Source organism: Pseudomonas sp. Q1 (assembly GCF_009935975.1).
Lineage (GTDB): Bacteria > Pseudomonadota > Gammaproteobacteria > Pseudomonadales > Pseudomonadaceae > Aquipseudomonas > Aquipseudomonas palleroniana.
Genome location: NZ_QODI01000013.1, coordinates 112,381 through 170,051, shown reverse-complemented (window position 1 = coordinate 170,051; position 57,671 = coordinate 112,381). Strand labels below are relative to the sequence as shown.

The 57,671-nt window shown below is 59.4% G+C and carries 55 protein-coding genes (2 of these 55 only partly in view); 27 read left to right on the top strand and 28 right to left on the bottom strand.

The features are described 5' to 3' along the window. Positions 1–931 carry the 3' portion of a nitrate reductase gene (locus DK870_RS21235; RefSeq protein ID WP_161549596.1) on the top strand. It extends 1,778 nt beyond the left edge of the window, so only the last 931 of its 2,709 coding nucleotides appear in the window; its start codon lies beyond the left edge, outside the window; its stop codon occupies positions 929–931. 10 nt (positions 932–941) lie between these two features. After that, the gene (gene cobA / locus DK870_RS21230) at positions 942–1,685 is read left to right on the top strand and encodes a uroporphyrinogen-III C-methyltransferase (protein ID WP_161549595.1); all 744 of its coding nucleotides are present in this window, start codon (positions 942–944) and stop codon (positions 1,683–1,685) included. Between the two features lie 60 nt (positions 1,686–1,745). On the opposite strand, the gene DK870_RS21225 is transcribed toward cobA, so the two are convergent. From DK870_RS21225 to ppsA, 8 genes are all read right to left on the bottom strand, one after another. Next, positions 1,746–2,729, bottom strand: a complete 984-nt coding sequence (locus tag DK870_RS21225) for an OmpA family protein (RefSeq protein ID WP_090369289.1) — start codon at positions 2,727–2,729, stop codon at positions 1,746–1,748. Between the two features lie 107 nt (positions 2,730–2,836). Further along, positions 2,837–3,427 (bottom strand): RNA polymerase sigma factor SigX, encoded by a 591-nt coding sequence (gene sigX / locus DK870_RS21220; RefSeq protein ID WP_003193286.1) that lies wholly within the window; start codon positions 3,425–3,427, stop codon positions 2,837–2,839. An 87-nt stretch (positions 3,428–3,514) separates the two neighbouring features. Continuing rightward, positions 3,515–4,339 (bottom strand): mechanosensitive ion channel domain-containing protein, encoded by an 825-nt coding sequence (locus tag DK870_RS21215; RefSeq protein WP_017527459.1) that lies wholly within the window; start codon positions 4,337–4,339, stop codon positions 3,515–3,517. Between the two features lie 2 nt (positions 4,340–4,341). Further along, complete coding sequence (locus tag DK870_RS21210; RefSeq protein ID WP_060756224.1) at positions 4,342–4,587, bottom strand: hypothetical protein; 246 nt, start codon at positions 4,585–4,587, stop codon at positions 4,342–4,344. A gap of 86 nt (positions 4,588–4,673) precedes the next feature. Continuing rightward, a complete protein-coding gene (locus DK870_RS21205; RefSeq protein WP_060756225.1) occupies positions 4,674–5,669 on the bottom strand; it encodes a zinc transporter ZntB in 996 nt (331 codons plus the stop codon). A gap of 24 nt (positions 5,670–5,693) precedes the next feature. Next, positions 5,694–6,185: a ribonuclease E activity regulator RraA gene (rraA, locus tag DK870_RS21200; RefSeq protein WP_017527456.1), complete on the bottom strand. Its 492-nt coding sequence runs from the start codon at positions 6,183–6,185 to the stop codon at positions 5,694–5,696. A gap of 230 nt (positions 6,186–6,415) precedes the next feature. Next, positions 6,416–7,405: an alpha/beta fold hydrolase gene (locus DK870_RS21195; RefSeq protein WP_161549594.1), complete on the bottom strand. Its 990-nt coding sequence runs from the start codon at positions 7,403–7,405 to the stop codon at positions 6,416–6,418. Between the two features lie 106 nt (positions 7,406–7,511). Then, positions 7,512–9,887 carry a phosphoenolpyruvate synthase gene (ppsA, locus tag DK870_RS21190; protein ID WP_060756227.1) on the bottom strand — a complete coding sequence of 792 codons (2,376 nt, stop codon included), beginning with the start codon at positions 9,885–9,887 and terminating at the stop codon, positions 7,512–7,514. Positions 9,888–10,066: 179 nt separating this feature from the next. On the opposite strand from ppsA, the gene DK870_RS21185 reads away from it, so the two are divergent. Then, complete coding sequence (locus tag DK870_RS21185; protein ID WP_003175525.1) at positions 10,067–10,885, top strand: pyruvate, water dikinase regulatory protein; 819 nt, start codon at positions 10,067–10,069, stop codon at positions 10,883–10,885. A 155-nt stretch (positions 10,886–11,040) separates the two neighbouring features. On the opposite strand, the gene DK870_RS21180 is transcribed toward DK870_RS21185, so the two are convergent. Continuing rightward, positions 11,041–12,465, bottom strand: coding sequence for a PLP-dependent aminotransferase family protein (locus DK870_RS21180; protein ID WP_060756228.1), 1,425 nt, complete (start codon positions 12,463–12,465; stop codon positions 11,041–11,043). A 160-nt stretch (positions 12,466–12,625) separates the two neighbouring features. Between DK870_RS21180 and DK870_RS21175 the strand changes: the two genes are divergently transcribed. The 7 genes from DK870_RS21175 (at position 12,626) to DK870_RS21145 (ending at position 21,426) form a co-directional block, all read left to right on the top strand. Beyond that, positions 12,626–13,519: a DMT family transporter gene (locus tag DK870_RS21175; protein WP_161549611.1), complete on the top strand. Its 894-nt coding sequence runs from the start codon at positions 12,626–12,628 to the stop codon at positions 13,517–13,519. 41 nt (positions 13,520–13,560) lie between these two features. Beyond that, entirely contained in the window at positions 13,561–15,423 is a 1,863-nt protein-coding gene (moeB, locus tag DK870_RS21170) for a molybdopterin-synthase adenylyltransferase MoeB (RefSeq protein WP_060756230.1), read from the top strand. 15 nt (positions 15,424–15,438) lie between these two features. Beyond that, on the top strand, positions 15,439–16,353 hold the full coding sequence (locus tag DK870_RS21165; protein ID WP_090369279.1) for a PLP-dependent cysteine synthase family protein: 915 nt from the start codon (positions 15,439–15,441) through the stop codon (positions 16,351–16,353). A 37-nt stretch (positions 16,354–16,390) separates the two neighbouring features. Next, complete coding sequence (locus tag DK870_RS21160) at positions 16,391–17,383, top strand: serine O-acetyltransferase (protein WP_090369277.1); 993 nt, start codon at positions 16,391–16,393, stop codon at positions 17,381–17,383. 2 nt (positions 17,384–17,385) lie between these two features. Then, on the top strand, positions 17,386–18,114 hold the full coding sequence (locus DK870_RS21155) for an alanyl-tRNA editing protein (RefSeq protein ID WP_060756233.1): 729 nt from the start codon (positions 17,386–17,388) through the stop codon (positions 18,112–18,114). Between the two features lie 229 nt (positions 18,115–18,343). Beyond that, on the top strand, positions 18,344–20,089 hold the full coding sequence (locus DK870_RS21150; protein ID WP_060756234.1) for an ABC transporter permease subunit: 1,746 nt from the start codon (positions 18,344–18,346) through the stop codon (positions 20,087–20,089). A 14-nt stretch (positions 20,090–20,103) separates the two neighbouring features. Next, positions 20,104–21,426 carry an AAA-associated domain-containing protein gene (locus DK870_RS21145; RefSeq protein ID WP_060756235.1) on the top strand — a complete coding sequence of 441 codons (1,323 nt, stop codon included), beginning with the start codon at positions 20,104–20,106 and terminating at the stop codon, positions 21,424–21,426. Positions 21,427–21,735: 309 nt separating this feature from the next. Here the strand turns inward: DK870_RS21145 and prpF are convergent, their stop codons facing one another. The 5 genes from prpF to DK870_RS21120 form a co-directional block, all read right to left on the bottom strand. Continuing rightward, the gene (gene prpF, locus DK870_RS21140; RefSeq protein ID WP_161549593.1) at positions 21,736–22,926 is read right to left on the bottom strand and encodes a 2-methylaconitate cis-trans isomerase PrpF; all 1,191 of its coding nucleotides are present in this window, start codon (positions 22,924–22,926) and stop codon (positions 21,736–21,738) included. An 11-nt stretch (positions 22,927–22,937) separates the two neighbouring features. Next, positions 22,938–25,532, bottom strand: a complete 2,595-nt coding sequence (gene acnD, locus DK870_RS21135) for a Fe/S-dependent 2-methylisocitrate dehydratase AcnD (RefSeq protein ID WP_161549592.1) — start codon at positions 25,530–25,532, stop codon at positions 22,938–22,940. A 198-nt stretch (positions 25,533–25,730) separates the two neighbouring features. Further along, positions 25,731–26,858 (bottom strand): 2-methylcitrate synthase, encoded by a 1,128-nt coding sequence (prpC, locus tag DK870_RS21130; protein ID WP_161549591.1) that lies wholly within the window; start codon positions 26,856–26,858, stop codon positions 25,731–25,733. Between the two features lie 42 nt (positions 26,859–26,900). After that, positions 26,901–27,794, bottom strand: coding sequence for a methylisocitrate lyase (gene prpB, locus DK870_RS21125; RefSeq protein WP_161549590.1), 894 nt, complete (start codon positions 27,792–27,794; stop codon positions 26,901–26,903). Between the two features lie 11 nt (positions 27,795–27,805). Next, positions 27,806–28,501, bottom strand: coding sequence for a GntR family transcriptional regulator (locus tag DK870_RS21120; protein ID WP_060756240.1), 696 nt, complete (start codon positions 28,499–28,501; stop codon positions 27,806–27,808). Positions 28,502–28,773: 272 nt separating this feature from the next. On the opposite strand from DK870_RS21120, the gene DK870_RS21115 reads away from it, so the two are divergent. The 6 genes from DK870_RS21115 to DK870_RS21090 all read left to right on the top strand — a co-directional run bounded on the left by DK870_RS21115 (position 28,774) and on the right by DK870_RS21090 (position 34,065). Then, positions 28,774–29,310 (top strand): ATP-dependent zinc protease, encoded by a 537-nt coding sequence (locus DK870_RS21115; RefSeq protein ID WP_090369269.1) that lies wholly within the window; start codon positions 28,774–28,776, stop codon positions 29,308–29,310. Between the two features lie 5 nt (positions 29,311–29,315). Further along, on the top strand, positions 29,316–30,848 hold the full coding sequence (locus tag DK870_RS21110) for an inactive transglutaminase family protein (RefSeq protein WP_060756242.1): 1,533 nt from the start codon (positions 29,316–29,318) through the stop codon (positions 30,846–30,848). Further along, entirely contained in the window at positions 30,848–31,834 is a 987-nt protein-coding gene (locus DK870_RS21105) for an alpha-L-glutamate ligase-like protein (RefSeq protein WP_161549589.1), read from the top strand. Before DK870_RS21110 ends, DK870_RS21105 begins: the two co-directional genes overlap by 1 nt. After that, positions 31,835–33,178, top strand: a complete 1,344-nt coding sequence (gene pabB, locus DK870_RS21100) for an aminodeoxychorismate synthase component I (RefSeq protein WP_161549588.1) — start codon at positions 31,835–31,837, stop codon at positions 33,176–33,178. A 228-nt stretch (positions 33,179–33,406) separates the two neighbouring features. Further along, positions 33,407–33,709 carry a type II toxin-antitoxin system HigB family toxin gene (locus DK870_RS21095; RefSeq protein WP_104994524.1) on the top strand — a complete coding sequence of 101 codons (303 nt, stop codon included), beginning with the start codon at positions 33,407–33,409 and terminating at the stop codon, positions 33,707–33,709. Continuing rightward, positions 33,709–34,065 carry a type II toxin-antitoxin system HigA family antitoxin gene (locus tag DK870_RS21090; protein ID WP_104994525.1) on the top strand — a complete coding sequence of 119 codons (357 nt, stop codon included), beginning with the start codon at positions 33,709–33,711 and terminating at the stop codon, positions 34,063–34,065. Before DK870_RS21095 ends, DK870_RS21090 begins: the two co-directional genes overlap by 1 nt. Positions 34,066–34,077: 12 nt before the next feature. Here the strand turns inward: DK870_RS21090 and thrH are convergent, their stop codons facing one another. After that, positions 34,078–34,695 (bottom strand): bifunctional phosphoserine phosphatase/homoserine phosphotransferase ThrH, encoded by a 618-nt coding sequence (gene thrH, locus DK870_RS21085; RefSeq protein WP_090369259.1) that lies wholly within the window; start codon positions 34,693–34,695, stop codon positions 34,078–34,080. A 150-nt stretch (positions 34,696–34,845) separates the two neighbouring features. On the opposite strand from thrH, the gene DK870_RS21080 reads away from it, so the two are divergent. The 3 genes from DK870_RS21080 (at position 34,846) to DK870_RS21070 (ending at position 38,316) form a co-directional block, all read left to right on the top strand. Beyond that, the gene (locus tag DK870_RS21080; protein ID WP_090369257.1) at positions 34,846–35,580 is read left to right on the top strand and encodes a phosphoadenylyl-sulfate reductase; all 735 of its coding nucleotides are present in this window, start codon (positions 34,846–34,848) and stop codon (positions 35,578–35,580) included. Between the two features lie 470 nt (positions 35,581–36,050). Then, complete coding sequence (locus tag DK870_RS21075; protein WP_161549587.1) at positions 36,051–37,580, top strand: NCS1 family nucleobase:cation symporter-1; 1,530 nt, start codon at positions 36,051–36,053, stop codon at positions 37,578–37,580. Between the two features lie 13 nt (positions 37,581–37,593). Further along, positions 37,594–38,316, top strand: coding sequence for an aspartate/glutamate racemase family protein (locus tag DK870_RS21070; RefSeq protein WP_060756248.1), 723 nt, complete (start codon positions 37,594–37,596; stop codon positions 38,314–38,316). A gap of 129 nt (positions 38,317–38,445) precedes the next feature. Here the strand turns inward: DK870_RS21070 and DK870_RS21065 are convergent, their stop codons facing one another. Continuing rightward, on the bottom strand, positions 38,446–39,369 hold the full coding sequence (locus DK870_RS21065) for a LysR family transcriptional regulator (RefSeq protein ID WP_161549586.1): 924 nt from the start codon (positions 39,367–39,369) through the stop codon (positions 38,446–38,448). A gap of 126 nt (positions 39,370–39,495) precedes the next feature. Between DK870_RS21065 and DK870_RS21060 the strand changes: the two genes are divergently transcribed. Then, positions 39,496–40,242 carry a 3-oxoacyl-ACP reductase family protein gene (locus tag DK870_RS21060; RefSeq protein WP_161549585.1) on the top strand — a complete coding sequence of 249 codons (747 nt, stop codon included), beginning with the start codon at positions 39,496–39,498 and terminating at the stop codon, positions 40,240–40,242. Positions 40,243–40,407: 165 nt separating this feature from the next. Here the strand turns inward: DK870_RS21060 and DK870_RS21055 are convergent, their stop codons facing one another. Both DK870_RS21055 and DK870_RS21050 read right to left on the bottom strand, forming a co-directional pair. Further along, entirely contained in the window at positions 40,408–41,097 is a 690-nt protein-coding gene (locus DK870_RS21055) for an HAD-IA family hydrolase (RefSeq protein ID WP_090369251.1), read from the bottom strand. 150 nt (positions 41,098–41,247) lie between these two features. After that, on the bottom strand, positions 41,248–42,216 hold the full coding sequence (locus DK870_RS21050) for an NAD-dependent epimerase/dehydratase family protein (protein WP_161549584.1): 969 nt from the start codon (positions 42,214–42,216) through the stop codon (positions 41,248–41,250). A 93-nt stretch (positions 42,217–42,309) separates the two neighbouring features. Between DK870_RS21050 and DK870_RS21045 the strand changes: the two genes are divergently transcribed. The 4 genes from DK870_RS21045 (at position 42,310) to DK870_RS21030 (ending at position 45,474) form a co-directional block, all read left to right on the top strand. Next, a complete protein-coding gene (locus DK870_RS21045; protein WP_161549583.1) occupies positions 42,310–43,194 on the top strand; it encodes a LysR family transcriptional regulator in 885 nt (294 codons plus the stop codon). 55 nt (positions 43,195–43,249) lie between these two features. Next, positions 43,250–43,828 carry a DUF4337 domain-containing protein gene (locus tag DK870_RS21040; RefSeq protein ID WP_161549582.1) on the top strand — a complete coding sequence of 193 codons (579 nt, stop codon included), beginning with the start codon at positions 43,250–43,252 and terminating at the stop codon, positions 43,826–43,828. 190 nt (positions 43,829–44,018) lie between these two features. Further along, positions 44,019–44,354, top strand: coding sequence for a hypothetical protein (locus DK870_RS21035; protein ID WP_060756254.1), 336 nt, complete (start codon positions 44,019–44,021; stop codon positions 44,352–44,354). Between the two features lie 79 nt (positions 44,355–44,433). Then, entirely contained in the window at positions 44,434–45,474 is a 1,041-nt protein-coding gene (locus DK870_RS21030) for a DMT family transporter (RefSeq protein WP_161549581.1), read from the top strand. A 62-nt stretch (positions 45,475–45,536) separates the two neighbouring features. Here DK870_RS21030 and DK870_RS21025 read toward each other — a convergent pair whose 3' ends face one another. Then, entirely contained in the window at positions 45,537–45,995 is a 459-nt protein-coding gene (locus DK870_RS21025; protein WP_161549580.1) for a DUF2442 domain-containing protein, read from the bottom strand. 3 nt (positions 45,996–45,998) lie between these two features. Further along, positions 45,999–46,232 carry a DUF4160 domain-containing protein gene (locus DK870_RS21020; protein ID WP_161549579.1) on the bottom strand — a complete coding sequence of 78 codons (234 nt, stop codon included), beginning with the start codon at positions 46,230–46,232 and terminating at the stop codon, positions 45,999–46,001. A gap of 413 nt (positions 46,233–46,645) precedes the next feature. Between DK870_RS21020 and DK870_RS21015 the strand changes: the two genes are divergently transcribed. The 3 genes from DK870_RS21015 (at position 46,646) to DK870_RS21005 (ending at position 49,155) form a co-directional block, all read left to right on the top strand. Further along, positions 46,646–46,915: a short-chain dehydrogenase gene (locus DK870_RS21015; protein ID WP_161549578.1), complete on the top strand. Its 270-nt coding sequence runs from the start codon at positions 46,646–46,648 to the stop codon at positions 46,913–46,915. 660 nt (positions 46,916–47,575) lie between these two features. Further along, positions 47,576–47,791: a hypothetical protein gene (locus DK870_RS21010; protein ID WP_161549577.1), complete on the top strand. Its 216-nt coding sequence runs from the start codon at positions 47,576–47,578 to the stop codon at positions 47,789–47,791. Positions 47,792–48,297: 506 nt separating this feature from the next. Beyond that, on the top strand, positions 48,298–49,155 hold the full coding sequence (locus DK870_RS21005; RefSeq protein ID WP_372241688.1) for a phage antirepressor N-terminal domain-containing protein: 858 nt from the start codon (positions 48,298–48,300) through the stop codon (positions 49,153–49,155). Positions 49,156–50,271: 1,116 nt separating this feature from the next. On the opposite strand, the gene DK870_RS21000 is transcribed toward DK870_RS21005, so the two are convergent. The 8 genes from DK870_RS21000 to DK870_RS20965 all read right to left on the bottom strand — a co-directional run. Further along, entirely contained in the window at positions 50,272–51,243 is a 972-nt protein-coding gene (locus tag DK870_RS21000; protein ID WP_161549575.1) for a DUF2345 domain-containing protein, read from the bottom strand. Beyond that, the gene (locus tag DK870_RS20995; protein WP_161549574.1) at positions 51,216–51,920 is read right to left on the bottom strand and encodes a hypothetical protein; all 705 of its coding nucleotides are present in this window, start codon (positions 51,918–51,920) and stop codon (positions 51,216–51,218) included. Before DK870_RS20995 ends, DK870_RS21000 begins: the two co-directional genes overlap by 28 nt. Next, entirely contained in the window at positions 51,917–52,471 is a 555-nt protein-coding gene (locus tag DK870_RS20990) for a DNA-binding protein (protein WP_161549573.1), read from the bottom strand. Before DK870_RS20990 ends, DK870_RS20995 begins: the two co-directional genes overlap by 4 nt. Then, positions 52,468–53,391, bottom strand: a complete 924-nt coding sequence (locus DK870_RS20985) for a hypothetical protein (RefSeq protein WP_161549610.1) — start codon at positions 53,389–53,391, stop codon at positions 52,468–52,470. The genes DK870_RS20990 and DK870_RS20985 overlap by 4 nt, the downstream gene beginning before the upstream one ends. A 1-nt stretch (position 53,392) precedes the next feature. Continuing rightward, on the bottom strand, positions 53,393–53,932 hold the full coding sequence (locus DK870_RS20980; RefSeq protein WP_161549572.1) for a hypothetical protein: 540 nt from the start codon (positions 53,930–53,932) through the stop codon (positions 53,393–53,395). A 101-nt stretch (positions 53,933–54,033) separates the two neighbouring features. Next, positions 54,034–56,670 (bottom strand): phage tail protein, encoded by a 2,637-nt coding sequence (locus DK870_RS29855; RefSeq protein ID WP_161549571.1) that lies wholly within the window; start codon positions 56,668–56,670, stop codon positions 54,034–54,036. Between the two features lie 9 nt (positions 56,671–56,679). After that, entirely contained in the window at positions 56,680–57,204 is a 525-nt protein-coding gene (locus DK870_RS20970) for a phage tail protein (RefSeq protein ID WP_161549570.1), read from the bottom strand. Further along, positions 57,201–57,671, bottom strand: partial view of a baseplate J/gp47 family protein gene (locus tag DK870_RS20965; protein WP_161549569.1) — the 3' portion only. It continues 702 nt past the right edge of the window; the window shows 471 of its 1,173 coding nt (coding positions 703–1,173); its start codon lies beyond the right edge, outside the window — the gene reads right to left on this strand; the stop codon is at positions 57,201–57,203. The genes DK870_RS20970 and DK870_RS20965 overlap by 4 nt, the downstream gene beginning before the upstream one ends.

Here is a 57,671-nt window from a genome sequence, read left to right as displayed (position 1 = left end):
CCTGCGCGACCAGTGGCACGGCATGAGCCGCACCGGCACGGCGGCCCAGTTGTTTGGGCATGTCAGCGAAGCGTTGTTGGGCCTGCATCCGGATGAATTACGTCGCCATCGCTTGAAGGACGGTGATCTGGTCAGCCTGAAAAGCCGCCGAGGCAGTGTGATCGTCGCGGTCAGCAGCGATGACAGCGTGCGCCCGGGCCAGGCGTTCCTGCCCATGCATTGGGGCGACCGCTTTCTCAAGGGTGGCGTCAACACCCTTACGCAGCCGGCGTTTGATCCGTTATCGAAACAACCGGAACTGAAGCACAGCGGGGTGCGCCTGGAAGCGGTGCAACTGCCGTGGCAGTTGTTCGCGCTGATCGAAGGCAATGTGCAGCAACACTTTGAGGCGCTGCGCCCGCTATGCGAGGACTTTGCCTACGTCAGTTTGACTCTGGTCGGACGTGAACGCCCGGCATTGCTGGTGCGCGCCGCACATGGCGAGGCGCCCGACTTGTCACTGCTGACCCGTATCGACACACTCCTCGGCCTCAATGACGGCCCTGTCATGGCTTATGACGACCCACGTCGCTCGATCGGCAAACGCGTGAAGATCGAGCAAGGCCGCATCACCGCCCTGCGCCTGGCAGGGGAAACCCTGGCGCGGCACTGGTTGCAAAGCCTGTGGCTGGAAGGTCGCGCCGATGACCAATTGCGGCGCTGGCTGCTGGCTCCATTAAGCGCACCGCCGGGCGGTGCGGCGGCCAGCCTCAAGACCCTGTGCAACTGCAAGAACGTCAGCGAAAGCGCGGTGTGTGCCGGCATCGCCCGCGGCCTGGGCCTGGAAGGGCTCAAACACGAGCTGGGCTGCGGCACCCAATGTGGTTCCTGTGTACCGGAAATCAAACGTCTTTTGGCCGGCAACCCGCAGCCATTCGCCATTAATGTGTGAGGAGAAGAACATGAACGCAAAAGTCTGGCTGGTGGGCGCAGGGCCTGGCGATCCGCAACTGTTGACCCTCAAGGCGGTGCGGGCCTTGCGTGAGGCGGATGTGGTGCTGATCGATGATCTGGTCAACCCACAGGTGCTGGAGCATTGCCTGGATGTGCGGGTGATCACCGTCGGCAAGCGCGGCGGCTGCCGTTCGACGCCACAGGATTTTATTCATCGCCTGATGCTGCGTTATACGCGCCAGGGAAAATGCGTGGTGCGGCTCAAAGGCGGCGATCCGTGCATTTTTGGCCGGGGCGGTGAAGAAGCGCTGTGGTTGCGCGAGCGCGGTGTCGATGTGGAGCTAGTCAACGGGATCACGGCAGGGCTGGCGGGTGCGACGAATTGCGATATCCCGTTGACCTTGCGCGGTGTGAGCCGTGGCGTAACGCTGGTCACGGCGCATACCCAGGACGACAGCAGCCTGAACTGGCGGGCACTGGCCGAGGGCGGGACGACGTTGGTGGTGTACATGGGGGTGGCGAAGCTGGAGGAGATTCGTCAGCAATTGCTCAACGCTGGCATGGTCGCCGATATGCCGGTGGCGATGATCGAAAATGCCTCCCTGCCCCAGCAGCGCGAATGCCGCAGCACGCTAGCGCGCATGCATTGGGACGCGCAGGCATTTGCCTTGAAGAGCCCGGCGATTCTGGTGATCGGTAGCGTTGCCGCGGCTGCGCAGGCGGCGTGCATTGCCGTGCCAGCCAGCGCCTGAGGCATATATTGCAGGCAAAAAAAACCCGGCCTGAGCCGGGTTTTTTCTACTACTCAGTAATTACTGAGCAGCTTGAGCTTCTACCGAGGCTTCTACGCGACGGTTGATAGCACGACCAGCTTCAGTTGCGTTGTCAGCAACTGGGCGGGATTTGCCGTAACCAACCGAGCTTACACGGTTAGGAGCAATACCGTCTTTGACCAGAACTTGCTTAACAGCGTCAGCACGACGCTGGGACAGCTTCTGGTTGTAAGCGTCTGGACCTACGGAGTCAGTGTGACCTTCAACCACGGTGGTGGTGTTAGGGTACTGCTTCATGAAGTCAGCCAGGTTTTTCACGTCAGCGTAGCTGTTAGGCTTAACAACGGACTTGTCGAAGTCGAACTTAACGTCCAGCTCAACACGAACAACCTGAGCAACTGGAGCTTCTGGCTCTGGAGTTGGCTCTGGAGCTGGTGCTGGGGTAGGAGCTGGAGCGACTGCGCCAGCGTTACCGCCGAAGTTCACGCCCAGGCCGACCAGTGCGGAGTAGTCCCACTTGCCGTTGTCCAGTGCGTAGTCAGCTTCAACACCGGCACGAGCGTACAGGTTGTTGGTGAAGTAGTACTTCACGCCAGCGCCAGCGATAGCCAGGGTGGACTGGTCGCGACCGCTGTGGCCGTCAGCTTTGACGTTGGTACGGCTCTGGTGACCGAAACCGCCTTCTACGTATGGACGCAGGCTGTCTACGCCAGCTTGACCGAAGTGATACTGGGCAACCAGGCTGCCGGTATCGCCTTTGATCTTCTGGTTACCAGTACCGTCGTTCGAACGGGTGTGGTTGGTAGTGTCGTAGGACAGGTTCAAGGACAGGTCGTCGGTCAGGAAGTAACCGATGCGAGCGCCAGGGTTGAAGCCGTCTTCGATGTGCTTGACGCTATCGTTGTACTGCTTCTTGTAGAACAGCTCGCCTTCAACTGCGCCTTGGCCTTGTGCCAGTGCGCCGAAAGAAGAAGCGGCAATAAGAGTACCAATGGCCAAGCCCAAGGTGTTTTTCAGTTTCATCCGTTAAATCCCCATCTGGTGATTGTAAAGCAGTCCCACAAACCGGGGGACAACTCGGCGACAAGTCTAACAGAACTTGCCTACACGTAAGAGATATTTGCCACGCACTAAGTTTCAGTCTCGCCCGCAAATTTCTCACGTAATTTATCAAGAGCACGCTTGTAACGCATTTTTGTAGCACTCAAACCCATATGCATGATGTCAGCGATTTCCTGAAACTCCAGCTCTGCGACAAATCGTAGCACCAGAATTTCACGGTCAATCGGGTTCACATGCACCAACCAGCGATCAAGTCCGCCCTTCTCCTCGGGTGCCGGCGCCTTCTCTTCAGACGCTTCCTCAAGGGGGTCAAGACTCAAAGCGTCCATCAACCGACGCTTTCGCCGCTCCTTACGATACTGCGTGATGCACTCGTTGTACGTGATGCTGTAGAGCCATGTCTTGAACTTCGATTTGCCCTCGAAGTTCTTCAGGCCATACAGCACCTTGAGCATCACTTCCTGACAGACATCATCCGCATCTCTATCGTTCCCTAAATACCTTGAACAAACGTTGAACAGAGTGCGTTGATACCTGCGCATCAATTCTTCGTACGCACGTGTTACGTGAAACAGCTCCGTGTGCGAGCGCGCGACCAACTCCTCATCAGAGAGCTCACGGGGGTCGTAGCGCGTAGACAGCGTTTGGGCTTTATTCAAAACAAGTCGTGCCGACAGTCAGGTCAATGTCCGCCACAATCCGGTCAGCCGGGTTTGCGGCGGCGTACATTAGCAGGATTTGCCGTATTAGCGGCTATTGACCTGCTGTTCCAGGAGAATCCGATTGGACAGCGACACCAGGTCGCCGTCATCGGTCAGCACCGTCGTCTTGACCGTGCCGATCTCCTCGATTTGCCCTTCAACCTCGCCAACACGCACGTGTTGCCCAACCTGATACAGCTCACGCACATAGATTCCCGCAAGAATCTGCCCGGCAATTTCCCGGCTTCCCAACCCCATTGCCAGCGCAACGGCCAGACCAACGGTAATCAAAACAATCACAATCACATGGTTGAGCAGGTCAGTCTTGACCTCCAACTGGCTGATCGCGACGGAAATACTGATGATGATCACCAGCCCCTGGGCGATTCGCCCCAGGCCTGCCGCGTAGTCCAGGCCCACGCCTTCAGCCGCTCCGCGCACCAGCCCATTGGCCAGTTGCGCCAGCAGAACGCCTACCAGCAGCACCAGCGCGCCGCCAAAAACCTTCGGCAAATACAGCGCCAGCATGTCGAGCGTAGCTGAAACTCGCTCAAGTCCAAGGGATTGCGCCGCAGAAACCAGGAAAATCAGCAAAACAAACCAATAAACGATCTTGCCGATCAACGTGGAGATCGGCACTTGCAGCCCTGCGCGCCCCAGCAGTTTGGTCAGGCCGGTGCCTGCCATCAAGCGGTCGAGCCCCAATTTGGCGAGCAATTTGGACAGCAGGGTGTCGAGCAGCTTCGCCACGACAAAGCCCAGCAACACCAGAACCAGGGCACCAAACAGGTTGGGAATGAAATTCGCCACCTTGGTCCATAGTGCGGTCATCGCGGTGACCAGGCTCTGGGTCCAGAGATCAAGTTCCATATTCAATCAGCCTTATCAGCAGTGCGAGCAAGAGGTTCACGGCGGGAAACCGGCGACACATGGGCCGAACCATTGTTCAGGGCCATCATCAGCGCCGGCAACCAGCGACCCAACAGACCGAACAGGTCGCCCGCCCCTACCTGGCGGTTGGCGGTTTTCAAAACGCGGCCCAGGCAGGCATCGTCATCACGGTTGGATGGCGATGCATTGAGCATGTCACGCAAAGACTGTTCGAACGGATCGTGCATATAGACCTCTCGCAAGTGTTTTAAAAGACGAGGGTTAAATTCTTGGGGTCACATAAGACCCTTGCTGCGTTCAGGTCATATTCAGGTCAAACCCAGCGTAATCGTCGAAAAAGCCACCATTGCCCCAGTGCAACGGCCACCATCATCAGGCAGGCAATCAAGAATCCGTAGGGGTTTCCCGCAAAGGGTATTCCACCCACATTGATTCCCAGCAGGCCGGTCAAAAAACTCATCGGCAGAAAGATTCCGGTGATGATTCCGAAGCGGTACATGGTGCGGTTCATACGCACGCTCAAGCGTCGGTCCTCGGTCTCAAGCACAAGCCCCACGCGCTCCCGAGCCAATTCGAGCTCTTCCAGGTAACGGGTCAGGCTGTTGTGTAATTCGTTCCAGTAGTCGGCGTCGTCATCACAAAACCACGGCAATTTGATGCGCGTCAGTTGCGCAAAAATATCCCGTTGTGGCGCCAGAAAACGCTTCAGCCCGGCTGCGCGTCGGCGAATCTGCAAGACGCTGCCATGCTCAGGAGTATACCGTTCGTCGGCATCGAGTTTTTCTTCCTCGGAATCGACGATTTCAGACAGGTCCGTGACCAGATCCTGCACTTTATTGGTCAGATACTGCGCCATATAAAGGATGAGCTCGGACGCCGTTTTCGGCCCATTGCCCTCCGCCAATTGCACCAGCAACTCATCGGTGGCGCGCAACGGCCGCAGACGCAGGGAAATGACCCGGTCGGCCGCCGCAAAAATACGCACCGAGACCATGTCTTCAGGCTCGGCACCTGGATTGAGGTTGACCCCACGCAGGAACAGCAGCAATTCGGCATCCGGCAACGGCAACAGGCGCGGACGAGTGTTCTCCTCCAGCAGCAGGTCACAGGCAAACTCGCTCAGACCACTGGATTTACGCAGCCAGGTCTGAGTCTGGGGGTGACTGCGATCCCAATGCAGCCACAGGCTTTCCTGGGGCTGCAATTGCAAATCATCGAGCTCTGTCCGGGCAATCGAACGCGCACCGCCTTTACCGTCCAGCACCAGGGCATGTACCAAACCCCACTGCGCGTTTTCTTCCTCGAACATCCTGACCCCTATGGCTACTGCGGTTTATTCAGGCATTTTCAGCGGGCTGGGCGACACAATCACGCCGTTGTTATCGGCGTAGATGTACTCACCCGGGCGGAATGTCACGCCCGCAAAGGTCACCACCACGTTCAGGTCGCCGATGCCGCGCTTGTCGGTCTTCATCGGATGCGACGCCAGCGCCTGCACCCCCAGGTCGGTCTGGGCGATAACGTCGACGTCACGGATGCAACCGTAGATCACCAGCCCTTCCCAACCGTTTTTCGCGGCTTTCTCGGCGATCATGTCGCCCAGCAACGCCCGGCGCAGCGAACCGCCACCATCGACCACCAGCACCTTGCCGGCGCCTGGCTGGTCGGCCTGTTCCTTGACCAGGGAGTTGTCTTCGAAGCATTTGATGGTGACGATTTCGCCGCCAAAGGAGTCTCGCCCGCCGAAGTTGCTGAACATCGGCTCAACCACCTGCACCAGTTCCGGGTAAGCGTCGCACAGGTCGGGGGTCACGTAATGGTTCATCGAGAAACTCCTGTCATCAAAGTAGAGGTTCAACATCCCATGGTGTACATCAGGAAAACGCGTCACAACAGGCTTTCTTTAAAGACTGCGCGGTTGACGGCGGCCATGATCAGACCCGCTTGGCCGCAACGCAATACCCGTTGCGCGACTGAATATGACCAGAAGCGTTTAACGCGTCATATCTTAGCCGCAACCACTCACAAGTGAAACGCCCTTGGCAGAGCGCTTCGTCAAACCGCTGCGTCCACTTCGGACTGTGCGCCGGACAAAGGTGTCAGCGGGTCTCTCAACCAGCGTGCCACCAATGGCCAGACCTCGGCCTGCGCAGGCTTGCTGACCAGCATCTGCACATGCCCGAAATCACCGCTAAACCCTTGCTGACGCCCCAGGCAGAGGTACTGGCGATGTTCAGAGCCGACCTGCTCGAACAGCTTGCGGCAGGCCCAGTCCGGGTCTTGCCGATCACCCGCAGCGCTCACTGCCAGCAATGGCACATCAACCTCGGCCAAGCCTTTCCACCAGTCGCGCTCGGCATCGCCAAAGCGCCCGAACAGGCCATGCCAGCGCATGGTTTCAAGCATGATACCGATAGGCTCGTCTTCCGGGCCGCGCTTGAGCCTTGGGCCGGACAACTGGCCCAGGCGCTTCAAGATCAAGCGCGCGCCCCACTCCACCGCGGGGATTTTCAGCGGCCAGTAGGTGCGGCTGACCTGGCAACCAAACAATGCTACGGAAGCCGCTGCAGGTGCGCCCAAGTGCTGGCCACCCAGGGCCGCCGCCAGAGTCGTAGCGCCCAGGGAATGCCCGATCCAGTGGGGAATCTGCCCACTCTGCTCACGCACGAACGCGCCAATGGCCGGCACGTCGTAGCGCGCGTAATCGGCGACACGGTTTTTGACGTAGTCGTGATTGCGCTTGGACAGGCCATGGCCACGCATTTCCGGGATCCATACATCAAACCCCTGGCGTGCCAGATAGGCACCCAGGCCGATACCTTTGGGCGAGTACCAGAAACGCCGATTGGAAAAACTGCCGTGCAGCAAAATAACCGGCGTGCCCCGGTTTTCCGGGACATCGGCCAGGCCCAAGCGGGTCACGGCCAGCTCGACAGTACCGTCCGGGCTGTTGCCGGGCTTGAGGCGATACACATCTTCACTCAGGTCGCCGCGACGTTCAGCGCTGATCAGGGCGACGGGAAACAGGTTGCTGCTGCTTTGCATAATGCTCTTGCACAAAAAAGGGCGGCGTCCGCAAGGATTCCCGCCCTGTACAGATAAGAATGCCGGTCACCCGCAACGAGTGACCGGCACTTTTGACGTGTCGACCTTAGGCGGACGCTTGGCCTTCAGCCAGGAAGAACCAGGTTTCCAGCACGGAGTCGGGGTTCAGAGAGACACTTTCGATGCCCTGTTCCATCAGCCACTTGGCCAGGTCCGGGTGGTCGGAAGGCCCCTGGCCGCAGATACCGATGTACTTGCCGGCCTTGTTGCAGGCCTGGATGGCGTTGGCCAGCAGCTTCTTGACCGCCGGGTTACGCTCGTCGAACAAGTGGGCGATGATCCCGGAGTCACGGTCCAGGCCCAGTGTCAGCTGGGTCAGGTCGTTGGAGCCGATGGAGAAGCCATCGAAGAACTCCAGGAACTCTTCGGCCAGGATGGCGTTGGACGGCAGCTCGCACATCATGATCACGCGCAGGCCGTTTTCGCCACGGGACAGACCGTTTTCAGCCAGCAGGTCGACGACCTGGCTCGCCTCGCCCAGGGTGCGCACGAACGGCACCATGATCTCGACGTTGGTCAGGCCCATCTCGTTGCGCACGCGCTTGAGGGCACGGCATTCGAGTTCGAAACAGTCACGGAAGGTTTCGCTGATGTAACGCGAGGCGCCACGGAAGCCCAGCATCGGGTTTTCTTCTTCCGGCTCGTAGAGCTTGCCGCCGATCAGGTTGGCATATTCGTTGGACTTGAAGTCCGACAGGCGCACGATGACCTTTTTCGGGTAGAACGCCGCCGCCAGGGTGCTGATGCCTTCCACCAGCTTCTCGACGTAGAAGCCCACCGGATCGTTGTAGCCGGCGATGCGCTTATCGACGCTTTCCTTGATCTCCAACGGCAGGCCGTCGTAGTTCAGCAGCGCCTTGGGGTGCACGCCGATCATGCGGTTGATGATGAACTCCAGGCGGGCCAAGCCCACGCCGGCGTTCGGCAGCTGTGCAAAATCGAAGGCGCGATCGGGGTTGCCGACGTTCATCATGATCTTGAACGGCAGGTCGGGCATGGCGTCGATGGAGTTTTGCTTGATGTCGAAACCCAGCTCGCCTTCAAAGATAAAGCCGGTGTCGCCTTCGGCGCAGGACACGGTCACGCCCTGGCCGTCCTTGAGCAACTGGGTGGCGTTGCCGCAACCCACCACAGCAGGGATCCCCAGTTCACGGGCGATGATCGCCGCGTGGCAGGTACGCCCGCCACGGTTGGTCACGATGGCGCTGGCTCGCTTCATCACCGGTTCCCAGTCCGGGTCGGTCATGTCGGAAACCAGCACGTCGCCTGGCTGGACTTTGTCCATTTCGGACACGTCCTTGATGATCCGTACCTTGCCTGCGCCGATGCGCTGGCCAATCGCACGGCCTTCAACCAGCACAGTCCCGGTTTCCTTGAGCAGGTAGCGCTCCATGACATTGGCCGACGTGCGGCTTTTCACGGTTTCCGGACGGGCTTGCACGATGTACAGCTTGCCATCGTCACCGTCCTTGGCCCATTCGATGTCCATCGGGCACTTGTAGTGCTTTTCGATGATCATCGCTTGCTTGGCCAGTTCGCTGACCTCCTGGTCGGTCAGGCAGAAGCGCGCACGCTCGGCCTTGTCGACTTCAACGGTTTTCACCGAACGACCGGCCTTGGCCTCGTCGCCGTAGATCATCTTGATGGCCTTGCTGCCCAGGTTACGGCGCAGGATGGCCGGGCGGCCTGCTTCGAGGGTGCCCTTGTGTACGTAGAACTCGTCCGGGTTGACCGCACCCTGTACGACGGTTTCACCCAGGCCGTAGGCGCCGGTGATGAACACCACGTCACGGAAGCCCGATTCGGTGTCCAGGGTGAACATCACGCCGGCGGTACCGGTTTCCGAACGCACCATGCGCTGCACGCCAGCAGACAAGGCCACCAGTTTGTGGTCGAAACCCTGGTGTACGCGGTAGGAAATCGCGCGATCGTTGAACAATGACGCAAACACTTCCTTGGCGGCCCGAATGACGTTTTCCACGCCACGGATATTCAGGAAGGTTTCCTGCTGGCCGGCGAACGAGGCGTCGGGCAAGTCTTCGGCGGTAGCCGAGGAACGCACGGCGACCGCCATGTCCGGGTTGCCGGCCGACAGGGCGGCGAAGGCGGCACGAATTTCTTCGTTGAGTTTCTCGGGGAACTCGGCTTCCATGATCCACTGGCGGATCTGGGCACCGGTCTTGGCCAGCGCATTGACGTCATCAACGTCCAGGGCATCCAGCGCGGCGTGGATCTGAGCGTTGAGGCCGCTCAGTTCGAGGAAATCGCGGTAAGCCTGGGCCGTGGTGGCGAAACCACCGGGCACCGACACACCAGCGCCTGCAAGATTACTGATCATCTCGCCGAGGGATGCGTTCTTGCCCCCCACGTGCTCTACATCATGGACGCCGAGCTTATCGAGGGAAACTACGTACTCTACCAAGGTGATCTCTCCACTAACTGTGTTGGAAAAGCTCAGGACGCTGGCGGCTCATAGAGGAGCAAACGCCTGCGCTTGTGGCCTGGACCTGGAAAATAAGTGAGAATGCGGCCCACTGCGGGACAGCAAAATCGCGCCTATCATATCCAAGATTCGCCATCAGCTTAAGGCCCAGGGCTCAAATGAAACGATCTGCTTTCTTTATTTCCGACGGCACGGGCATCACCGCCGAGACATTGGGTCAGAGCCTGCTCGCGCAGTTCGAAAACGTTACCTTCGCCAAATTCACGCGGCCCTATATCGACAGCGTGGATAAAGCGCGGGCCATGGTACAACAAATCAATCTGGCGGCTGAAAAAGACGGTTTCCGTCCGATCATTTTCGACACCATCGTGAATCAGGATATTCGTGAGATCCTGGCGACTTCGAATGGTTTCATGATCGATATTTTCTCGACCTTCCTGGCCCCTCTGGAACAAGAGCTGAGTGAACATTCCTCATACTCCGTGGGCAAATCCCACTCCATTGGGCACAACTCCAACTATATGGAGCGTATCGAGGCGGTGAATTTCGCCCTCGACAACGACGACGGCGCCCGCACCCACTACTACGACAAAGCCGACCTGATCCTGGTGGGCGTGTCGCGCTGCGGCAAAACGCCTACCTGTCTGTACATGGCCATGCAATTCGGTATCCGCGCCGCCAACTACCCGCTGACCGAGGACGACATGGAACACCTGACGCTCCCGGCTGCCTTGCGGGCGCACTCGCACAAGCTGTTCGGCCTGACCATCGACCCGGACCGTCTCACCGCCATTCGTAACGAGCGCAAGCCTAACAGCCGCTACTCCAGCTATGCCCAGTGTGAGTTCGAAGTGCGCGAAGTGGAAAATCTGTTCCGTCGGGAGAACATTGCGCACATCAATTCCACGCATTTCTCAGTGGAAGAGATCTCGGCAAAGATTCTGGTAGAAAAAGGCGTAGAACGCCGCTTCAAATAACCCCGCTGATGCTTGTAGTGAGCGGGCTTGCCCCGCGCTGGGCGGCGAAGCCGCCCCAACAAGGACGCCGCGGTGTTTCAGAAAAACCGAGGTATCTGGTTTTGGGGCGGCTTCGCCACCCAGCGCGGGGCAAGCCCGCTCACTACAATTAATGCCTACAGGTGAAAACGACCGCCGCCCTGGCCCAATGCGGTGGCCAACGCGTCAAACCCCTCTCGCAACAACTGATCATCCCCTGACGTATTGCAGATGCTCGCCCGAATGAACTGCGGCACTGCGGTTTGCCCCACCGCAAATGCCTCGGCCGTGGCGATCAGGTAGTTGTTCTGCTTGAGCTCCGCTTCGATTTCCGATGCACGCCACGGCTCCGGCACCTCGATCCAGAAGTGTGGGCTGTTGGGGTGGGTGCGATATTGCAGGCCAGCCAACAAACCTTGCACCAGCGCCTTGCGGCGGCTGATCTCATTGATCTGCTGGCGCAGCAGGTATTCCGCCGTGCCGTTTTCAATCCACTGGGTGGCCAGTTCCAGGGTCACCGGCGTGGCCATCCAGCAGGTAGAACGCAGCGCCGCCGAGATACGGCTGACCAGGGCCGGCGGCGCATGCACATAACCTACACGCAACCCGGCAGACACAGCCTTGCTCAGGCTGCTGATCAGAATCGTACGCTCAGGGGCGAAATAGCTGAGGGGCGGCGGCCGGTCTTCCACCAGCACACCGTGGGCTTCATCTTCAAGAATCAGCAGATTGTGTTCACGGCACACTTTGGCCAACGCTTCTCGACGCGCCACCGAGAGCACCGCAGTGGTGGGGTTCTGGATGGTCGGCGTGCAGTACAGCGCCGAAACCCGGTGATTACGACAGACTTCGTCCAGCGCGCTCGGCAGCACGCCCTCCTCGTCCATTTCCAGGCCGATGAGGCGGATGCCCAGCATGCGCGCGGCGGTAATGAGCCCCGGATAAGTCAGCTGTTCGGTGACCACTGTATCGCCGGCCCGTAACAGCGCCATCATCGAGCACAGCAAGCCATGCTGGCCGCCATTGACGCAAATGACCTGCTCGGGAATCGGGTGGAAATCGCGCTGCACCAGCCATTGCGCGCCGGCCTCGCGATAGCGTGGCAGGCCGGCGTCCGGCGTGTAGGCACTGATGTCCTGGAGGAACTTGGCGTTGGTCGACAGGGTTTGGAAGCTCTGGGCCAGGAACACCGTCTCCTGCCCGGGGATGTGCATGTTGCGGCTCATGTCGAAGTACTGGCGCGGCTCCTCGCTGAAGTTGCGAAAACCTTCATCGCGCTGGCGCTCCATCCCACGCTTGCGCACGAAAGTGCCGTCACCGACCCGCGCCACAACCAACCCCAGGCGTTCCAGTTCGCCGTAGGCCCGGCTGATCGTGCCGATCGTCACACCCAGGTTGTCGGAAAGCACCCGATGGGGCGGCAATTTTCTTCCTGGTTCAATCAAGCCTTCGAGGATGCCCCGTTCCATGACATCGGACAGGCGCTTGTACTTCACGCCCTGCCCGTTGGACAACCCCTCACGCATAATTGACACCATGTCAATATTTGTTTTGACAGCCATCTTTCGCCCTAATAGTGTGCTTTTACGGGTTCAATCGCCGAATTTTACAACTCATTACAAGCTCAATATAGAGTTCAATTCCGGCTCAGGGAAGCAATAAACGATGCCAATGTCCGCCGTTCTCGAAAACACCGCCAAGACCAAAACCCAAAAACAGTGGCTGGCCGGGTTGATCACCAGTGTGATGTTCCTGATCGTGTGCCTGAGCTGGGGCACCACGTGGCTGGGTATCAAGATCGCCGTGGAGAGCGTGCCACCGCTGACGTCCGCCGGCCTGCGCTTTCTGATCGCTTTCCCGTTGTTCCTGTGCTTTGCGCTGGTACGTCGCGAACCGATCCTGTTTCCCCGGGAGAGCCGCTGGTTCTTCGTGTTTGTGACCCTGTCCTATTTCAGCGTTCCTTATTACTTGCTCAACTACGGCGAGATGCACGTCTCGTCCGGCCTCACCGCCCTGCTGTTCAGCTGCATGCCGGTGTTTATCCTGATTTTCTCGGGGCTGTTCCTGCGTGAGCGCATCTACTTCTCCCAGGTGGTCGGTATCGGCATCGGCTTCGCCAGCCTGTACATGATCATCAAGAGCCAGGGCCTGCACCTGGACCACGCTGAATTCCTCGGCGTGCTGGCGATCCTGAGCGCGGCGATCATGCATGCGCTGTGCTATGTCATCACCAAGCAAAAAGGCAGTGCCATCAGCGTGATCACCTATAACACTCTGCCCATCGGCATCGCCGGGCTGATGTTGTTCGTCGCCGGCCTGTGGTTTGAGACGCCCACGTTTGACCAGATCACCCTGCGCTCCTGGGGAGCCCTGTTCTACCTGGGGCTGGTCGCGTCGGTGGGCGGGTTCATCGTGTACTTCATGCTGCTCAAGCGTTTGAGCCCGATCATCCTGTCGTTCGTGTTCATTATCTTTCCGGTGTTCGCGGTGATCATCGGCGCGTGGTACGAGGGCGTGGCGATTTCCCGGGACCTGATGCTGTACTCGGCCATTCTGCTGGCCGGCTTTGCAATCACCAAGTTGCCGATTGAAAAACTCCTGGCCAAGAAACCTTGAACGTCCCCCCGGCCCCTCAACATCAGCCACGCGAGAGAAACATGGACGTCCTGCGCCCAACCGCCCTGGAACAGATCTACGCCCACGCCAGCCGCAGCTACCCCGAAGAATGCTGTGGTTTTGTCTTCGCCGACGGCAGTGTGTACCTGGGCAGCAATATCCAGAACGAGCTGCATCGCAAGAACCCAGAGATGTACCCACGCAGCGCGGCCAACGGCTACACCTTTTCCGTAGCCGACACCCTGCTGATGAACAAGGCGTTTCGCAGTGATAACCCGGTGGTGGTGATCTACCACTCCCACCCGGATGTGGGCGCCTATTTCAGTGACGAAGACCAGGACAAGGCGCTGTTCCTGGGCGAGCCGATCTACCCCGTCAGCTATCTGGTGGTGGACGTTCGCCAGGGCCAGGCCCTGGGATCAAAGCTGTTTGCCTGGGATGGCAAGCATTTCGCCCTTAACCCTTTCAACGACCTGCACACGGAGTTGTCCATGAACGCTGTCTCTTTCCCCGACATTCTGGTTCGCGTGGCCAAGCTGCCGGAATCGACCCTTGAGGGCGCCGGATCGACATTGCGCGAAGTCATTGAAAACCTTTGCAGCCACTATCCACAGTTACGCGCGCATCTGTTTCATGAAAAAAACAACCAGCTCAAGGAGCACTTCCTGTTCACCGCCGAAGAAGAACTGATCGGTGCCGATGAGCCCCTGCCGGAACAGGCCAGGATCGAAGTGCTGTTGGCCACCTCCGGCGGCATGGATATCGATGCCCTGAGCAACGAGGAAGTGCAGCGCTACGTGCGCCACATCACCCTGCCCGGCGTCGGCCGCGAGGGTCAGCTGAAATTGAAAAACGCCAAGGTGCTGATCATCGGCACCGGCGGCCTGGGCTCGCCCATCAGCCTGTACCTGGCGGCGGCCGGCGTCGGCACCCTGGGGCTGGTCGACTTCGATGTGGTGGAAAGCAGCAACCTGCAACGCCAGATCGTCCACGGCAACAGCACGCTGGGCATGCCCAAGGTCGAGTCCGCCCGGCAACGCTTGCTGGACCTCAATCGCCACATCCAGGTCAACGCCCACGACACCGCCCTGAATGCCGACAACGCCCTCGAGTTGGTGGGCGCCTACGACCTGGTGATCGACGGCACCGACAATTTCGACACCCGCTACCTGGTCAACGATGCCTGCGTGCAGTTGGGCAAACCCCTGGTGTACGGCGCCATCTACCGTTTCGACGGGCAAATCAGCGTGCTCAACTATCAAGGCGGGCCGTGCTACCGCTGTCTGTTTCCCTCGGCACCTCCCGCGGAGCTGGCGCCCAATTGCAGCGCCGGCGGTGTGATCGGCGTATTGCCGGGGGTGGTGGGGATGATCCAGGCCACCGAGGCGATCAAGTTGTTGATCGGTATCGGTGAGCCCTTGTCCGGCCGCTTGATGCGCTTCGACGCGCTTGCGATGAAGTTCAGCGAAATCCGCTTCAAACGTCGCGCCGACTGCCCCTGCTGTTCGGACCTGCGCCACAGCGACAGCGTCGCGCCGGCCGTCTGCGCCGACGCCATGCCGAGCCGCCCCTCCCTGGCCGAAGAACGCTACATCAAGCCACGCGTACTCAAACAAGTGCTCGACCACCACCGCAGCGCCGACGTCCTGCTGGATGTGCGCGATGCCAGTGAACTGGAGGTGTGCAAACTGCCGGGCGTGGTGCACATCCCCCTGGCCGAACTGGATGGGCAGCTCGACAGCCTCAGCCGCGACAACACCCACTACCTGATCTGCTACGCCGGCACCCGTGCCGAGCAAGCAGCAAGCACCTTGCTGGCGGCAGGTTTTGCCAATACCAAGGTCCTGCAGGGCGGTATGAAACACTGGGTGCGCGACGTCGAACCCGACATGCCGTTGTATTGATCCGGGGATCGACTGATGTTGCATAACTCCATTCTCGACGTCATCGGCCAGACGCCTATCGTGCGCCTGGCGCAGTTTTCCGAAGACCTCGGCATCGAGGTCTACGCCAAGCTCGAATCCCTCAACCCGGGCGGCAGCCACAAGGCGCGCATCGCCCTGGGCATGATCCTCGACGCCGAACGCCGGGGCGTGCTGATCCGCGACTCCGGGCAAACCATCATCGAGCCCAGCGGCGGCAATACCGGCATTGGCCTGGTGATGGCCGGCAATGTGCTGGGCTACAAAGTCGTGCTGGTGATCCCCGACAACTACAGCCCCGAAAAGCAAAAGCTGCTGCGCTTGTACGGGGCCAAGGTGGTGCTGTCGGACAGCCGACTGGGCAACAACTCCCACGGCGAAAAATGCATGGAGCTGCAGTTGGAGAATCCCAGCTACGTGATGCTCAACCAGCAACGCAACGGCGCCAACCCGCAAACCCACCGCGACACCACCGCGCCGGAAATCCTCCGCGCCTTCGGTGAACAGCGCGTGGATTACTTCGTCAGCGGCATCGGCACCGGCGGCCATATCACCGGTATCGGCGAAACCCTCAAGGCGGCCTGGCCGCATATCCGTGTCATGGGGGTGGAACCTGAAGAATGCGACCTGCTCAAGGACCGCCACGCGCCGCACGGTATCCAGGGCCTGTCGATCGGGCTGATCCCGAGCATTCTCAACCTGGAGGTACTGGACGGCATGCTCAAGGTGTCGCACCAGGCCTGCGTCGACATGATCAAACGCATCATGCGCACCGATGCCATCAGCCTGGGTTTGTCGTCGGCCGCCAACATGGTCGCCATCGCCCAACTCGCTCCTGAATTACCACCCGAAACGGTGGTGTTGACCATGGTCTACGACAATGCTGACAGCTACCTGCCCAGTTTCGAATAACCGGTTATCCAACCAACCAGAATGCGGGGGGACCTCCATGGGGGGCTTTATCGACATGCAACAGTTGCACGATGAGTTGCTCACCCATCTCATCAAGACCCTGACGCCTGCGCAGATGAAGCAACTGGAACCGCATCTGGCACCCTTGATCCAGAATGCCGCCCAATCGGTTGCCGAAGACCTGATCGCCTACGCCTATCGCGACCCGGCTTCGCGTGGGCGCGGCGAGTTGATCCTGGAGTCCTATGCCTCGTTCAAGGCGGTGCTGTTCTACCGGCTCGCGCATTTGGTATGGCACTTCCCCGACAACCCCAACGGCGTGTTTTCGCGCATAGCCCTCAAGCTCAGCAACCAGGGCAAGATCCTCTCCGGTGCCGAGATTCATCCGGCGGCGCGTATTGGTCGGCGCTTCGTGCTGGACCACGGCTACGGCACGGTGATCGGCGAAACCTGCGAGATCGGCAACGACTGCTACATTCTCTGCGGCGTCACGCTGGGCGCTCGGGGTATCGCCAACAACCCGGATGGCAAACGCCACCCACGCCTGGGCAACAACGTCGAAGTCGGCTCCGGCGCCCGGGTGCTGGGCTATGTCTTGATCGGCGACAACGTGTTTATCAGCCCTTCGTGCGTGATCACCCAGGACGTTCCCGCAGGCACCCGGGTCAGGGTGGTCAACCAGGTGCAACTGCAAAAAAATGTTGAAACGGACCACACCCACTATCTCGGCGCCTTCGCGCTGGATGAACGCCTGCACGTGGTCGGCGAGGTCAACGCCAGCCATAACGTCACGGTGCTGGATGCCGACTTTCATCCGTTGCGGGGCGTGATGCTGGAGCCCACGGTAAAAGAGCGCCACCACCTGCAATTTCGCCTGCGCCGCACCGACATCGGCGAACAACTGCCACGCCTGCCGCTGAACCTGAAAATCTGCGGGTCGGAATTTGAAATCACCCTGCTCTCCCCCCCTGGCTTGAGCGCAATGGTGCGTCACCTGTTGCAAGCCAGCCCATTGATCGTTGGAGGATGAACATGTCCGTACACACCATGGAAACCCTGGCGCTGTTCGACAGCGCGCCCTACCAGAACGCCTTCAGCGCCCGGGTGATTGCCGTCAGCGAACAGGGCATCGCCCTGGAGCACACGCTGTTCTACCCCACGGGCGGCGGGCAACCGGGCGACACCGGGCACCTCACCCTGGCCGACGGCACGCGGGTCGATGTGGTAGGCACCGTGCGCGACCCGGTACTGCGCTCGATTATCTGGCACCAGGTGGAGCGCTGCCCCGAGCAATTGACTGCCGGCGTGCAGGTAGACGCCAGCCTCGATTGGGAACGGCGCTACCAGCACATGAAGATGCACACCTGCCTGCACCTGTTGTGCTCGCTCATCGATGCGCCCGTGACCGGCTGCAGTATCAGCGCCGATAAAGGCCGCCTGGATTTCGACCTGCCGGAAATGACCCTCGACAAAGACAGCCTCACCCGCGACCTCAACGCCCTGATCGAGGCAGCCCACCCGGTTAAAACCCTGTCGATGCCCGCCTCGGAATACTCGACCTTGCTGCAGATCACCCGCACCCAGGCGGTAGCCCCCCCAGTGATCCAGGGTTCGGTGCGTGTCATCGAGATTGCCGGCATCGACATCCAGCCCTGCGGCGGCACCCATGTGATCAACACCGAGGAAATCGGCAAGGTGTTCTGCGAGAAAATCGAGAAGAAGAGCAAGCACAACCGCCGGGTCATCCTGCGGTTTGAATAAGGCCCAACTGATAGTTCGTACAGGAAACTGACAGCAAATTTACGCGTTTGTAACATTCAGAAACGTACAATTCCCCCAGCAGCGCATCTTCCCCAGGTGCGCCGTCCTGACTCATGGAGAGAGAGCCCCCAGCCTTCTCCGTGGGTGCTTGTAGAGAAGCTAAGCTCAAACCCACCACGCCCTTCTGAACCTGAACGCTGCAGGAACGTCTGCCTATGAGCAACTGCATATGAACAAAGTGTTCCGTCATTACATTCCGGCGTCCTCTCTGCGCCTGCTGCCCAACCGCTGGGACCTGGTCGCCCTGCCGTTGGTGATCGGTTTTCTGCTGTTTTTCTCCATCACTGCCCGGGAGACCTGGGCTCCCATCGCCACCCTGCAAAGCGAAGTCATCTCACTGGACCCGGCCAACCTGCCGGAATATGCGATGCGCACCACACTGCGCATGCTCGCGGCGATGGTGGCCGCGCTGATTTTCACCCTGCTGTACGGCACCCTGGCCGCCAAAAGCCGGCGCGCCGAGAAACTGCTGGTGCCGGTGCTCGATATTCTGCAATCGGTGCCAGTACTCGGTTACATCTCGTTTACCGTGACGTTCTTCCTGTTGCTGTTTCCCGGGCGCGTGCTCGGCGCGGAGTTCGCCGCCATCTTTGCAATCTTCACCAGCCAGGCCTGGAACATGACGTTCAGCTTCTATCAGTCGCTGCGCATGCTGCCCCATGACCTGGTGGAAGTGTCCACCAGCCTGCGCCTCTCCGGCTGGCAGAAATTCTGGAAGCTCGACGTTCCTTTCGCCATGCCGGGGCTGGTGTGGAACATGATGATGAGCATGTCCGGCGGCTGGTTTTTCGTGGTGGCTTCCGAAGCCATCACCGTCGGCGACAAAACCATCACCCTGCCGGGCGTAGGCTCATACCTGGCCCTGGCCATCGCCCAGAAAGACCTGCACGCCGTGGGTTATGTGATCCTGGCGATGATCGCGGTGATCCTGATCTACGACCAGTTCCTGTTCCGCCCGCTGGTAGCCTGGGCCGACAAATTCCGCATGGAAACCACCGCCTCCCAGGGCAGCGCGCCGCAATCCTGGGTGCTGAACCTGATCCAGCGCACCCGCGTCGTGCAACGCATACTGCGCCCGATCACCCGTACCTTCAGCCGCCTGGGCAACAAGCGTTTCAGCCTGGCGGGGAGTGCATTCAAGGCATTGCCGACCGAGACGCCCGCCGCGTCGAAGCTCATCGACTGGGCCTGGGGCACACTGATCGCGCTGATGGCCGCGTATGCGCTGTACCACATCGTGCAGTACGTCGGCACCGAAGTGACCCTCGCCGAAGTCGGCCACGTGGTGGTGCTGGGCCTGATTACCTTGCTGCGGGTGGCCGGGCTGATCCTGATTGCCTCGTTGATCTGGGTGCCCCTGGGCGTGATGATCGGCCTGCGTCCGAGCCTGGCGGAGAAAATCCAGCCGTTGGCACAGTTCCTTGCGGCGTTTCCGGCGAACCTGCTGTTCCCGGTGTTCGTCATCGTGATCCTGCATTTCCATCTCAACCCGGACATCTGGCTGAGCCCGCTGATCGTGTTGGGCACCCAGTGGTACATCCTGTTCAACGTGATTGCCGGCGCCAGCGCCTTCCCCAATGACTTCAAGGAAGCCGCCGCCAACTTCCGCATTCGCGGCTGGCTGTGGTGGCGCAAGGTGATGCTGCCGGGGATTTTCCCGTACTACGTCACCGGCGCGATTACCGCCTCGGGCGGTGCCTGGAACGCCAGCATCGTGTCCGAGTACGTGTCCTGGGGCCAGGACAATGTGGTCGCCCACGGGCTGGGTGCCTATATCGCACAAACCACAGCCGCCGGGGACTTCCCCAAGATCGCCCTGGGCGTGGTGGTGATGTCGATCTTCGTGGTGGCGTTCAACCGCGCGGTCTGGCGACCGATGTACGCCATTGCCGAAAACAAACTTCGTCTGAATTAATGGGATTCGCTGTGATGAATACCTATACCGAACACACTGCCGACACCCCAGAAATTTACTCGCTGAAGAACGTGAACCGGGTCTTCGGCAAAGGCAAGGAAGAGCTGCAAGTGCTCAGCGGCGTAGACCTGAGCCTGCACGAAGGCGAGATCGTGGGCATGCTCGGCCGCTCAGGCTCAGGTAAATCGACGCTGCTGCGCATTATTGCCGGCCTGATCCAACCGTCGTCGGGGGACGTGAAATACCACGGCAAACCGCTGACCGGCCCGGCCGAAGGCGTCGCCATGGTGTTCCAGACGTTTGCGCTGTTTCCTTGGCTGACCGTTCTGGAAAACGTGGAAGCCGGTCTGCAGGCCCTGCAAGTCGAGCGCAAGGAAGCCCGCAAGCGCGCCTTGGCCGCCATCGACCTGATCGGCCTGGACGGTTTCGAAAACGCCTACCCCCGTGAATTGTCCGGCGGCATGCGCCAGCGCGTAGGTTTTGCGCGTGGCCTGGTGGTCAACCCGACCCTGTTGCTGATGGACGAACCGTTCTCGGCCCTCGATGTACTCACCGCCGAAACCCTGCGCACCGACTTGCTGGATTTGTGGAGCGGCAAGCAACTGCCGATCAAGTCGATCCTGATCGTGACCCACAACATCGAGGAAGCGGTGCTGATGTGCGACCGCATCCTGGTGCTGTCATCCAACCCCGGGCGCGTGGTCGCCGAGATCAAGGTGCCGTTTGCGCACCCGCGCAACCGGCTGGACCCGACTTTCCGGCAAATGGTCGACGACATCTATGCCCTGATGACCGACCGACGCAGCGCCGATGCGAGCGTCGGCAAGCCCGAACTGAAGATGAGCAGCCTGCTGCCGGAAGTGTCCACCAACCTCATGGCCGGCCTGATCGAAACCCTGGCCGCCGAGCCCTACAACGGCCACGCCGGCCTGCCCAACGTGGCCGAACGGGGCCTGTTGGAAGTCGACGACCTGTTCCCGGTCGCGGAGATGCTGGAACACCTGGGCTTTGCCGAACTCAAGGGCGCCGACATCACCCTCACCGACGCCGGCAAGCTGTTCGCCGACTACGGCACCCAGGAACGCAAGACCCTGTTCGCCGAACATTTGATCCAGCACGTACCGCTGGCCGCACGCATTCATCAGGTATTGCTTGAACGCAGCGGGCACCGCGCCCCTCGGGTGCGCTTCGAGCAAGAGCTGGAAGATTCGATGACCGAAGCGTTCGTGGAAAAAACCCTGGAAACCGTGGTGGCGTGGGGACGCTATGCAGAGATTTTCTCCTACGACGACCACACCGAGACGTTCAGCCTGGAGGATGTCGAGGGCAGCATGTAAACCGAGAACACCATTCTAAAAGTGGAAGGGGGCTTGCTCCCGATAGCGGTGGGTCAGCGAAATTTAGATTGGCTGGCACACCGTCATCGGGAGCAAGCCCCCTCCCACACTGGATTGATGTCGGGCTTTAGAACGCATCGCCGCGTGGGGACGCTATGCGCTGTCGAGGGCAGCGTGTAGACCGAAGTGAACACCAACCAAAAGTGGGTGGGGGCTTGCTCCCGATAGTGGTGGGGCAGCGAAAATTGGATTGGCTGGCACACCGTCATCGGGAGCAAGCCCCCTCCCACACTGGATTGATGTCGGGCTTTAGAAGGCGTCGCCGGGGATGCGCACGTAGCCTTCCATCAACACCCGTGCACTGCGGCTCATGATGGCTTTCTTGACGACCCATTCACCCTCTACCTGGCTGGCCTCGGCGCCCACGCGCAACGTGCCGGACGGATGCCCGAAGCGCACCGCATTGCGCGCCACACCGCCGGCCGCCAAGTTGACCAAGGTGCCGGGAATCGCCGCCGCCGTGCCAATCGCCACTGCCGCCGTGCCCATCATCGCGTGATGCAACTTGCCCATCGACAGCGCGCGCACCAGCAGGTCCACGTCGGCAGCCTTGATTGCCTTGCCGCTGGATGACACGTAATCCGCAGGCTTGGCCACAAACGCAACCTTCGGCGTGTGCTGGCGTTGAGCGGCCTGCTCCAGGCTCTCGATCAGCCCCATGCGCAGCGCGCCGTAGGCCCGCACGGTCTCGAACATTGCCAGGGCTTTCGGGTCGCTGTTGATCGCGCCTTGCAGCTCGGTGCCGGTGTAGCCAAGATCTTCGGCGTTGATGAAGATCGTCGGGATACCGGCATTGATCAACGTCGCCTTGAAGGTGCCGACACCTGGCACCTCCAGGTCGTCGACGAGGTTGCCGGTGGGGAACATCGAACCGCCGCCGCCCTCTTCTTCCGCCGCCGGGTCCATGAACTCCAGCTGGACTTCGGCAGCCGGGAAGGTCACGCCGTCCAGTTCAAAGTCACCGGTCTCCTGCACGGCGCCGTCGGTGATCGGCACATGGGCGATGATGGTCTTGCCGATATTGGCCTGCCACACCCGCACCACGGCCACGCCGTTGTGCGGGATGCGGGCCGGGTCGACCAGCCCGGCGCTGATGGCGAACGAACCCACCGCCGCCGACAGGTTGCCGCAATTGCCGCTCCAGTCGACAAAGGGTTTGTCGATGGAGACCTGGCCGAACAGGTAGTCCACGTCGTGATCGGCGCGGGTACTTTTCGACAGGATGACCGTCTTGCTGGTGCTCGATGTGGCGCCGCCCATGCCATCGATCTGTTTGTCGTACGGGTCGGGGCTGCCGATCACCCGTAACAGCAAGGCGTCGCGCGCGGCGCCCGGCACCTGCGCCGCTTCGGGCAGGTCCTTGAGGCTGAAAAATACCCCCTTGCTGGTGCCGCCACGCATGTAAGTGGCGGGGATCCTGATTTGCGCTGCGTGTGCCATGGTTATCCTCTTCAGGCGGTGGCCGCCGATTCCAGGAAGTCCTGGGCGAAGCGCTGCAACACGCCGCCCGCCTCGTAGATCGATACTTCTTCGGCGGTGTCCAGGCGGCAAGTCACCGGCACTTCGACACGTTCGCCATTTTTGCGATGGATCACCAGCGTCAGTTGCGCACGCGGGGTGCGTGCACCGACCACGTCATAGGTTTCGCTGCCATCGATGTTCAACGTGTGACGGTCGGTGCCGGGCAGGAACTCCAACGGCAGCACGCCCATGCCCACCAGGTTGGTGCGGTGGATGCGCTCGAAACCCTCGGCAACAATCGCTTCCACACCGGCCAGGCGCACGCCCTTGGCCGCCCAGTCGCGGGAGGAACCCTGGCCGTAGTCGGCACCGGCAATGATGATCAGCGGTTGCTTGCGCTCCATGTAGGTTTCGATGGCCTCCCACATCCGCGTGACTTTGCCTTCCGGCTCGATGCGCGCCAGGGAGCCCTGCTTGACCTTGCCGTTTTCAACCACCATTTCGTTGAACAGTTTCGGGTTGGCAAAGGTGGCACGCTGCGCGGTCAGGTGGTCGCCGCGATGCGTCGCGTAAGAGTTGAAGTCGACTTCCGGCAGGCCCATTTTCGCCAGGTATTCGCCTGCGGCGCTGTCGAGCATGATCGCATTGGAGGGTGACAGGTGGTCGGTGGTGATGTTGTCCGGCAGCACCGCCAGCGGGCGCATACCCTTGAGCGGCCGCGCACCGGCCAGCGCGCCTTCCCAATACGGCGGGCGACGGATATAGGTGCTTTGCGGGCGCCAGTCGTACAGCGGCGCGACTTTCGGCCCGGTGTCTTCGTGGATGGCGAACATCGGGATATAGACCTGGCGGAACTGCTCCGGCTTGACCGAAGCCTTGACGACCGCGTCGATCTCTTCGTCGCTCGGCCAGATGTCTTGCAGGCGGATTTCCTTGCCCGTGGCATCCAGGCCCAGCACGTCCTTCTCGATATCGAAACGGATGGTGCCGGCAATCGCATAGGCCACCACCAACGGCGGCGAGGCGAGGAAGGCTTGCTTGGCGTACGGGTGAATACGTCCGTCGAAGTTGCGGTTACCCGAGAGCACGGCCGTGGCGTACAGGTCGCGATCGATGATTTCCTGCTGGATCACCGGGTCAAGGGCGCCGGACATGCCGTTGCAGGTGGTGCAGGCAAACGCCACCACGCCGAAGCCGAGTTTTTCCAGTTCATGGCCCAGGCCGGCTTCTTCCAGGTACATGGCGACGGTTTTCGAACCCGGCGCCAACGAAGATTTGACCCAGGGTTTGCGCGTCAGCCCCAGCTTGTTGGCGTTGCGCGCCAGCAGGCCGGCAGCGATCACGTTGCGCGGGTTGCTGGTGTTGGTGCAACTGGTAATGGCCGCAATGATCACCGCGCCGTCGGGCATTTGGCCGGGAACCTCGTCCCACTCGCCGCTGATGCCTTTGGATGCCAGGTCCCGGGTCGCCACGCGCGCATGCGGGTTGCTCGGCCCCGCCATGTTGCGCACGACGCTGGACAGGTCAAAGGTCAGGCCACGCTCGTATTGCGCGCTCTTCAGGTCATCGGCCCACAGACCGGTGTGGCGGGCGTATTGCTCCACCAGGGTGACTTGTTCGTCTTCGCGGCCGGTGAGCTTCAGATAGGCGATGGTCTGTTGGTCGATGTAGAACATCGCCGCCGTGGCGCCGTATTCCGGGGCCATGTTGGAGATGGTCGCGCGGTCGCCCAGGGTCAGCGCCGAAGCCCCTTCACCGAAGAATTCCAGCCACGCCCCCACGACCTTCTGTTTACGCAGAAACTCGGTCAGCGCCAGCACCATGTCGGTGGCGGTGATGCCCGGTTGCAGCTTGCCGGTCAGTTCGACGCCGACGCTTTCCGGCAGGCGCATCCATGAGGCGCGGCCCAGCATCACACTTTCGGCTTCAAGGCCGCCGACGCCGATGGCGATCACGCCCAGTGCGTCGACGTGCGGCGTATGACTGTCAGTGCCGACGCAAGTGTCCGGGAACGCCACGCCGTCGCGCACCTGGATCACCGGAGACATTTTCTCCAGGTTGATCTGGTGCATGATGCCGTTGCCTGGCGGGATCACATCGACGTTCTTGAACGCCTTCTTGGTCCACTCGATAAAGTGGAAACGGTCTTCGTTGCGACGGTCTTCGATGGTGCGGTTTTTTTCGAATGCCTGCGGATCATAACCACCGGCTTCGACGGCCAGGGAGTGGTCGACGATCAGTTGAGTCGGCACCACCGGGTTCACCTGGGCCGGATCGCCGCCTTGCTGGGCGATGGCATCGCGCAGGCCGGCAAGATCGACCAGGGCGGTCTGGCCGAGGATGTCGTGGCACACCACGCGCGCGGGGAACCAGGGAAAATCGAGGTCGCGCCGGCGTTCGATCAACTGGCCCAGGGACGCGTTGAGGGTGGCCGGATCGCAGCGGCGCACCAGGTTCTCGGCGAGTACGCGGGAGGTATAAGGCAAGGTGGCGTAGGCGCCAGGCTTGATTGCATCGACTGCCGCACGAGCGTCGAAGTAATCCAGGCGACTGCCGGGTAGCGGTTTGCGAAATTCAGTGTTCATCGTCAGGACTCGGTCACGGTGGCTACAAAAGGAGAACCGGCGTGCATCCGGAATTGGAATGAGATCCAAATGTGGGAGCGGGCTTGCTCGCGAAGGTGGACTGTCAGTCGATACATCTGTAGCTGACCCACCGCTATCGGGAGCAAGCCCCCTCCCACATTTGATCCGGTTACCCATTCAGGACCGCCAATCTCCCATTCAGCGACGTTCGATTGGCACGAACTTGCGCTGTTCGACGCCTATGTATTCGGCGCTTGGACGGATGATGCGGTTGTTGGCACGCTGCTCGAACACATGCGCGGCCCAGCCGGTCAGGCGCGAGCAGACGAAGATCGGGGTGAACAGCTTGGTCGGGATCCCCATGAAGTGGTAGGCCGAGGCATGGTAGAAGTCGGCGTTGGGAAACAGCTTCTTCTGCTCCCACATGGTTTTGTCGATGGCTTCGGACACCGGGAACAACACGGTGTCGCCCACTTCGTCAGCCAGCTTTTTCGACCAGCCCTTGATCACTTCATTACGCGGGTCGCTGTCTTTGTAGATCGCGTGGCCGAAGCCCATGATCTTGTCCTTGCGCGCCAACATGCCGAGGGTGCCTTCGACGGCATCCTGCGCGGACGAAAAACGCTCGATCATTTCCATCGCCGCTTCGTTGGCCCCCCCGTGCAGCGGGCCGCGCAACGAACCGATGGCCGCCGTGACGCAGGAATACAGGTCGGACAGGGTCGACGCACATACGCGGGCAGTGAAGGTCGACGCGTTGAACTCATGCTCTGCATACAGGATCAGCGACACGTTCATCACTTTGACGTGCAGGTCGCTGGGCTTCTTGCCGTGCAACAGGTGCAGGAAGTGACCACCGATGGTCGGCTCGTCCGTTACGCAGTGGATGCGTTGGCCGTCGTGGCTGAAGCGATACCAGTAGCACATGATCGCCGGGAAAGCGGCGAGCAGGCGGTCAGTGACGTCGCGCTGCACGCTGAAATCCTTCTCCGGCTCGATATTGCCCAGGAACGAGCAACCGGTGCGCATCACGTCCATCGGATGGGCATCGGCGGGGATACGCTCCAGCACTTCCTTGAGGGCTTGCGGCAGGTCACGCAGCTTGCTCAACTTGGCGCTGTAGGCGGCCAATTCGGCTTTGCTCGGCAACTCGCCGTACAGCAGCAGGTAGGCGACTTCTTCAAACTGCGCCTCGGCGGCCAGCTCGCGCACATCGTAGCCGCGATAGGTCAGGCCGGCACCGGCCTGGCCCACGGTAGACAGTGCGGTCTGCCCGGCGACCTGGCCACGCAGGCCGGCGCCACTCAGTACTTTTGCTTCAGCCATGTTCGTTCTCCAATCTTGAATTTATTAGGGAGGCATGCCGCTTTACTTTTTCGCGGCAAACAACGCGTCGAGCTTCTGCTCGAAGGTGTGGTAGTCGATGCGATCGTAAAGCTCCATGCGGGTTTGCATGGTGTCGATCACGTTCTGTTGGGTACCGTCGCGACGGATCGCGGTGTAGACGTTTTCGGCGGCCTTGTTCATGGCGCGGAAGGCCGAGAGCGGGTACAGCACGATGGAAACATCGGCAGATTTCAACTGTTCGGTGGTGTAAAACGGCGTCGCGCCGAACTCGGTAATGTTAGCCAGGATCGGGGCCTTCACACGGGAGGCGAACAGCTTGTACATCTCCAGCTCAGTGATGGCTTCCGGGAACACCATGTCGGCACCGGCCTCGATGCAGGCGGCGGCACGCTCCAGGGCGGACTCCAGACCTTCCACCGCCAGCGCATCGGTGCGCGCCATGATCACGAAGCTGTCGTCGGTGCGCGCGTCCACGGCGGCCTTGATGCGGTCAACCATTTCCTGCTGGGACACGATTTCTTTATTCGGACGATGGCCGCAGCGCTTGGCGCCCACCTGGTCTTCGATATGGATGGCCGCCGCGCCGAACTTGATCATCGACTTGACGGTGCGCGCCACGTTGAACGCCGAGGACCCGAAACCGGTGTCCACGTCCACCAGCAGCGGCAAGTCGCACACATCGGTGATGCGGCGCACGTCGGTCAGCACGTCATCCAGGCCGGTAATCCCCAAGTCCGGTACGCCCAGGGATCCGGCAGCCACCCCGCCACCTGACAGGTAGATCGCCTTGAAGCCGGCGCGCTTGGCCAGCAGGGCGTGGTTGGCGTTGATCGCGCCGACCACCTGCAAAGGCTGTTCGCTGGCGACCGCGTCACGGAAACGCTGGCCTGGAGTGCTGTTGTTAGTGGAACTCATGACTCACCTCGTTAGGGGGTAGTGTCTGGAAAGTGACGGGCGATGTTGCGTTTGGAGGCACCGATATGACGGCGCATCAACAACTCCGCCAGTTCACCGTCACGATCGGCGATCGCGTCAAGAATGCGGTGATGCTCGGCAAAAGCCTGGCGTGGACGATTGGGCGTCGCGGAGAACTGGATGCGGTACATGCGCACCAACTGGTACAGCTCGCCGCAGAGCATTTGGGTCAGGGTGCGGTTGCCGGCGCCCTGGATGATCCGGTAATGAAAGTCGAAGTCGCCTTCCTGCTGGTAATAACCGAGGCCGGCCTGGAAGGCTTCGTCGCGTTCATGGGTGTGCAGTACCTGGCGCAACTCCTCGATTTCGGCGTCGGTCATGCGCTCGGCGGCCAGGCGACAGGCCATGCCCTCGAGGGACTCGCGGATTTCATAGAGTTCGATCAGCTCGGCATGGCTCAGGGACACCACCCGGGCGCCGACATGCGGCACACGCACCAGCAGGCGCTGGCCTTCCAGGCGGTGGATCGCCTCACGCAGCGGGCCACGACTGATGCCATAGGTGCGCGCCAGTTCCGGTTCGGAGATCTTGCTGCCCGGGGCGATCTCACCCTTGACGATGGCGGCCTGGATACGCCGGAAGACGTTCTCGGACATGGTCTGGGAATCGTCTTGCGCCATCACTGGGCTTTCCAGTTGATCCAGCATATTGTCGACACCTTTAAAAGCAATGCCGCAAAAACTAGCTAATCAGCCCCTGATAGTCAAAGAATAAATACACATTGTCGACAATCGTCTAATAACCCCTGCCGCCCCTTCCAGGGGCATGGCCGCCTGCCAGCGCTGGCGTCGCAAAAGCATCATGTTAGAATGCCCGCCGCTTTCGCCTGACATCTCCTGATGAAACGGCGCACGAGGGAGTTTGCGCAGCAATGCCAGTCGCCTTGAATTGAACATCGCATGGCACCGCCTCAGGATTTATGAGACTCAAGCCCTTCCTTCTATTGATTTGCCTGATGTGCGTATCGGGTCTTGGCGCTGGCGCCGAGAAGACCGTGTATGGCCTGAATGAATACGCCAAGCTGACCGGGATCGACCTGGAAGTGGCGGCCAAACTCGATACCGGCGCCAAGACCGCGTCGCTCAGCGCCCGCGATATCAAGCGCTTCAAGCGCAATGGCGAGTCCTGGGTGCGCTTTTACCTGGCTATCGACACCGCCCATTCCCACCCCATCGAACTGCCCCTGGCCCGCGTCAGCAAGATCAAGCGCCGCGCCGGTGACTACTCACCCGATGAGGACAAGCACTACACCGCCCGCCCGGTGATAGCCCTGGATGTCTGCATGGGCACCACGATACGCAGCATCGAAGTGAACTTGACTGACCGCAGCGCATTCCAATATCCGCTGCTGATCGGCTCCGAAGCGTTGAAACGCTTTGATGCGCTGGTCGACCCCAGTCTCAAATACGCAGCGGGCAAACCTGCCTGCGCCGCCGACGCTTATACCGCCGAGTAAACCGAATGCGCTCTCTGACCCTGCACCTGAAAATCCTGATCACCATTCTGGTGGTGCTGGGTATTTCGGTCACCGCCTACCAGATTTTCGTGTTGGGTATCCCGGTGACCGAGGACGCCACTGACGACTTGTGGAACATCGACGCCAAGGTCGAGTTCGTCGCCAACCCCAAGGACCCGGTCAAAATCTCGATGTTTGTGCCGCCGCTGAGCCGCGACTTCGTCAGCCTCAATGAAAGCTTCATCTCGAACAACTATGGGGTGAGCGTCAACCGTACCGATGGCAACCGCAAGGTGACCTGGTCGGCACGCCGGGCCAAGGGCAAGCAAACCCTGTACTACCGCCTGGTGCTGACCAAGCGCTACAGCGGCGAAAAGCTCAAGGTCAAGGGCCCGACCTTCCGCGACAGCATTGCCGTGGAAGGCCCGGAAAAGATCGCCGCCGAAGCCTTGCTCGCGCCGATCCGCCAGCACTCGGCCGACGTCGAGACGTTTATCGGCGAGGCCATCAAGCGCACCAACAACCTCAACGACGATAACGTGAAGCTGCTGCTGGCCGGCGACCCGTCGACACCGCACAAGGCCAAGATCGTCGAGCTGCTGCTGTCGATTGCCCACGTGCCGATCGAAAAGGTGCACACCCTGCGCCTGGTGGCCGACCAACCGCAGACCCCGGAGCTGTGGCTGCGCAGTTTCAATGGCAATGACTGGCTGTACTTCAACCCGGAAACCGGCGAACAGGGCCTGCCGGCCGACCGCCTGCTGTGGTGGACCGGCGATGAAAACCTGATCACGGTAGAGGGTGGCAAGAAAGCCGCCGTGACCTTCAGCCTGAACAACAGCGAAATGAACGCCATTCGCCTGGCCAAGCTGACCGATGAGAACACCGACGCCAACTTCCTCGAATACTCACTGTACGGGCTGCCGCTGCAAACCCAGCAGACCTTCATGATCATGGTGATGATCCCAATCGGCGTACTGGTGATCCTTATCCTGCGCAACCTGATCGGCCTGCAGACCCTGGGCACCTTTACCCCGGTGCTGATCGCGCTGGCGTTCCGCGAGACGCAGTTGGGCTTCGGCATTGTATTGTTCACGATCATCACGGCGCTGGGCCTGTCGCTCAGGTCGTACCTGGAACACTTGAAACTGCAGATGCTGCCCAGGCTGTCGGTGGTGCTGACCTTCGTGGTGGTGCTGATCGCGGCCATCAGCCTGTTCAGTCACAAACTGGGGCTGGAACGCGGGCTGTCGGTGGCGCTGTTCCCGATGGTGATTCTGACCATGACCATCGAACGCCTGTCGATCACCTGGGAAGAGCGCGGCGCCACCCATGCATTGAAAGTGGCGATCGGCACACTGTTCGCCGCAACCCTGGCGCACCTGATCATGAGCGTGCCGGAACTGATCTACTTCGTGTTCACCTTCCCGGCGATCCTGTTGATTCTGGTGGGTTTCATGCTGGCCATGGGGCGTTATCGCGGCTACCGCCTGACCGAACTGGTGCGTTTCAAGGCCTTCCTCAAGGCTGATTCATAATGTTCGGCTTCTGGAAAACCTGGAAGGCCCTGGAGGCGCGGGGGATCATGGGCATCAACCGGCGTAACGCCGACTATGTGCTCAAGTACAACAAGCGCAGCCTGTATCCGATTGTGGATGACAAGATCATCACCAAGGAGCGCGCTATCGCCGCCGGCATCCATGTGCCGGAAATGTACGGGATCATTTCCACCGAAAAGGAAATCGACAAGCTCGACGAGATTCTCGATGGGCGCAGCGACTTCGTGATCAAGCCGGCCCAGGGCGCCGGCGGTGACGGCATCCTGGTGGTCGCCGACCGCTTTGAAGGGCGCTATCGCACGGTATCCGGCAGGTTGCTGACCCATGAGGAAATCGAACATCAGATTTCCAGCATCCTCACCGGCCTGTATTCCCTGGGTGGCCACCGCGATCGCGCCTTGATCGAATACCGCGTGGTGCCCGACCAGATCTTCAAAAGCATCAGCTACGAAGGCGTGCCGGATATCCGCATCATCGTGCTGATGGGCTACCCGGTCATGGCCATGCTGCGCTTGCCCACTCGCCAGTCGAGCGGCAAGGCCAACCTGCACCAGGGCGCGATCGGCGTCGGCGTCGACCTGGCGACCGGCGTGACCCTGCGCGGTACCTGGCTGAACAACATCATCACCAAACACCCCGATACCACCAATGCCGTGGACGGTGTGCAACTGCCCTACTGGGACGGTTTCATGACACTCGCCGCCAGCTGCTATGAGTTGTGCGGGCTGGGTTATATCGGCGTGGACATGGTGCTGGACCAGGAAAAAGGCCCGCTGATCCTTGAGCTCAATGCCCGGCCAGGGCTGAATATCCAGATCGCCAACGACTGCGGCCTGACCCAGCGCACCCATGCGGTAGAGGCGCGGCTGGAAGCATTGAAGTCGGCCGGCGTGACGGAAACCCCGCAGGAGCGGGTGAAAATCGTGCAGGAAATGTTTGGGCATATCCCACCGGTTGAAGGCTAAATGCTGACTTGTTCCGTACACCCACTGCCCTACCGGGCCAACCCCGCCGAGTATTTTGCGGCGATTCGCCACGCGCCTGGGGCCGTGCTGCTGGACAGCGGCCGACCTGCGGCCGAGCGTGGGCGCTATGATCTGCTCAGCGCTTGGCCGCAAGCGACGCTGACGGTATTACCTGACGAACGTGGTGACGGTTTCCTGCAGCGTTTGCGGGAAAACCTTGCGCAACTGGGTCGGGCGGATCTGCCTGCCGGTTATGAACTGCCCTTTACCGGCGGGCTGATCGGCTACCTGAGCTATGACTTTGGTCGGCACCTGGAGCCAATGCCGCACCTTGCGGCGGATGACTTGCACCTGCCGGATGCGCGCTTCGGCCTGTATGCCTGGGCGTTGATCAGCGATCATCAGGCACAAACCAGCCAGCTTGTATTCCATCCGACATTGGCCGACAGCGAGCAACAACGCTTGATCACGCTGTTCGGCCAACCGGTGGCCGAGCCAGGGGCGCCCTTCACGCTGCAGGGGCCCATGGCGCCCGACCTCAACGCCGAGGCGTACCGGCAGGCCATCGTGCGCATCCAGGATTACATCCAGGCCGGCGACTGCTACCAAGTCAACTTCACCCAGCGCTTCCGGGCCTCCTGCGCTGGCGACCCGTGGATTGCTTATTGTGCGCTGCGCCAAGCCTGCCCGACGCCCTTCTCCGGTTTCCAGAGCCTGCCGGACGATGGCGCGGTACTGAGCCTGTCGCCCGAACGTTTTGTGCACATCAGCGAACGCCGGGTCGAAACCCGCCCGATCAAAGGCACACGCCCCCGCGGCTTGACGCCCGAAGACGACGCCGCCAACGCCGCCGAGTTGCTGGCCAGCCCCAAGGACCGTGCCGAAAACCTGATGATCGTCGACCTGTTGCGCAACGACCTCGGCCGCACCTGCCGCATCGGCTCGGTGAAAGTACCGGAGTTGTTCAGCCTGGAAAGCTACCCCAACGTGCACCATTTGGTGAGCAGCGTCACAGGGGTGCTGGCCGACGACAAAGACGCCCTCGACCTGATCGCCGGCAGCTTCCCCGGCGGCTCCATCACCGGCGCTCCGAAGATCCGCGCCATGCAGATCATCGACGAACTGGAACCGACGCGGCGCGGTTTGTACTGCGGTTCACTGATGTACCTGGACGTGCGTGGCGAGATGGACAGCTCCATCGCCATCCGCAGCCTGCTGGTCAAGGACGGGCAGGTGTGCTGCTGGGGCGGCGGCGGGATAGTCGCTGATTCAGAGTGGGAGGCGGAGTATCAGGAATCGCTGACGAAGGTGCGGGTGTTGCTGCAAACGTTGGAAAACCTTTAGCGTCCCGGCCAACCCAGCGTCTCGAAAGAAAAGATCCCGGCAAGAAAAAATCTGAATCAGAACACCCGTGGACCGGGTGCGAGTTGCAGGTTAGCGTCCAGCTCTGACCGTCCAACCGCCGTCTGTGAAGGATCACATGAAGCGATTAAACACTCGCCAGAAATCATTTCCGAGATTGCATCCCAACCTGACCCCACCTATCATCTCCCAAATTGGGAGGTGTCAGCGATGCGGATAATCGCTCTATCAACCTTACGGGTATTCTGGGAAAGCCACCCAGCGTATAACGATGCCAAAACGCCACTGGTCGAACTGTTTCGTCATATGGAGAAGGCCATTTACCCGACACCCCAAGCACTCAAAGCAGAGCTCAGAACAGCGAGTATTCTCAAAGGTGGCAGGGTTGTTTTCAACGTGGGCGGCAACAAGTATCGAGTGATCATGGCGATCGATTATCAGCGTCAGCTGGGGTTCATACGTTTCGTAGGAACCCACGCGCAGTACGACCAGATCAACGCGGAGACCGTGTGATGAACATCAAACCTATTCATTCTCAGGAAGACCTGACCGCTGCGCTTACGCGTATTGAACAACTCTGGGGAGCTGAAAACGGCTCACCGGCGGGAGACGAGCTGGAAATCCTCGCAATACTCGTCGAAAAATACGAGGCAGAACATTATCCCATGCCGCCTTCCAACCCAGTGGAGGCCATCAGGTTTCGCATGGAACAACTTGGCATGACCGCCCGCGACCTGGAGCCCTTTATCGGCACCAGTGGGCGGGTGTCTGAGGTGCTGAACCACAAGCGTAAGCTCAGCCTGTCAATGATCAAACGCCTGCATGAAGGCTTGCGCATTCCCTATGAGAGTTTGCTGGCAGACGCCTGATCGAGGGTGTCGTTACAGGCTCAACGCCCGATTCGACGCCTTGATAAATTCTTTCTTCAAATCCTCAAACGTATGCACCGCCGGGAACTGCGGGAACTCACGAATCACGTTTTGCGGCGCATGGAATAGAATCCCACGGTCCGCTTCGCCCAGCATGCTGGTGTCGTTGTAGGAGTCACCTGCGGCAATCACGCGGTAGTACAAGCTTTTGAAGGCCAGTACCGACTGGCGCTTGGGGTCTTTCTGGCGCAGTTGGTAGCTCACTACCCGGTCATTTTCATCAGTGATCAGGCGGTGGCACAGCAAGGTCGGGAACCCCAGTTGGCGCATCAGCGGCTGGGAGAATTCGTAGAAAGTGTCTGACAGGATCACCACCTGGAAACGCTCACGCAGCCAGTTGACGAACTCGATGGCGCCGTCCAGGGGCTTGAGCGTGGCGATCACTGCCTGGATGTCGGCGAGCTTGAGCCCGTGTTCGTCGAGGATCCGCAGGCGTTGCTGCATCAGCACGTCGTAGTCGGGAATGTCGCGGGTGGTGGCCCGCAGGGATTCAATACCGGTTTTTTCGGCGAAGGCGATCCAGATTTCCGGAACCAGCACCCCTTCCAGGTCAAGACAGGCAATTTCCACAAGACACTCCCGTTGGTTGTTATAAGTTGAGCGAGTACAAGGACTGCCGAACTCTAGCGACTCAAGCCCGTCGCCGCAACGCAGGGTGGATTTGATACCATCACTCCCCTATAGAGCGCTCAGCGCCACTGACCTGTAGGAACCGTCCTGATGAACCAAGCCTTCGACGTCGCCGAACTCGCCGCGACTTATGCCAACAAATCCGCCCAGGATATTCTCAAGCTGGCGTTCAGCCAGTTCGGCGATGACCTGTGGATTTCCTTCAGCGGTGCCGAGGATGTGGTGCTGGTCGATATGGCTTGGAAGCTGAACAAGAACGTCAAGGTCTTCAGCCTCGACACGGGCCGCCTGCACCCGGAGACCTACCGGTTCATCGAGCAGGTGCGCGAGTTCTACAAGATCGACATCGAATTGATTTCGCCCGATCAGAGCAAGCTGGAACCTTTCGTCAAGGAAAAGGGCCTGTTCAGCTTCTACAAGGACGGCCATGGCGAATGCTGCGGCGTGCGCAAGATCGAGCCGCTGCGCCGTAAACTCGCCGGCGTGAGCGCCTGGGCCACCGGCCAGCGTCGCGACCAGAGCCCCGGCACCCGCAGCCAGGTGGCGGCGCTGGAAATCGATAGCGCGTTTTCCACACCGGAGCGCACCCTGTACAAGTTCAACCCGCTGGCGCAGATGACCAGCGAGGAGGTCTGGGGTTACATCCGCATGCTGGAGCTGCCGTACAACAGCCTGCATGAGCGCGGTTTCATCAGCATCGGCTGCGAGCCCTGCACCCGCCCCGTACTGCCTAACCAACATGAGCGCGAAGGCCGCTGGTGGTGGGAGGAGGCAACCCAGAAGGAATGCGGGCTGCATGCGGGGAATATCATCAGCAAGGCATGAAGCTGATGCTGTAAAAAAGACTGTGGGAGGGGGCTTGCTCCCGATAGCGGTGGTTCAGCCAGATTGCTGGTTACTGACACACCGCTATCGGGAGCAAGCCCCCTCCCACATTTGTTTTGTGCTATTCATGAAAATGTACACACAGATGTAACGATCGGTGCCATTTATGTGTGCATATTTTTCATCGAAGCACCAAAACGTAACACCCACTCCTATGCATTATGTCGATCTGAATCAGCTTCCTCCTGCCTTCAAAAATAAATACCTGTTCAAATGGTCAATTTATATCCATTAAAATTCAGATAGTTATCAAAAATACATATAAAAACGAAATTAGACGGCCGTTTAATAGATCGAAAACTGGCACGCATGTGGCTTAAGGTGAAATAGGTTTTGTATACAATAAATACAAATCATACATACACTTTGCCATCCGCGGCTCGCTCGCAGATGCGCTGGAGCCTGCCGGAATGCGTACAAGTCTTTCGAATAACATCGCACTGGATCTGCCCTCCTCCGCCCTGAAACCCGAGGCTACAAGCCCTGGCCCCCTGGTGCTCAGCCCGCGCCTGCACAACCAAGACCTGGCACCCACCAAGCGCGAAGGCCGACGCTGGGGGCGCTACAGCATTTTTGCGCTGTGGACCAACGATGTGCACAACATCGCCAACTATTCATTCGCCATCGGCCTGTATGCGCTGGGGCTCGGCGGCTGGCAGATCCTGTTATCCCTGGGTATCGGCGCGGCGCTGGTGTACTTCTTCATGAACTTGTCAGGGTTTATGGGGCAGAAGACCGGTGTGCCGTTTCCGGTGATCAGCCGTATCAGCTTCGGTATCCATGGCGCACAGATCCCCGCGCTGATTCGCGCCGTCATTGCGATTGCCTGGTTCGGTATCCAGACCTACCTGGCGTCGGTGGTCTTCCGCGTGTTGCTGTCGGCGATTCATCCAGGCTTTGCCGACTATGACCACAACTCGATCCTCGGCTTGTCCACCCTGGGCTGGGTGTGTTTCGTGACGATCTGGTTCGTGCAGTTGGCGATCCTGGCGTATGGCATGGAAATGGTACGTCGCTACGAAGCCTTCGCCGGGCCGGTGATCCTGGTGACCGTTGCCTCATTGGCCGGTTGGATGTATTTCCAGACCGCAGGTGATATCGCCTGGTCGATCCGCGAGCCGCTGAGCGGCGGCGAGATGTGGCGCAATATCTTTGCCGGCGGCGCGTTGTGGCTGTCCATCTATGGCACGCTGATCCTTAATTTCTGCGACTTCGCCCGCTCTTCACCGTGCCGCAAGACCATCCTGGTGGGCAACTTCTGGGGCTTGCCGGTGAACATCCTGGTATTCGCGGCGATCACCGTGCTGCTGTGCGGCGGCCAATTCCAACTCAATGGCCGCGTGATCGAAAGCCCCACCGAAATCATCGCCGCCATCCCCAATACCTTCTTCCTGGTGCTGGGCTGCCTGGCTTTCCTGATCGTCACTGTGGCGGTGAACATCATGGCCAACTTCGTGGCACCGGCCTTCGTGCTGAGCAACCTGGCGCCCAAGTACCTGAACTTCCGTCGCGCCGGGTTGATCAGCGCCACCGTGGCGGTGCTGATCTTGCCGTGGAACCTCTACAACAGCCCGCTGGTGATTGTGTATTTCCTCTCCGGCCTGGGTGCGCTGCTGGGGCCGTTGTACGGGGTGATCATGGTCGATTACTGGCTGATCCGTAAAAGCCGGGTGGATGTGCTGCAGCTGTACAGCGAAGATCCCAACGGTGCTTATTACTACAGCCACGGGGTCAATTTGCGCGCAGTGGCGGCGTTTGTGCCTGCGGCGGTGATCGCGATTCTGCTGGCGCTGTTGCCTGGTTTCGCCAGTGTCGCGCCGTTTTCCTGGTTGTTTGGCGCCGGTATTGCAGGGTTGCTGTACCGGCTGATCGCCAAGCGCCAAGCGTTCTACGCCGATGTCAGCGGCGAAAGCATTGCAGTCGATAACGTCAGTCACTAATCAAGGACACTCCATGCGTATCCTCGTGGTCAACGTCAACACCACCGAATCCATCACCGACACCATCGCCCAACAGGCGCGGGCCGTGGCTTCGCCCGGCACCGAGATCGTCGGGCTCACCCCCTACTTCGGCGCAGAATCGGTAGAAGGCAATTTTGAAAGTTACCTGGCGGCCATTGCCGTGATGGATCGGGTGATGGCCTACGACCAGCCGTTCGATGCGGTGATTCAGGCCGGTTACGGCGAGCACGGCCGTGAAGGCTTGCAGGAGTTGCTGAATGTGCCGGTGGTGGACATCACCGAAGCGGCGGCCAGCACTGCGATGTTCCTGGGCCACGCCTATTCAGTGGTGACCACCCTGGACCGCACCGTGCCGCTGATCGAAGACCGCCTGAAACTCGCAGGCTTGTACCAGCGTTGCGCCTCGGTGCGAGCCAGTGGCATGGCGGTATTGGAGCTGGAAGAAAACCCGTTGGCCGCGATGGAGGCCATCGTGCGTCAATCGGAACTGGCCATCAGTGAGGACAAGGCCGAGGTGATCTGCCTGGGTTGCGGCGGCATGGCCGGGCTGGACGAACAGATTCGCCGGCGCACGGGCGTACCGGTGGTGGATGGCGTGACAGCGGCGGTGACCATTGCCGAGTCGCTGGTGCGCCTGGGTTTGTCGACGTCGAAGATCCGCACCTACGCAACGCCACGACCGAAGAAAGTGATTGGCTGGCCGGGCCGGTCCTGATGCCCGTCAGTGGAGGCTTAACGCTGTCACTGTAGGGGGGCTTGCTCCCGATGGGCCGCGAAGCGGCCCCTGCTTAGGGTTTGAAAGGGCTGGGCCTGCTGCGCAATCCATCGGGAGCAAGCCCCACATTCAGACTGCGCTGAACCTTTGCCCCAGCCCCTGCTCGGCAAACTGCTCGATGATGAAATCCACAAATACCCGGGTCTTGCCGGGCAGCAGTTTGTGTTCGGCGTAATAGAGTGAAATGTTGCCGTCGTCGACGTACCAATCAGGCAGTACCCGCACCACCTCACCGCTGTCGAGGAACGGCACTGCCATCGGCATGCTCACCAGCGCAATGCCTAAACCTTGGGCACTGGCGCAGCACGCCGCCTCGGAGTCGCTCATGGTCATGCCGGGCTTGAGCACCAGCGGGCGGTGCTCGCGCTCCCGACTGGTGAGTTGCCAAGAGCGTACGCGGCCAGTCTGCGGCGAACGGATCAAGATGCCGCTGCAACTCGCCAGATCTTCGGGATGCAAAACGGGCGGGCACTGTGCGAGGTAGGCCGGCGCCGCCACCAGCACCCGATGGGCCGGCGTGAGCTTGCGTGCGACCACCCCTTGGGGCAATTCGAATCCACCGCCGATCGCCGCGTCAAAACCCTGGCCGATCAGATCGACTTGGCGGTTATCAAAATGCCAGTCCGGCCTGATATCCGGAAAGCGCTGCATGAACTTGCCCAGCAACGGCACCACGTACCGATTACCGAACACCGTGCCCATGCTGACCTTGAGCGTGCCCACCGGGCGCCCCTGCGCACTGGCCAGGTTGGCCACGGCATTTTGAATAGTGGTGAGGCTGGCGCCGACTTCTTCGAGAAACAGCTGGCCGGCTTCGGTCAAGGTCAGGCGCCGGGTGCTGCGCTGGAACAAGCGCACACCCAGGCGCGCTTCCAGCTTGGCAACACTTTTGCCCACCGCCGCCGGGGTCAGGCTCAGATGTCGGGCGGCTTCGGCAAAACTGCCGCCTTCAGCGCTGCGCACAAAGCATTCGATACCGCCAAAGCTCTCCATATCGCCCCACTCTAAACTTTTGGTTTACACAGACTATAGCAATCACGGTCTACCGGGCGCGATGGCCCAGGCCGATACTCGCTTCCAACCACAAGGCATTCCGCCTTGAACAGCTCGGAGATCGACATGACCACACAAAACCTCAGCGGCAAAGTTGCCTTGATCCAAGGCGGTTCCCGCGGCATCGGCGCCGCCATCGTCAAGCGCCTCGCCGCGCAAGGTGCAGCCGTTGCCTTTACCTACGTCAGCTCGGCTGACAAGGCGCAAGCATTGCAGAACAGCGTGATCAGCGAAGGCGGCAAGGCCTTGGCGATTCATGCCGACAGCGCCGATGCCACGGCGATACGCCAGGCGGTCGACACCACCGTCGCAGCGTTCGGCGGCCTGGACATCCTGGTGAACAACGCCGGCGTGCTGGCCATCGGGCCGCTGGAAGAGTTCAAGCTGGAAGATTTCGACCAGACCCTGGCGATCAACGTGCGCAGCGTGTTTATCGCCACTCAGGCAGCCGCCAAACACATGAAAGACGGTGGCCGCGTGATCAACATCGGCAGCACCAACGCCGAGCGCATGCCGTTTGGCGGTGGCGGGCCGTATGCCATGAGCAAATCAGCGTTGGTGGGGCTGACCAAAGGGCTGGCACGGGACCTGGGGCCGCGTGGCATCACCGTCAACAACGTGCAGCCTGGGCCGGTGGACACCGACATGAACCCGGCGAACAGTGATTTTGCAGAAAGCCTGATCGGGTTGATGGCGGTGGGTCGGTATGGGCATGTGGAAGAGATTGCCAGCTTTGTCGCTTATCTTGCCGGGCCGGAAGCCGGCTATATCACAGGCGCCAGTCTGACTATCGATGGTGGTTTCAGCGCTTAAACCACTGTGGGAGGGGGCTTGCTCCCGATGGCGATGTGTCAGTCACTGTATCTGGTGACTGAACCACCGCCATCGGGAGCAAGCCCCCTCCCACAATGACCGCGTTAATCCTTAACTGACTGGCATCAGGGCATGCCCCCTCTCACACTATTTGATCGTGTTTGTTCAGGACATCGGCGGTAGGCCATAGGCGGCGAGATCGAAGTCTGCAAGTTTGCGAATGATCTGGTCAGCATGCTGGTACTTGCTGTCAGCCATGGCTTCATCCGGCACGGCGATGGCGGTCATATGTGCGGCTTTCGCGGCGGTAACGCCGAACGGCGAATCTTCGAATACCAGGCAATCCTCGGGCGCGACGCCCAGGCGGCGGGCGGCGGTGAGGAAGATGTCGGGAGCCGGTTTGGCGGCGCCGACTTCCGGGTCATCGGCCGTGACGATGGTGTCGAACAGAGCAAACCACTCGCGGTGCAGCGTGGTCTTGTGGCCAAACGAATTACGCGACGAACTGGTGCCCACGGCAATCGGAATATGGTGTGCTTTCAAATGCCGCACCAGCGCTTCCGCACCGGGCATGCCCAAAGCTTTGGGGAAACGCTCGCTCATCAGCGGTTCACGGATGGTCAGGAACTGCGCCGGTGTGATCGGCAGGTCCAGCGCCTTGACCACATAATCGGCCAGGTCCTGGGCGCCGCGGCCAATGATGTGCTGCTTGATACCCCAGTCATAGGTTCGGCCGTAGCGTTCGGCGATGATCTGCGTCACTTCGGTGTAGATGCCCTCAGTGTCCAGCAACAACCCGTCCATATCGAATATCACGGCCTTGATCGGACCGACAGCGCTAAGCGGTGCATTCATCACAACAGAACCTGGAGGAAGGACTAAAAGGATTCAGCACAATAACGGCCACGCTTGTCGGCAGGCAACCCTTTGCCATGACCGCCCGCACTGCAACGGCGCAGGGAACGGCAGTGGAGCTGTTCAACCTCGCGGTGTAGATGCGCTTGATCAGGCGGGCTCAGACAGGCAGCCCAAACCGTCCAATGTGGCCTCCACCGCCTGGTCCAGCGGCGTATGAGGTTCCCTGCCCAACACCGCGACCAGGCGTTCATTGCCCATGCGCAACGGGGTGCGCCAGAGGTAACGCATCTCCTGCATCTCACGGAAAGTGACGACAAAGGGCGCCGCCACCTTCAACAGCCACCAAGGGAACCGGCCTACGCGGGGTTGCTGACCCGTCCTGCGCAAAACCACGCGCTGGATGGCCTCGCTCATCTGTGTGCCATCGGCATCGACGAAACCCTCCATGTGAAAACGGGCGAACGCCTCAAGGGTGGCACGGCGCTCAAGCAACTCGAGCATCGTGCGCGCCACGTCCGGCAAATAGGCCCACTGATGCATCACGCCACGCGCGCCCGGATAACTCACTTTGGCGACCGGTTTTCCGGGTTTGATCAGCCCCATGGAAAACCAGTTATTGGACGCACGGGCGCCGAAAAAATCCCCGGCGCGTACGATCAAGACCCGCGCCCCCTGGCGGGAGGCGTCGAGCAAGCGTTGCTCCAGTTGCACACGGATCGCCCCTTTGCGCGTCTGCGGGTGCTGGGGCGCATCCTCATGCGGCAGCGCAAACGCATCCGGCCCGAAGTTATACACCGTGCCCGGCAACACGATGGTCGCACCCTCGGCAATCGCCGCCGCGATGGTGTTGTCGATCATCGGCAGTACCAGCCCGGCCCAATTGCGATAGCCCGGCGGGTTGACCGCATGGACGATCACCTCGCAACCACGCGCTGCCGCCAGTACTTGCTGCCGATCGAGTGCGTCGCCCTTGAGCCAAGTGAGGCCTGGGTTTCGCCGGCGGGCCTTGTCGACATCCCGGGTCAACGCAAGCACGTCCCAACCCGCCGCCGCCAGTTGCTGCGCGACCTCGCCACCAATGCCACCGGTTGCACCCAATACCAGAACCTTGCTCATCACAGTCTCCCACGTTGGTTGGTGAGCGCATTCTGTTCCGGACCCGGCTATAGAGGAATTGTCTAAGACCCACCAGTCGCTATACATTTATGCATGGCATCGAATATTGGTTGGGAGCTTTACCGGTCGTTCCTGGGTGTACTCAAGGAAGGATCGTTGTCGGGGGCCGCGCGGCTGCTCGGCATCACGCAGCCTACGGTGGGCCGGCATATCGCTGCGCTGGAAACGGCGTTGGACGTGGTGCTGTTCACACGTTCACCGACAGGGCTGCTGCCGACGGCGGTGGCGCATACCTTGCGCGCCCACGCTGAAACCATGGAACGCACCGCCGCCGTCCTCGAGCGCGCCGCCTCCGCCCACGGTGACGAGGTGCGCGGTGTGGTGCGGGTTTCCGCGAGTGAAGTCGTCGGCGTGGAATTGCTGCCACCGATCATCACCCAATTACGCCGCGAGCATCCGCACCTGCGGGTCGAACTGGTGCTGACCAACCGCCTCAGCGATCTGCTGCAACTGGAAGCCGACATCGCCGTGCGCATGGTCCGGCCCAGCCAGGAACAACTGCTGGCGCGGCGCGTGGGCCTGATCGAAGTCGGCCTGCACGCCCGTGATGATTACCTGCAACAACGGGGCGTGCCCCTGCACATGCAAGACTTGGCCAACCATTCGGTGATCGGCTTCGACCAGGAAAACGCCTTCATCCGCAGCCTGGCCATCAAGGGCTTCGAACGCAGCGCCTTCGCCCTCTGCAGCGACAGCGACCTGGCACAACTGGCACTGATCCGCGCCGGTGCCGGGATCGGAGGCTGCCAAGTGCAACTGGCCAAGCGCGACCCACGCCTGCGGCGAGTGCTGCCGCAGTTTTTCGCGCTCAAACTGGACACCTGGGTGACCATGCACGAGGACCTGCGCAACAGCCCACGCTGTCGGGTGATGTTTGATGCATTGGTGGCCGGTTTGCAGCGTTACGTACAGCTTTGAGACAGCTTCACTGGTAAAGAATCAGGCTTCCCACATTCCGTGTGCAGAAGCCCCCATGTCCGAAGCCTTCGAAGTCCCCAGCCCCCACGAAAAACACATCGAACACACCACCGAACATGCCCACGGTCGCGGTGACAATTTCGCCAGCCGCATTGCCGTGATGACCGCCCTGATGGCCACCCTCGGCGCCATGCTCAGCTACCAGGCCGGCTCCACCGAAAGCGAAGCGGCAATGGACAAGAACAACGCCGCCATCATCAAGACCGAAGCCGCCAACCAGTGGAATTACTACCAGGCCAAATCCAGCCGGCAAAACCTCGCCGAACTGGCCGCACACATCCCCGGCGTCGATGCGGCGCACTACAACGACGAAGTGCAGCGCTACAAAAGCCAGAAGGAAGACGTGCGCAAACAAGCCGAAAAACTGGAGGCCACCTCCCGAGAGTGGGATCAGAAATCCGAAGAGGCACTGCACCAGCATCACCGCTGGGCCCAGGCGATGACGGCGATTCAGATCGCGATTTCGTTGGCGGCGATTACCTTGCTCACGCGGCGAGAATGGTTGAAGCACATGTCCTATGCGGCGGCGGGTGTGGCGGTGGTGCTGGGCAGCCTGGCGTGGCTGCATATCTGACTTCACACGATCAATCGTGGGAACGCGCCAAGCACGCCCCGGTGTGCGGGTGTCCGGCCTGTCAGCCTCGGCGTAAGTGCGGGTATGAAAGTGAAACCTTTGGCTGGCGGATTTCAATCTGCCATCTGAGCGATTAGAGTGTCGCGCCCCGGGAAATTGGATCCCGGGCTTGAGTTCATGGAGTTATTCAGTGAAGTACGTCAGTAAAGTGGTTGCAGCAGCAGTTCTGGGTTTCACCCTTGCAGGTTGCACCGGTACCGCGATCAAATCCCCGCATTACGACAGCAGCCAATACACCGTTTTGGGCCACAGTGAAGCCAGCGCCACCGGCATCATGCTGTTCGGCTTGATCCCAATCGGCCAGAACAGCCGTTTCGTGCGCGCGCAGGACGCGGCCATCAAGGCCAAGGGTGGCGATGCGTTGATCAACACCCAAGTGCAAGAAAACTGGTTCTGGGCCTGGGTGCTCAGCGGTTACACCACCAAGATCTCGGGTGATGTGGTCAAGCTGAAAACTGCGCAATAAAGGATTGTGAAATAGTCAAAATCGCCAGGGCTCAGGCCCGTGCGCGACGTATCATGGGCCATACCTTCGAGGATGGCCCATGAACCTCAGTATCCTTTACGCCCTCGCGGCCGCCGCCCTGTTCGGCGCCAGCACCCCACTTGCCAAAAGCCTGGGCCTTGGCCTCTCGCCCATACTCCTCGCCGGCCTGCTCTATCTTGGCAGCGGTATCGGTCTGGCCGGTGTGCGCTGCATACGTGATCGCGGCTGGAAACCTAGCGGATTGGCCCCCTCGGAATGGCCCTGGCTGCTCGGCGCCATAGTCTTCGGCGGCATCCTCGGGCCCGTCGCCCTGATGTTCGGCCTCACCCGCACCGCCGGGGCCACGGCTTCATTGATGCTCAACCTCGAGTCGGTACTGACCGCGGTGATCGCCTGGCTGGTGTTCAGGGAAAACGCCGACCGCCGTATCGTCCTCGGTATGCTCGCCATTGTGCTGGGCGGCGTGGTGCTGTCCTGGTCCGACGGCGGCGCTACCAGCCAGGACTGGACGGGACCGTTTGCCGTTGCGCTGGCCTGCCTGTGCTGGGGAATCGACAACAACCTGACGCGCAAGGTATCCGCGTCTGACGCCCTGTTTATCGCAGGCGCCAAGGGCTTGATTGCCGGATGGGTGAATTGCAGCTTGGCGCTTTATCTCGGCGCGCAGCTCCCGAGCGCCGTGCAACTTGCGCCCGTGTTGCTGGTCGGGTTTCTCGGCTATGGCATCAGCTTGGTCCTGTTCATACTGGCACTCCGCGGGCTCGGCAGCGCCCGCACCGGCGCCTACTTTTCGACAGCGCCCTTCCTCGGGGCTGCGGTTGCCTTATGGGTGATGGACGAGTCGGTCACCGTCGCGTTCTGGATCGCGTCGGCGTTGATGGCTATCGGCGTGTGGCTGCACCTGACAGAGCGGCATGCCCACGAGCATCTGCATGAAGCGACGGAACACGGGCATCGCCACGTGCATGATGAGCATCACCAGCATGAGCATGACTTTGAATGGGACCCGGCGGTGCCGCATAGCCACGTGCATGTGCACAGTGCGATGAAGCATAGCCATGCGCATTTTCCGGACGTGCATCATCGGCATAGGCATTGAGGAGTGGCGTATTCAGGGAATGTATCAAGGCCGTTCAGCGCCGCCCTGAAAACAGCCTTCGTTCAAGCGTGGTCGCCGTTGTGAGCTTTACGCTCGTACTCCCAGCCTTTGCACGCCAAACCTACATGTTTGGGAATCAAAGCCGCGCCACTGCTATACGCAGTGATTGTCCGGCGAGAGAAGCCAAGCTCTACCGCCGCAGCGGAAAGGGACAGGTTGTTACTGAGCATCCACCGCCTGAAATCCCGCGTCAGCATTACCTCACCGGACTGCTCCAAGGCCAAGCGGTGAAGCGTCACGGCAGACAGTTCCAGGTCGTCACCCCACGTCACATCAAATCCCCACTCACCGACTTCCACCTGGCCAAATAGCGCCAAATCCAGAAGAGGCTTCAAGATGGGAAAGGTATTTATATGATCGGCTAGATCAACGGTATGCCGCTTGCCGTTACTCCACTCAATCTCAAGGGCATGCTTGCCGGCAACTGGTTGCACAGCAGAGATGCGAAGCTTGCTGGTCATAAGTCAGTTCCTCCGGTTTTGTTCATCCCATACGCGCTCAAGATCAGCAATATGAGCTTTCGCCCAAAGCAGGGCTGCTTTCAATGCCTTTGTCTCGGCGCCTGTACCGAGCACCACCAGTCCTTCTATCTGAACCAGGGACTCGCCATCCGGCGTCTGCACGTGAAAGTGCGGCGGCGCGTGGTCGTCGGGATAGATTTTTATTTTCCAGTTTCGCTCAGCGTGAAGGGTAGCCATGAACTGGATGCTAGAGAAAATACTTCCCTAGCACAAATGCAATTTCAAACCCTGCCCAGTTCATCACCTTCAACACCGACACGCCTGACTACCTGTTCAGTAATCAAGGCAGAGTCCTACACTCCGCTCAGAAACATCAGCCTCCCACTTCAAAATCGCCAAGCCTATAGTCGCTCGGTCGCCCACATGGCGATCGGGTTTGGCGACTCGACGATAAATCGACAGAAACGTCCCGGCGTGTTTGCGGGATGCATCTGTGCGCAATAAGCTGCTCAACGGTAGCTGTGCGTGGGAGACCTTCGGGTCTGCCGGTTTTTCCGATTGTCCCGGTTCGCCAACCTGCGTACAGCTGCCACCCTTTTGTTTGGCGACAAATGAGTGGTTGCTATCCTCTGACAACCGGAGTTCCACTCATGAACCAATACATGGCTCTTACCAGCAACGACAGTGCTGCCCCCGCCCTTTTTGTAGATACAACTGCTCCTCTGGAAATACTGCTAGACGCCGCGACCTATCGACTTCGCGCCGTGACCCAGGTCCTTGAGAATCTCGCACTACGCAGTGAAATAGGCAGTGATGCCGTCGTGCTCAGTGACTTTGCCCTGCTCTGCTCAATTCCACTACGCGATGGTTGCGATCTGCTGGATGTCATTGGGCGTCGGCTGGACATGCCGTGTACATGATCTAGAACGGGAAATTTTCAAGCCCAGAAAGCACAAAACCCCTGGTTTCTTTCGAAACCAGGGGTTTTGTTTATATCGAATTTGGCGGTGAAGGAGAGATTCGAAACTACCCGCAACGCCCTCTAAATTTTCAAAGTGCCCGGTTTACGCGGGCTGCAGCGGTGTCGGCTCTTCAAAAAAAAGGGATTTTTAGTCCCATGGTAGTCCCATGGGTTTTGCACCAAGTTAGTGCGCGAGGGTTTAGAGGTGGCCAAAAACGTCATCGGGGCCAATTTATGTTGAGGCGTGGGAAAAAGGTAATATTGGTAATACGCTCAGAAAAATAAGAAAAAACCCTTTAATTTCAATAGCCTAATGAATATATAGAAAGGTAATAATTTGGTAATTTATAGGTTAGGTCATTACCTTTTTATCAAGTAATTTCTAGCCGTCTCCATCCCCAGCAAAACCGGGCACTTGGCCGAATATTACCTTTGCCATTACCAAATATTACCCCTCCAGGTAATGCGCTCAGCCCACGAAATACGAGGGCTACAGCGAATTTACAACCACTCCTAACCAAAATTACCTTTTTCCCAGCCCTGGTTCCAAAAATAGCCATCGATTGGGCAAATCCTCGTGCAGGGATCTAGTCTGTGGGATTACGACTGGAGCCTTCATATGGAACAGGAATATTCGCTGCCAGATGTGCTTGAGAGAATGTATGAAAATCAGCTGGCCCTTGAAGCCGCGTTGATGGAGCTGACGCTACGCTTCGAAGAACAAGGCTCAGTAGACGCGGGTGAAAATGTGCGTGGTGCCTTGGAGACGATTGGCGAGAACGCAGGCCATATCAAGCAAGGGTTGGCCCGGCTCAAGCGTCAAGAAGCCAAATAGGCGTGAGACAGGTTTTGAAATGCCCTTACTTCGCTGTAACCCTTACGCCTCGGGGCCTACGGTAGCTTTCCGTCCAAATCGAGCGCCATCATTAAAGGGAACGAAATAGATCTATCTCGTATCGGAAAATACACGTATTCGTAGATTTTCTTCTTTTCCGATCAATGAATCTGGGGAAGCGGCCTCCACTCCCCTAATACGATTGTTTCTCACAGCTTTGTGAGCACACTGCATTTTTTCGCAAAACTTTGCATTTCGTGAAAATGCTATTCACACCGGCGAGCCCTTAGCGGACCTGGCCTGCATGGGCGATTGCACCACCCTTTACCTTTGCACAAAAAACACAGGTGAAGCCCGTCGGCGGGAGGGGGATAAGTGCTTTTCCCCGTACTTTTTTCTTTGCCTAGAGCTTTTCATTCACACATGGGGATAATAGCCCCTGATACCGTTACAACTGCCAGAGAACCATCACCATTATGGTGATGGTTGCCGAAGAGGGATCTAATGTGGATACGCAGCTAATGCCGGTGCCTTTCTATGAGGACACGTTGGTTATCGTTCGTAAGGATGCCGAGCCATTTGTTGCTATGAAATCGGTCGTGGAGGGCATGGGCCTGGCTTGGCAGGTACAGCATCGCAAGATTGCGGAGAAATTCGAATCTACCGTATCGGAAATCGAAACGGTTGCAGAAGATGGAAAACTCCGAGGCATGACCTGCCTTCCCCTACGTAAACTCCCAGCCTGGCTTTACTCGATCAGCCCCAACAAAGTCGCGCCCGAGCTGCGTGACAAAATTGTTCGCTATCAGGAGGAGTGTGATGACGTCTTGTGGGAGTACTGGTCCAAGGGCAACGCCATTCGGGCAGTTCTACCAAACGTTGCCCAGCACATCGCCTTGTCACGTCATCGTTTGACCTTGTTGAAAGAGTTGCACCGTTCCAACGACGCCGGCGTGCGCGCCGCGCTACACGAACAACTCGCACAGACGTCACGGCTGTTAGGGCTCTCGATACCAGAGCTACTGACCATAGGAAAGAGCGATAAGTCGCATGAGGCTTCGCTAAAGCCGCTATGGGATGCCCTGGAAATACTCGATCGACAGGGCGAGCGGTACAATCATGCTCCTTGGTTGAGTGGCATGATCTACTTGAAGCTACCGCATTTAGAAGCGCTTTTTAAAAAACACGGTATAGACTTGCTTTTTGACGCAGAACTGCGGCGGGCAATGAAAGCAAGCAAACAACCCAAGTTCGTCTCTACGGGTCCCAAAGGCAGCTCGATTGAAGGAAAGACAATTCGTTGCTGGATATTTGAAGGACCTCTCAAACCAGAGCCCAGCCTCAATCACCTCTTCTCTGGCTAAAAAATCAAACCAATTATCATTCACTCAGGGATTAATAATTGAACTACCTGTATCTAGCTCTACATATAGTCGCACCCCTTTTCATACCAATGATAGTGATTTTATTATTTAGCACTGGAAGCATTATAGCCCGCATTAGAGATTTAACAGCGCTAAACTCCAGGGAGAGCCTAATAAACCAAAAGCTTTTCTGGCTGAGCATACTTATTCCTATTTCCTTATTTTTTTCTTTTGGAATTATATGCTGGACTGGCCATCAGATTGACTTATCTGGAGATGGGATCGAACGTTTTTTAAGAATCAGCTCATTACCTCTGGCATTGCTGTCAGCCGCAATACCATTAGGGGTAGTAGTGGCCAGCTTCCACTCAACCCAGCAAGTGGCAGAGCAAATAAAATCTACAAACCAAAAACAATCTTGATTCATTTTACTCCCATCGCACCGAGTTTTTTAATCATTTCAATCGGCATAGCGCCATAGATTATTTCGGTGCGCTTAATGGTAAATTCAAGCCTCACCCACTGCTATATTACAACTGCATTGAAGGAAATCCTGCCGAGGGCATACCAGAAATAAATACTACTTTTTTTGCCGAAGTTGATTTTTTATTCATCTCTGCAGCAGAATACTTTCATCAAATACTTGAAACGGAATACAACGATGATTGGATAAACTGTTACTGCTTTGACTTATGCGACAGCGTCTACAACATCTCCGGCAAACTCGGTTTGCCGGAGATCTACAAGGAACTTACAGACAAAAGTCATTTAATAAGATTCCAACCAGTCAACCCAGCACATGAAGAGTTCCAGGTCATAACACTTGGCTCCAGTGCCAATGAAGCCCTATCGGCCTTTAGATACGCATACGAATATTATGAAAGTTTATGCGGCTTTTTCGGATTCGAACTAAACATCCTGCAGCAACACTTAAAATACTTAGTTAGAGGAGGAAAAGTCTTTGAGAAATCCGGATATGAAAATATCAATTTATTTTTCAGAGACGGTTTACCAACCTTAGCTAAAACCCCAGGCGTAAGAATTTTAAGCACCTCTGAACTAATATCGCGCACAGGCACTAAATCGAACTCTCCTAAATCTTTTTAATCAATAAAATCAGAGCATGATAATTTTAACTTCCCCACCTAATTCTGCGGCCAACACTGAAGCATATGTGAATGCCGCCGCATTTTTGGGTGGTGAATTATGCTCATGAGCATGCGAAGCCAACTGAGTATTCATCTCTTGCACCAACTCCAATAAGTCGCAGAGCACCTGCAAAACGTTGACTCCCTCAGAACCCAACCAGGTTTTGGGAGAGACTAGTCGCTGGCTGACCTCCGCCACACTCTCACGCAGTCCCTGAATCCTTTCCCCCATATCGCCACCCACCGTGGCATTGAGCCTCTGCCCCACCACCAGGTTTAAGTCCCGCCCAGTCGCCTGGTGCAGATCGTCCACCGCCGCCAGGCTGGCAGATCCGCCCGACAGCAACTTGAGCGCGCCCAGGGCCTCGATCGTCTTGATCCCGCCCACCGACTCCTTTGAATGGTCATCCACCTTCCTGGTGTGATTCTGGAACGTCTCCCTGTTCCCCATCGCCTCCACTTCCCGTTCGATCGCCTTGTCCCGTATTTTGCCGTCAGTCTGGCGCAGCCAATTGCCATCGGCGTCTACACGCTGCTGACAGGCTTCGCTGTGCTGCCACACCTGGTCACCCTTCGGCACACTGGGCATGCTCAGGCCGTGGGGCAGGATGCTTTGGATATAGGGCTTGTGCGGCAAACCGTAGGCAAAGCACACCACAACTTGGGTGCCTTCTTCGGGAAAGGCATAGATGCCCATTTCCTCGCCGCCAGTTGGAAGCGGCAATGGCACACCGGCAAGAATCGGTAGCTTGGGATCTGACTCGCCGTCCGGCCCCATGACCTCAATGTCGACCGCATAGCGCGGCCGAAAGTCGTCACAGATCCCGGCGCCGGCCGGAGCGTCGGCCACGGCGACAACGCGGGCAAAGCGTGGCAGGTGATAACCGCCGGTGAGTTCAGGGAATTGCCGTTCTACGCTGCGGCGGATTGCGTCGTCCATCGGATGGCCATCTGGTTGTCGATGAGCGCCACACTGGTGATGCGCTCCCCGTGGTTGATTGTTGCACCTGGTCGCAACCCGGGAAGGGCTGCAATCATTGCGCTTTGGTTGCCCTGGTAATCGTCGAACAGCTCCACCGGCAGTTGCAGCGGCGAGCGAACGCCAAAAAAGCTGTCGGCCCAACTGCCCACGAACACTTCCCCGTCCCCCTGCTGCTGCCAGATGAAGTCGGGAATGTTGAAAACCCGGGCCAGGCTGTCCATGGCTTGGTAGCCAGCGGCCAGGCTGTAGAAGAACGGCGCCTTAACGCCGGCGTAGGACTGGTCCGGGACACGAAAGCGCAACCCGGTGTGCTGACTGATCTCGACCAGGACGGCACGCAAGTCGACGTGGCGCAGGTTCAGCGGTAACGGATTGGCCAGAATCGCGGCCAGCTCGCGGCAGAACAGCACCTGTTGGGTGCTGCCGGCTGTGGTGGAGCGCTCGACGAAGCCAATGAAGTGGCGCTGCAACGTGTTGCCGTTGTAGCCGATATCGAGCGTGACCAAACCCTTGACCGGCTTTGTGGCCTGAATAGTGAACGTCGCCCTGCCTGGACTTTTCGCATCCAGCCGTACTTCGTTTTTGACCAGGACGTAGGGCTGGCCGTTGATGGCCAATTCCTTGTGCAGCTTCATTGCTTGTCACTCCCGCCCAGCCAGGTGTCGACCTTTTTCAAGGTCGCTTCAAAACCGGTCAGCTCTTCGGGCGCACCAGGTGAGTCGCTGCCGGCGCCGCCGACCGCACCGACCGCGCCGCCTGGGCCCGACTGCGCGGTGACCGCGTTGCCCGATCGCCGGCCCTCGACTTTCTCAGGGTTCGACAGTTTTTCAGTCAGGGTGAACTGGATCAGCCAGCCGCGCAGATTGTCGTCTTCCCGGGCGCTGACGCCTTCGGTGAACGTCACCTGGCGCATGCCGAACGCGGCGGCGGTGTCATTGACGATTCGGTAAGTTTTGAGCTGGCCACCGCCTTCGGTGGCTTCCACCAGGCGCATCAGGTCGCGCAGTTGCACCTGGTCAACGAAAGGAATCATCAGGCTGACGGTCAGGGTCTTCGGCTTAAAGCCCTTGTGCCCCTTGTCGGTGTTGCTGGTCTGGCCTGACAAGTCGTCGCTCTCAATGCGCAGATTGCCGGTGACCTTGAGGTTTTTCCCACGTACCTCTTGCCCATCCAGTAACAGCGTCATAGGCCCACCAGCTCGCGAACAAAGCTCAATCCCTGCTCAGATCCCACCAGCAGCGCGCCGGCGCACAGCACCCATTCATGCCCCGGGGGATCGCCGGCCAACAACGCCTTGCATAGCTCCGTGGCATTACCAGGGCCGATCAAACGGGCGCGCATGCTGCTATCGGGGTTGCCATCAGCCAGCAGGGCTTTGAGGTCGGCCAGTTGCTGATCACGGCCCTGTTGTTGAGCTGCTTTGCGGGTAGCCAGGGCGGCAAGGTCAGCCATGGGCGAGCTGTAGGCGGCGTAGCTCTCCAGGACGGCGAGTTGGCCGGCCATGGATTGCTGCGCCGCCTTGACCACCGTGCAGCGCTCCAGGGGCAGCGACTGCCAACGCGGCAAGGTGCCGGCGGCGGGGATCTCCCATTTTTCTGTCTCCAGCTTGGACAGGTGCCGCGCGCGCCGTTCGGCTCGCACCAGGTCGGGCATGGGCAACAAGGCATTGAACCGTGCCAGGCTCGCGGCCAACTGATCAAAGCGCGTGGACAGGAACATCAGGCACAGCGCGAACTGGGGACCGACTGGCCGGCCGGTGTCGCTCACGTCCACCAGTTTGCCGGCCAGCTGCTGCAGCAAGTTCGGTGCAGACAGGAAGCGTTGGTAGCCACGTCCCTGGCCGATGCCACTTTGAAACGGCGTCACTACCAAGCACGCCGGGGCTTCTCCCATCTGATCAGTGATTGCTGCACGGCCTGCAGCGATCACTCCCTGGGCAGCGTCACCCACGGGCCCGGGACTGGTGGTGGTTTTGCCATTGAGGTCTGCCAGGCGTTTCGCGGTGCCGGCCAGCTCGCCGCTGGCCATTCCTTGGGCCGCTGACAGTTGCCCCATCCATTCGGTGGCTTGGGCAGGCCAACGCATTGTCACCGGTGACCAGGTCATGTCAGGCATTCGGGAGCACCAGAACAGGCAGTTCGGCCACCAGATCAGAGTTGCTCGGTGTTTTGCGCTTGCCCTGCTCGATCGCCGTCAACTGGTCGTAGCAATAGGCCCAGCACAACGAGCGCCAGGTACGGAACGCTACCCCGTCAGCCTGGAATTTTGGCACTGCAGGTTCATCTGCGTAGCTGATCGCGTCCTTTAGATCGGAGTAACCGGCCTTATTGGCTGTTTGGTCCAGGAACAGCTGTACGCTGGTTACGTGTCCCGCTCTGACCTGCTCCCAGGTCAGAGGTGGCGGGTCCAGAGCCACGGGCCGGCCTTCGACGGCCTGAATGACCTTACCCTGTGCCTGGGCGGCGAACAGTGCCTGATATTCCGCCTGGGTGATCTCCAGCAACTGGCCAGCGGGCGGAAGGTTGCAGTCAGGATTCGGCACGTCTACCAGGGGCGGTTTGGCTTTTGGGTCTTTGGCCTTGATCATCGGGGCTTTAGCCGTTGAGCCTTCGGGCGCCATCCAGTCCGGGTCAGGTACGCTGATCATGGGGTGTTTCCACTTCGGATCAGCGATAACAACGGTGCGCTCCCCGTGGGCGCGAGTGTCGTAAAAACCAGCTGTTGCAGCGTGAAAATAGATGCTCATGATCAGTAGCCAGTGGCCTCCCAGTAAATGTCATCGGGCGAATTGAAAGGACCGGATATCACCGAAAACTGAGAGTTGCTGACGATCAAGGTGTTGGTACCGGTCGAGGTATCGGAATAAAAGAGACTGGTCCTGGATGCGACCAAAGACGTGCAACGGTTTGGGAACGCTATGGGGAAACTGCGGTGGGTCACGCTATCCGAGGCGCCTATAGTGATGCCCCACTGCTTGATAACGCCCGTCTGCGCACATTTCCACCAGCCGTTCGGCCCCAAAGACGCAGTGTTTTTCAGAACGGCACCTGGCACATCAGGTGTCGCCTGGGGCAGGTTTGTCAGACCTGCGGCACTTCCGAAGTAAGTACCTGCTACCGAAAGGTTGCCTCCCTCCGTTAGCGTCATGGCGTTGTTGGTTCCCCCTACATGAGTCACTACCTGGGCAGGTGTGCTTGAGCCTCCGCCGGCGTAGGCTTCCATCGATGCCAAATGCCGTTCGCTCCACTTGGTAGCTCGCCAAACCAAGTAAGCAAAGTTGTTCTGTGGGCAATCCACCTGCATAGCTGGCCACCGGCTACGCCAATCAACAAAGCCACCGCCCAGTTGCGGAAAGTCGAACCTTGCAGGGCCCGTCAGCGTGCCGCCGGCAAGCGGCAATTTAGAACCATCCCCGATTGCGATGTTCTGGGTACCATCGAACTCCACGCCATTGATCAGCCGCGGTATCGCCAGCTTGGAAGCGCTACCAGCATTGCCCGACACTGCAATGTTGTAGGTGCCTGATAGGCGCGCTGCGGGGACGGTACCAAGGGCAAGCGCGCCGGCGTTTAAGCCGCCCAACGATCCACCATCGCCGATGTACGATCCCTTGATCGTGAGAGAACCAGATCCGTCGAAGGTGAACGCGTTATTAGCCGATCCTACGTGCATCACTACAGTGGGTTGGGATGTGGAGGAACCACCCGCGTACACTTCCATAGCAGCCAGGTGGCGTTCACCCCAGCAACTACCGCGCCAGACTTGATACGCCGAAGTATTAACCGGGCAGGTGATTTGCAACGCCGCACTTCGCTCCTTCCAAGCGACAAAAGAGCCGGCCATACCGGGGAAGTCGGCATAAAGTGAGCCACTCAGTGTGCCGCCGGTTAGCGGCAACTTGGCGTCATCGGTGATCGAAATATCTTTGGAGCCATCAAACAACACGTTGTTGATGGACCGAGCGGTTTTTAACTGAGTTGCTGTTGAAGCGTTACCGGTGACGCCGATGTCATAAATTCCCGCTAACCGTCCGCGAGGAACACTCCCCATCGCCAACTCGCTAGCGTTCAGGCTAGTGAGCTTGGATCCGATACCCTTATAACTTCCGACAATCGATAGATCACCGCTGCCCTCAAATGTAAAAGCGTTGTTGATTGGATAGACGTGTAGAACTACCGAAGGGAGAGAGGTGTCATCGCCACCCGAATAGACATCCATCGCCGCCAGGTGACGGGCCCCCCAATTGGTCCCCTTCCAAATCGAATAGGCGTATTGGTTGACAGGGCAGTCAACCTGCAACGCCGGCGTGCGTGCTTGCCAATCGACGAAACCTCCACCCATGGCAGGGAAGTCAGCGCGAATGCCACCGGTCATCTTGCCGCCCGCCGTCGACAGTTTAGTGGGGTCTTCGACAGTCACATCTTTGGAACCATCGAACGCCACACCGTTGATCTTACGAGCCGTACTGAGTTTGTCTGCAGATCCTGCACGCAGCTCAGCGTAATACCCTACCTTGGCTGCGAAGTGGTCAATCAGAGGGCCGTCGATCGGTGCGACCGTACGAAGGTCCGTCACGGCGCCCGAGCCCGCAAGCTGTGCCAGCGGGATGCAGTAAACCCACACGCCGTCAGCGCTGACAAAATCAAGCTGATCGGGATCAAACACCACTTTCCAGCTGGCCAGAACATCGTTCAGCTCACGACGGAGTGAGACGTGCAACCACACTTGGGTTGGGATTTTCGGCGGTGCGATTAGCAAGGCGCCGGCCAGCTCGACGCGGATACCTTCGATGTACGCCAGGCCAGGTTTGAGCTGGTATCCGGCCGCGATCTTCTCCACCTGCAGACCACTGCGGTAGAAACACGCTCGACCAAACACGTCGCGGTTGCTAAGGCGCTCGCGCTCGTCGATCCCCTTTAACCGCACGGTGAAGTCGTGCTGCCAGGTGCTGGCATCAATCGTGATGCCGGTCAGTGCCTGGGCACCGTCGAACATCACCAGGATGTTACGGGTCACGTTGTTGCCGATCTGCTGCGGTGGGATGTTCTTGCGCTTCTGTTGCAGCGGGACATAGGCCACGGCCAACAGAACATTCTCGGCCGTTTCCAGGCCGATCCAGTTCCAGTCGAAGTCCCCGATATCGCTGCCCAGCATTGAGCTGTACACCACCTGGTTGGGGTTCACGAAGCCGATGTTCTGCGCTGGGATCGTGTAGGTGTGGACGATCTGCGCCGCCGGTGGCTTCGGCGCGGCACGATTGACCGGGCTGTTCGGGTTCAGCCCGGGCACGTTGGCAAAGATAAAGCGCACGACATCGAGGCGCTGTTGCGCACCCAGTTTTTGGGCGATCAGGCTTTCACCTGCAAGGGTAATACTGGCTCCCACAAGAGGCTCCTACAGGCTGGCAATCAGCGTTTGCTGATCGTCGTTAAAGTCAGCCGCGAAGAGGCGCAGCGATACAGGGGTGAGGGTCACGAAGTCATAGCGCCGGCAGGTGCGGCCGTATTGCTGAATCAGCACGCGCAACAGCTCCGGGTTCTGCGATAGCTGGGAGTCGGAAAGGCGCAACATCACTACGTCCCAGTCCCGATCGGGCATACGCTCGTCAATCTCGACATAGCCCACGCCGAGGCGCTGCAAGATGCGTTTGAGCCCAGCCGTGCTGCCGGCGTCGACCGCATTGATGAAGGCGAACTTGACGCGCAGGCGGTACAGGCTTTCCGGCTCATCCTTGAAGCGACTGATATCGCGCTGCCAAGCCAGCAGGTCCAGGACGGTCAAGTGGCAGGTGTCTGCATCCATCTGCAGCAGCGGCCATTGCAGCCAGCCTTCGACCTTTTCCCACCAGGACTGCGCGGCCGCTTTCAACTTGGCCAACTGCGGGCCATCGAGCCAGAAAGGCAAATTGAGCTTGATCATGCCGGCACCACCTGCAGGCTTCTGATCCTGGGAATGCTCAGCTCTGACACGATGTCGGCATTGTCAAAATGCAGCGACTCAATGCCGGGGAACTGCTGGTGTAGCTCTTCGCCCAGGCGGCTAAACGAGAACCGCGATTGGGGATAGGTCAGCGTCGGCTGATAATCGCCGGTGCCGCTCTCGCGGAACGCTGCACGAATGAACTGTTCCACTTCCGCCTGCAGCTTGGTGCGCTGCTCAACCGTCAGCAGTGGCCGTGGCCACAGGGTCAGGCTCAGCACGTGCTGGGTTTCTGGCATGACCATCACCAGCAGGTCATCACCGTGGCCATGATTGCCCTGGTCGCGAATATGCGCGTTGATTTGCTCCAGGTACGTCGCGGCCGGCACGTCAGCATCAAACAGCACATAGGCATTGGCGCTGCCCGGACCACGTGGGGCCCCATGCAGGAAATACACGCCGTCCGG

Coding starts and splice junctions, on each gene's coding strand:
- DK870_RS21080 (WP_090369257.1), top strand. CDS start 34,846: ATGAACCAAGCCTTCGACGTCGCCGAACTCGCCGCGACTTATGCCAAC.
- DK870_RS21045 (WP_161549583.1), top strand. CDS start 42,310: ATGGCATCGAATATTGGTTGGGAGCTTTACCGGTCGTTCCTGGGTGTA.
- DK870_RS21015 (WP_161549578.1), top strand. CDS start 46,646: ATGAACCAATACATGGCTCTTACCAGCAACGACAGTGCTGCCCCCGCC.
- DK870_RS21185 (WP_003175525.1), top strand. CDS start 10,067: ATGAAACGATCTGCTTTCTTTATTTCCGACGGCACGGGCATCACCGCC.
- DK870_RS21060 (WP_161549585.1), top strand. CDS start 39,496: ATGACCACACAAAACCTCAGCGGCAAAGTTGCCTTGATCCAAGGCGGT.
- DK870_RS21040 (WP_161549582.1), top strand. CDS start 43,250: ATGTCCGAAGCCTTCGAAGTCCCCAGCCCCCACGAAAAACACATCGAA.
- DK870_RS21215 (WP_017527459.1), bottom strand. CDS start 4,339: ATGGAACTTGATCTCTGGACCCAGAGCCTGGTCACCGCGATGACCGCA.
- DK870_RS21225 (WP_090369289.1), bottom strand. CDS start 2,729: ATGAAACTGAAAAACACCTTGGGCTTGGCCATTGGTACTCTTATTGCC.
- rraA (WP_017527456.1), bottom strand. CDS start 6,185: ATGAACCATTACGTGACCCCCGACCTGTGCGACGCTTACCCGGAACTG.
- DK870_RS21165 (WP_090369279.1), top strand. CDS start 15,439: ATGTTGCATAACTCCATTCTCGACGTCATCGGCCAGACGCCTATCGTG.
- DK870_RS21115 (WP_090369269.1), top strand. CDS start 28,774: ATGAGACTCAAGCCCTTCCTTCTATTGATTTGCCTGATGTGCGTATCG.
- DK870_RS20995 (WP_161549574.1), bottom strand. CDS start 51,920: ATGAAGCTGCACAAGGAATTGGCCATCAACGGCCAGCCCTACGTCCTG.
- DK870_RS21205 (WP_060756225.1), bottom strand. CDS start 5,669: ATGTTCGAGGAAGAAAACGCGCAGTGGGGTTTGGTACATGCCCTGGTG.
- DK870_RS21065 (WP_161549586.1), bottom strand. CDS start 39,369: ATGGAGAGCTTTGGCGGTATCGAATGCTTTGTGCGCAGCGCTGAAGGC.
- DK870_RS21000 (WP_161549575.1), bottom strand. CDS start 51,243: ATGGACGACGCAATCCGCCGCAGCGTAGAACGGCAATTCCCTGAACTC.
- DK870_RS21120 (WP_060756240.1), bottom strand. CDS start 28,501: ATGCTGGATCAACTGGAAAGCCCAGTGATGGCGCAAGACGATTCCCAG.
- DK870_RS21030 (WP_161549581.1), top strand. CDS start 44,434: ATGAACCTCAGTATCCTTTACGCCCTCGCGGCCGCCGCCCTGTTCGGC.
- DK870_RS21210 (WP_060756224.1), bottom strand. CDS start 4,587: ATGCACGATCCGTTCGAACAGTCTTTGCGTGACATGCTCAATGCATCG.
- DK870_RS20970 (WP_161549570.1), bottom strand. CDS start 57,204: ATGATCAAGCTCAATTTGCCTTTCTGGCTCGATGGCCCGCAGTTGGCC.
- DK870_RS21090 (WP_104994525.1), top strand. CDS start 33,709: ATGAACATCAAACCTATTCATTCTCAGGAAGACCTGACCGCTGCGCTT.
- DK870_RS21025 (WP_161549580.1), bottom strand. CDS start 45,995: ATGACCAGCAAGCTTCGCATCTCTGCTGTGCAACCAGTTGCCGGCAAG.
- acnD (WP_161549592.1), bottom strand. CDS start 25,532: ATGAACACTGAATTTCGCAAACCGCTACCCGGCAGTCGCCTGGATTAC.
- DK870_RS21145 (WP_060756235.1), top strand. CDS start 20,104: ATGAATACCTATACCGAACACACTGCCGACACCCCAGAAATTTACTCG.
- prpF (WP_161549593.1), bottom strand. CDS start 22,926: ATGGCACACGCAGCGCAAATCAGGATCCCCGCCACTTACATGCGTGGC.
- DK870_RS21055 (WP_090369251.1), bottom strand. CDS start 41,097: ATGAATGCACCGCTTAGCGCTGTCGGTCCGATCAAGGCCGTGATATTC.
- DK870_RS21155 (WP_060756233.1), top strand. CDS start 17,386: ATGTCCGTACACACCATGGAAACCCTGGCGCTGTTCGACAGCGCGCCC.
- DK870_RS20990 (WP_161549573.1), bottom strand. CDS start 52,471: ATGACGCTGTTACTGGATGGGCAAGAGGTACGTGGGAAAAACCTCAAG.
- DK870_RS21050 (WP_161549584.1), bottom strand. CDS start 42,216: ATGAGCAAGGTTCTGGTATTGGGTGCAACCGGTGGCATTGGTGGCGAG.
- prpB (WP_161549590.1), bottom strand. CDS start 27,794: ATGAGTTCCACTAACAACAGCACTCCAGGCCAGCGTTTCCGTGACGCG.
- DK870_RS21110 (WP_060756242.1), top strand. CDS start 29,316: ATGCGCTCTCTGACCCTGCACCTGAAAATCCTGATCACCATTCTGGTG.
- DK870_RS21010 (WP_161549577.1), top strand. CDS start 47,576: ATGGAACAGGAATATTCGCTGCCAGATGTGCTTGAGAGAATGTATGAA.
- DK870_RS21070 (WP_060756248.1), top strand. CDS start 37,594: ATGCGTATCCTCGTGGTCAACGTCAACACCACCGAATCCATCACCGAC.
- DK870_RS21160 (WP_090369277.1), top strand. CDS start 16,391: ATGGGGGGCTTTATCGACATGCAACAGTTGCACGATGAGTTGCTCACC.
- DK870_RS21150 (WP_060756234.1), top strand. CDS start 18,344: ATGAACAAAGTGTTCCGTCATTACATTCCGGCGTCCTCTCTGCGCCTG.
- DK870_RS20985 (WP_161549610.1), bottom strand. CDS start 53,391: ATGACCTGGTCACCGGTGACAATGCGTTGGCCTGCCCAAGCCACCGAA.
- prpC (WP_161549591.1), bottom strand. CDS start 26,858: ATGGCTGAAGCAAAAGTACTGAGTGGCGCCGGCCTGCGTGGCCAGGTC.
- cobA (WP_161549595.1), top strand. CDS start 942: ATGAACGCAAAAGTCTGGCTGGTGGGCGCAGGGCCTGGCGATCCGCAA.
- DK870_RS21180 (WP_060756228.1), bottom strand. CDS start 12,465: ATGGCTGTCAAAACAAATATTGACATGGTGTCAATTATGCGTGAGGGG.
- DK870_RS21095 (WP_104994524.1), top strand. CDS start 33,407: ATGCGGATAATCGCTCTATCAACCTTACGGGTATTCTGGGAAAGCCAC.
- DK870_RS21195 (WP_161549594.1), bottom strand. CDS start 7,405: ATGCAAAGCAGCAGCAACCTGTTTCCCGTCGCCCTGATCAGCGCTGAA.
- DK870_RS21105 (WP_161549589.1), top strand. CDS start 30,848: ATGTTCGGCTTCTGGAAAACCTGGAAGGCCCTGGAGGCGCGGGGGATC.
- moeB (WP_060756230.1), top strand. CDS start 13,561: ATGGACGTCCTGCGCCCAACCGCCCTGGAACAGATCTACGCCCACGCC.
- DK870_RS21075 (WP_161549587.1), top strand. CDS start 36,051: ATGCGTACAAGTCTTTCGAATAACATCGCACTGGATCTGCCCTCCTCC.
- DK870_RS20980 (WP_161549572.1), bottom strand. CDS start 53,932: ATGATCAGCGTACCTGACCCGGACTGGATGGCGCCCGAAGGCTCAACG.
- DK870_RS21020 (WP_161549579.1), bottom strand. CDS start 46,232: ATGGCTACCCTTCACGCTGAGCGAAACTGGAAAATAAAAATCTATCCC.
- pabB (WP_161549588.1), top strand. CDS start 31,835: ATGCTGACTTGTTCCGTACACCCACTGCCCTACCGGGCCAACCCCGCC.